The 57,246-nt window shown below is 71.0% G+C and carries 51 protein-coding genes and 2 pseudogenes (1 of these 53 only partly in view); 33 read left to right on the top strand and 20 right to left on the bottom strand.

Translation table 11 applies throughout. The features are described from left to right. The 3 genes from D474_RS0105525 to D474_RS0105515 all read left to right on the top strand — a co-directional run. Positions 1–600 carry the end of a phosphoenolpyruvate--protein phosphotransferase gene (locus D474_RS0105525; protein WP_017612600.1) on the top strand. It extends 1,074 nt beyond the left edge of the window, so 600 of the gene's 1,674 nt are visible here — the last part of the coding sequence; its start codon lies beyond the left edge, outside the window; it ends in the stop codon at positions 598–600. A 43-nt stretch (positions 601–643) separates the two neighbouring features. Next, positions 644–790, top strand: coding sequence for a hypothetical protein (locus tag D474_RS32170; protein ID WP_161628659.1), 147 nt, complete (start codon positions 644–646; stop codon positions 788–790). 81 nt (positions 791–871) lie between these two features. Then, positions 872–1,723 carry an alpha/beta fold hydrolase gene (locus tag D474_RS0105515; RefSeq protein WP_017612598.1) on the top strand — a complete coding sequence of 284 codons (852 nt, stop codon included), beginning with the start codon at positions 872–874 and terminating at the stop codon, positions 1,721–1,723. A gap of 25 nt (positions 1,724–1,748) precedes the next feature. Here D474_RS0105515 and D474_RS0105510 read toward each other — a convergent pair whose 3' ends face one another. After that, the gene (locus tag D474_RS0105510; protein ID WP_239647003.1) at positions 1,749–2,405 is read right to left on the bottom strand and encodes a TetR/AcrR family transcriptional regulator; all 657 of its coding nucleotides are present in this window, start codon (positions 2,403–2,405) and stop codon (positions 1,749–1,751) included. Positions 2,406–2,653: 248 nt separating this feature from the next. Here D474_RS0105510 and D474_RS33825 point away from each other — a divergent pair, with 248 nt between their 5' ends. The 4 genes from D474_RS33825 (at position 2,654) to D474_RS0105495 (ending at position 5,194) form a co-directional block, all read left to right on the top strand. Then, positions 2,654–3,157, top strand: coding sequence for a flavin-containing monooxygenase (locus tag D474_RS33825; protein ID WP_017612596.1), 504 nt, complete (start codon positions 2,654–2,656; stop codon positions 3,155–3,157). A gap of 12 nt (positions 3,158–3,169) precedes the next feature. Then, on the top strand, positions 3,170–4,255 hold the full coding sequence (locus tag D474_RS27760; protein ID WP_017612595.1) for a flavin-containing monooxygenase: 1,086 nt from the start codon (positions 3,170–3,172) through the stop codon (positions 4,253–4,255). Positions 4,256–4,346: 91 nt separating this feature from the next. Further along, positions 4,347–4,685, top strand: a complete 339-nt coding sequence (locus D474_RS0105500; protein ID WP_017612594.1) for a GNAT family N-acetyltransferase — start codon at positions 4,347–4,349, stop codon at positions 4,683–4,685. A gap of 167 nt (positions 4,686–4,852) precedes the next feature. Beyond that, complete coding sequence (locus tag D474_RS0105495) at positions 4,853–5,194, top strand: hypothetical protein (RefSeq protein ID WP_017612593.1); 342 nt, start codon at positions 4,853–4,855, stop codon at positions 5,192–5,194. A gap of 200 nt (positions 5,195–5,394) precedes the next feature. On the opposite strand, the gene D474_RS0105490 is transcribed toward D474_RS0105495, so the two are convergent. Then, complete coding sequence (locus tag D474_RS0105490; protein WP_017612592.1) at positions 5,395–5,643, bottom strand: GlsB/YeaQ/YmgE family stress response membrane protein; 249 nt, start codon at positions 5,641–5,643, stop codon at positions 5,395–5,397. Positions 5,644–6,030: 387 nt separating this feature from the next. Here D474_RS0105490 and D474_RS0105485 point away from each other — a divergent pair, with 387 nt between their 5' ends. The 7 genes and pseudogenes from D474_RS0105485 to D474_RS34205 all read left to right on the top strand — a co-directional run bounded on the left by D474_RS0105485 (position 6,031) and on the right by D474_RS34205 (position 10,535). Continuing rightward, positions 6,031–6,390 (top strand): UBP-type zinc finger domain-containing protein, encoded by a 360-nt coding sequence (locus D474_RS0105485; protein ID WP_017612591.1) that lies wholly within the window; start codon positions 6,031–6,033, stop codon positions 6,388–6,390. 187 nt (positions 6,391–6,577) lie between these two features. Further along, positions 6,578–7,489 carry an NAD-dependent protein deacetylase gene (locus D474_RS0105480; RefSeq protein WP_017612590.1) on the top strand — a complete coding sequence of 304 codons (912 nt, stop codon included), beginning with the start codon at positions 6,578–6,580 and terminating at the stop codon, positions 7,487–7,489. Positions 7,490–7,660: 171 nt separating this feature from the next. Next, the gene (locus D474_RS0105475; protein ID WP_017612589.1) at positions 7,661–8,314 is read left to right on the top strand and encodes a HemK2/MTQ2 family protein methyltransferase; all 654 of its coding nucleotides are present in this window, start codon (positions 7,661–7,663) and stop codon (positions 8,312–8,314) included. After that, positions 8,307–8,522, top strand: a complete 216-nt coding sequence (locus D474_RS0105470) for a CDGSH iron-sulfur domain-containing protein (RefSeq protein ID WP_017612588.1) — start codon at positions 8,307–8,309, stop codon at positions 8,520–8,522. Before D474_RS0105475 ends, D474_RS0105470 begins: the two co-directional genes overlap by 8 nt. Then, on the top strand, positions 8,519–9,517 hold the full coding sequence (locus D474_RS0105465; protein WP_017612587.1) for an iron-containing redox enzyme family protein: 999 nt from the start codon (positions 8,519–8,521) through the stop codon (positions 9,515–9,517). The genes D474_RS0105470 and D474_RS0105465 overlap by 4 nt, the downstream gene beginning before the upstream one ends. Further along, positions 9,514–9,927 (top strand): annotated as a pseudogene (locus D474_RS34210) (L-histidine N(alpha)-methyltransferase); the annotation flags it as partial. The gene D474_RS0105465 and the pseudogene D474_RS34210, both read left to right, overlap by 4 nt. 74 nt (positions 9,928–10,001) lie before the next feature. Then, positions 10,002–10,535 (top strand): L-histidine N(alpha)-methyltransferase, encoded by a 534-nt coding sequence (locus D474_RS34205; RefSeq protein WP_017612586.1) that lies wholly within the window; start codon positions 10,002–10,004, stop codon positions 10,533–10,535. A 189-nt stretch (positions 10,536–10,724) separates the two neighbouring features. On the opposite strand, the gene D474_RS0105455 is transcribed toward D474_RS34205, so the two are convergent. Beyond that, a complete protein-coding gene (locus D474_RS0105455; protein ID WP_017612585.1) occupies positions 10,725–11,198 on the bottom strand; it encodes a hypothetical protein in 474 nt (157 codons plus the stop codon). Between the two features lie 288 nt (positions 11,199–11,486). Between D474_RS0105455 and D474_RS0105450 the strand changes: the two genes are divergently transcribed. Next, positions 11,487–12,701, top strand: coding sequence for a PucR family transcriptional regulator (locus D474_RS0105450; RefSeq protein WP_017612584.1), 1,215 nt, complete (start codon positions 11,487–11,489; stop codon positions 12,699–12,701). A gap of 167 nt (positions 12,702–12,868) precedes the next feature. Here D474_RS0105450 and D474_RS0105445 read toward each other — a convergent pair whose 3' ends face one another. Continuing rightward, on the bottom strand, positions 12,869–13,834 hold the full coding sequence (locus D474_RS0105445) for an LLM class F420-dependent oxidoreductase (protein WP_017612583.1): 966 nt from the start codon (positions 13,832–13,834) through the stop codon (positions 12,869–12,871). Positions 13,835–14,085: 251 nt separating this feature from the next. Between D474_RS0105445 and D474_RS0105440 the strand changes: the two genes are divergently transcribed. The 4 genes from D474_RS0105440 to D474_RS0105425 all read left to right on the top strand — a co-directional run bounded on the left by D474_RS0105440 (position 14,086) and on the right by D474_RS0105425 (position 17,426). Then, entirely contained in the window at positions 14,086–14,613 is a 528-nt protein-coding gene (locus D474_RS0105440; protein WP_017612582.1) for a YbhB/YbcL family Raf kinase inhibitor-like protein, read from the top strand. A gap of 398 nt (positions 14,614–15,011) precedes the next feature. After that, a complete protein-coding gene (locus D474_RS0105435) occupies positions 15,012–16,052 on the top strand; it encodes an ATP-grasp domain-containing protein (RefSeq protein ID WP_017612581.1) in 1,041 nt (346 codons plus the stop codon). Continuing rightward, entirely contained in the window at positions 16,049–16,843 is a 795-nt protein-coding gene (locus D474_RS0105430) for an inositol monophosphatase family protein (RefSeq protein ID WP_017612580.1), read from the top strand. The genes D474_RS0105435 and D474_RS0105430 overlap by 4 nt, the downstream gene beginning before the upstream one ends. A gap of 127 nt (positions 16,844–16,970) precedes the next feature. Further along, positions 16,971–17,426, top strand: a complete 456-nt coding sequence (locus tag D474_RS0105425; RefSeq protein ID WP_026118195.1) for a DUF1707 SHOCT-like domain-containing protein — start codon at positions 16,971–16,973, stop codon at positions 17,424–17,426. Positions 17,427–17,487: 61 nt separating this feature from the next. Here the strand turns inward: D474_RS0105425 and D474_RS0105420 are convergent, their stop codons facing one another. Next, a complete protein-coding gene (locus tag D474_RS0105420; RefSeq protein ID WP_017612578.1) occupies positions 17,488–17,982 on the bottom strand; it encodes a DUF3145 domain-containing protein in 495 nt (164 codons plus the stop codon). A gap of 311 nt (positions 17,983–18,293) precedes the next feature. Here D474_RS0105420 and D474_RS0105415 point away from each other — a divergent pair, with 311 nt between their 5' ends. The 3 genes from D474_RS0105415 (at position 18,294) to D474_RS0105405 (ending at position 21,881) form a co-directional block, all read left to right on the top strand. Continuing rightward, positions 18,294–18,836, top strand: a complete 543-nt coding sequence (locus D474_RS0105415) for an RNA polymerase sigma factor (RefSeq protein WP_017612577.1) — start codon at positions 18,294–18,296, stop codon at positions 18,834–18,836. Next, a complete protein-coding gene (locus D474_RS0105410) occupies positions 18,833–19,258 on the top strand; it encodes a hypothetical protein (protein WP_017612576.1) in 426 nt (141 codons plus the stop codon). The genes D474_RS0105415 and D474_RS0105410 overlap by 4 nt, the downstream gene beginning before the upstream one ends. Positions 19,259–19,952: 694 nt before the next feature. Continuing rightward, positions 19,953–21,881, top strand: coding sequence for a CHAT domain-containing protein (locus tag D474_RS0105405; RefSeq protein WP_017612575.1), 1,929 nt, complete (start codon positions 19,953–19,955; stop codon positions 21,879–21,881). Between the two features lie 3 nt (positions 21,882–21,884). On the opposite strand, the gene D474_RS0105400 is transcribed toward D474_RS0105405, so the two are convergent. The 4 genes from D474_RS0105400 to D474_RS0105385 all read right to left on the bottom strand — a co-directional run bounded on the left by D474_RS0105400 (position 21,885) and on the right by D474_RS0105385 (position 27,340). Beyond that, positions 21,885–22,538 carry an MBL fold metallo-hydrolase gene (locus tag D474_RS0105400; RefSeq protein ID WP_017612574.1) on the bottom strand — a complete coding sequence of 218 codons (654 nt, stop codon included), beginning with the start codon at positions 22,536–22,538 and terminating at the stop codon, positions 21,885–21,887. Positions 22,539–22,750: 212 nt separating this feature from the next. Continuing rightward, entirely contained in the window at positions 22,751–23,566 is an 816-nt protein-coding gene (locus D474_RS0105395) for an enoyl-CoA hydratase-related protein (protein ID WP_017612573.1), read from the bottom strand. Between the two features lie 391 nt (positions 23,567–23,957). After that, entirely contained in the window at positions 23,958–24,554 is a 597-nt protein-coding gene (locus D474_RS0105390) for a DUF5998 family protein (protein ID WP_017612572.1), read from the bottom strand. A 65-nt stretch (positions 24,555–24,619) separates the two neighbouring features. After that, positions 24,620–27,340, bottom strand: coding sequence for a bifunctional acetate--CoA ligase family protein/GNAT family N-acetyltransferase (locus D474_RS0105385; protein ID WP_017612571.1), 2,721 nt, complete (start codon positions 27,338–27,340; stop codon positions 24,620–24,622). A gap of 264 nt (positions 27,341–27,604) precedes the next feature. Here D474_RS0105385 and D474_RS0105380 point away from each other — a divergent pair, with 264 nt between their 5' ends. Continuing rightward, the gene (locus D474_RS0105380) at positions 27,605–28,540 is read left to right on the top strand and encodes a carbohydrate kinase family protein (RefSeq protein ID WP_026118194.1); all 936 of its coding nucleotides are present in this window, start codon (positions 27,605–27,607) and stop codon (positions 28,538–28,540) included. A 106-nt stretch (positions 28,541–28,646) separates the two neighbouring features. Here the strand turns inward: D474_RS0105380 and D474_RS27750 are convergent. Further along, positions 28,647–30,780 (bottom strand): annotated as a pseudogene (locus tag D474_RS27750) (RecQ family ATP-dependent DNA helicase). Positions 30,781–31,208: 428 nt separating this feature from the next. On the opposite strand from D474_RS27750, the gene D474_RS0105370 reads away from it, so the two are divergent. The 4 genes from D474_RS0105370 to D474_RS0105355 all read left to right on the top strand — a co-directional run bounded on the left by D474_RS0105370 (position 31,209) and on the right by D474_RS0105355 (position 36,100). Then, positions 31,209–33,698, top strand: coding sequence for a DNA gyrase/topoisomerase IV subunit A (locus tag D474_RS0105370; RefSeq protein WP_026118193.1), 2,490 nt, complete (start codon positions 31,209–31,211; stop codon positions 33,696–33,698). 139 nt (positions 33,699–33,837) lie between these two features. After that, positions 33,838–34,359, top strand: a complete 522-nt coding sequence (locus tag D474_RS0105365; protein ID WP_017612566.1) for a beta-class carbonic anhydrase — start codon at positions 33,838–33,840, stop codon at positions 34,357–34,359. A gap of 252 nt (positions 34,360–34,611) precedes the next feature. Continuing rightward, the gene (locus D474_RS0105360; RefSeq protein ID WP_051050919.1) at positions 34,612–34,899 is read left to right on the top strand and encodes a tetratricopeptide repeat protein; all 288 of its coding nucleotides are present in this window, start codon (positions 34,612–34,614) and stop codon (positions 34,897–34,899) included. Positions 34,900–34,954: 55 nt separating this feature from the next. Further along, positions 34,955–36,100: an L-cysteine desulfhydrase Cds1 gene (locus tag D474_RS0105355; RefSeq protein ID WP_017612564.1), complete on the top strand. Its 1,146-nt coding sequence runs from the start codon at positions 34,955–34,957 to the stop codon at positions 36,098–36,100. A 47-nt stretch (positions 36,101–36,147) separates the two neighbouring features. Here the strand turns inward: D474_RS0105355 and D474_RS0105350 are convergent, their stop codons facing one another. Continuing rightward, positions 36,148–38,253 (bottom strand): DNA gyrase/topoisomerase IV subunit B, encoded by a 2,106-nt coding sequence (locus tag D474_RS0105350; protein WP_017612563.1) that lies wholly within the window; start codon positions 38,251–38,253, stop codon positions 36,148–36,150. A 475-nt stretch (positions 38,254–38,728) separates the two neighbouring features. Between D474_RS0105350 and D474_RS0105345 the strand changes: the two genes are divergently transcribed. Then, positions 38,729–38,953, top strand: coding sequence for a DUF7455 domain-containing protein (locus D474_RS0105345; RefSeq protein WP_017612562.1), 225 nt, complete (start codon positions 38,729–38,731; stop codon positions 38,951–38,953). A gap of 149 nt (positions 38,954–39,102) precedes the next feature. Here the strand turns inward: D474_RS0105345 and D474_RS0105340 are convergent, their stop codons facing one another. Continuing rightward, positions 39,103–39,783 carry a GNAT family N-acetyltransferase gene (locus tag D474_RS0105340; protein ID WP_017612561.1) on the bottom strand — a complete coding sequence of 227 codons (681 nt, stop codon included), beginning with the start codon at positions 39,781–39,783 and terminating at the stop codon, positions 39,103–39,105. Positions 39,784–39,870: 87 nt separating this feature from the next. Between D474_RS0105340 and yaaA the strand changes: the two genes are divergently transcribed. After that, positions 39,871–40,611, top strand: a complete 741-nt coding sequence (gene yaaA, locus D474_RS0105335) for a peroxide stress protein YaaA (protein ID WP_017612560.1) — start codon at positions 39,871–39,873, stop codon at positions 40,609–40,611. 34 nt (positions 40,612–40,645) lie between these two features. Here yaaA and D474_RS0105330 read toward each other — a convergent pair whose 3' ends face one another. From D474_RS0105330 to D474_RS0105320, 3 genes are all read right to left on the bottom strand, one after another. Next, a complete protein-coding gene (locus tag D474_RS0105330; protein ID WP_026118192.1) occupies positions 40,646–40,942 on the bottom strand; it encodes an MTH1187 family thiamine-binding protein in 297 nt (98 codons plus the stop codon). Positions 40,943–41,268: 326 nt separating this feature from the next. Beyond that, complete coding sequence (locus D474_RS0105325) at positions 41,269–42,921, bottom strand: RNA polymerase sigma factor (protein ID WP_083931740.1); 1,653 nt, start codon at positions 42,919–42,921, stop codon at positions 41,269–41,271. A 248-nt stretch (positions 42,922–43,169) separates the two neighbouring features. Further along, entirely contained in the window at positions 43,170–45,224 is a 2,055-nt protein-coding gene (locus D474_RS0105320) for a SpoIIE family protein phosphatase (protein WP_026118191.1), read from the bottom strand. A 572-nt stretch (positions 45,225–45,796) separates the two neighbouring features. On the opposite strand from D474_RS0105320, the gene D474_RS0105315 reads away from it, so the two are divergent. Both D474_RS0105315 and D474_RS0105310 read left to right on the top strand, forming a co-directional pair. Beyond that, positions 45,797–46,078 carry a hypothetical protein gene (locus D474_RS0105315; protein WP_017612556.1) on the top strand — a complete coding sequence of 94 codons (282 nt, stop codon included), beginning with the start codon at positions 45,797–45,799 and terminating at the stop codon, positions 46,076–46,078. A gap of 240 nt (positions 46,079–46,318) precedes the next feature. After that, a complete protein-coding gene (locus D474_RS0105310) occupies positions 46,319–47,920 on the top strand; it encodes a hypothetical protein (RefSeq protein WP_017612555.1) in 1,602 nt (533 codons plus the stop codon). Positions 47,921–47,941: 21 nt separating this feature from the next. Here D474_RS0105310 and D474_RS0105305 read toward each other — a convergent pair whose 3' ends face one another. The 4 genes from D474_RS0105305 to D474_RS0105290 all read right to left on the bottom strand — a co-directional run bounded on the left by D474_RS0105305 (position 47,942) and on the right by D474_RS0105290 (position 52,951). Beyond that, positions 47,942–48,733: a tyrosine-protein phosphatase gene (locus tag D474_RS0105305; protein ID WP_017612554.1), complete on the bottom strand. Its 792-nt coding sequence runs from the start codon at positions 48,731–48,733 to the stop codon at positions 47,942–47,944. Between the two features lie 48 nt (positions 48,734–48,781). Continuing rightward, positions 48,782–49,486: a nucleotidyltransferase family protein gene (locus D474_RS0105300; protein WP_017612553.1), complete on the bottom strand. Its 705-nt coding sequence runs from the start codon at positions 49,484–49,486 to the stop codon at positions 48,782–48,784. 73 nt (positions 49,487–49,559) lie between these two features. Beyond that, a complete protein-coding gene (locus D474_RS0105295; RefSeq protein ID WP_026118189.1) occupies positions 49,560–52,034 on the bottom strand; it encodes an AAA family ATPase in 2,475 nt (824 codons plus the stop codon). A 221-nt stretch (positions 52,035–52,255) separates the two neighbouring features. After that, the gene (locus tag D474_RS0105290; RefSeq protein ID WP_017612552.1) at positions 52,256–52,951 is read right to left on the bottom strand and encodes a ribonuclease HII; all 696 of its coding nucleotides are present in this window, start codon (positions 52,949–52,951) and stop codon (positions 52,256–52,258) included. Positions 52,952–53,113: 162 nt separating this feature from the next. On the opposite strand from D474_RS0105290, the gene D474_RS0105285 reads away from it, so the two are divergent. After that, positions 53,114–53,683, top strand: a complete 570-nt coding sequence (locus D474_RS0105285) for a DoxX family protein (RefSeq protein ID WP_017612551.1) — start codon at positions 53,114–53,116, stop codon at positions 53,681–53,683. Positions 53,684–53,769: 86 nt separating this feature from the next. Next, complete coding sequence (locus D474_RS0105280; protein WP_017612550.1) at positions 53,770–54,426, top strand: hypothetical protein; 657 nt, start codon at positions 53,770–53,772, stop codon at positions 54,424–54,426. A 71-nt stretch (positions 54,427–54,497) separates the two neighbouring features. Here the strand turns inward: D474_RS0105280 and D474_RS27745 are convergent, their stop codons facing one another. Then, entirely contained in the window at positions 54,498–57,086 is a 2,589-nt protein-coding gene (locus D474_RS27745; protein WP_017612549.1) for a PEP/pyruvate-binding domain-containing protein, read from the bottom strand. Positions 57,087–57,246: the final 160 nt, after the last annotated feature.

The following is a 57,246-nucleotide window of genomic DNA, read 5'->3' as shown; positions in this document are numbered from 1 at the left end:
GGACTGTTGGACCGCCAGCTGTCGGCGATCGCCGGTGCGGCCGCCGACACCGGGGCACGAGTGAGCGTGATGGCGCCGATGGTGGCCACGGCCGCGGAGGCACGCTGGTTCGCCGAGCGGGCACGCGCTGCCGGGCTGGAGCGGGTCGGGGTGATGGTGGAGACGCCCGCGGCGGCGCTGACCGGGCCCGCGCTGGTGCGGGCGGTGGACTTCGTGAGTGTGGGCACCAACGACCTGGCCCAGTACACGTTCGCCGCCGACCGGTTGAGCGGGGCCCTGGCCGAGTTGAACGACCCGTGGCAGCCGGCGCTGCTGCGGCTGGTGGCCGAGCTGGCGCGGGCGGGGCAGGAGCACGGTGTCCCGGTGGGGGTGTGCGGTGAGGCGGCCGCGGACCCGCGCCTGGCCGGGGTGCTGGCCGGTGCCGGGGTGAGCAGCCTGTCGATGTCGGCCGCGGCCCTGGCCCCGGTGGGGTCGGTGCTGGCCGAGCACACGCGGGAGGCGTTCGGGCGGGCCGCCCGGGCGGCGCTGGCGGCCGACTCCCCGCAGGAGGCGCGGGACGCGGCGGCCCGGGAGCTCGCCGCGGAGGAGCGGGGACTGTGAGTGAACCGGAGGAGGGGTGAGCGAGTAAGTGGAGGAGCCTTCGTTGGCGGTCTTCGTCGACGGCGGTTCCCTCACCGGGACCGCGCTCGCCCACCCCGAGCCCGACGACGCGGGGGTCACGCTCTACTCTTCTGGGGGTGCGGCTCAGCTGGAGCCGCTGACGAGCCACCCGCTGGAACCGATCCGCTGACCTTTGAAGACCCCCGGGAGCAGCCTTGGACACCAGGACCCACACGGGCCGCCCGCACCACGCGGGAAGGGAGGCCCGGCGGTGACCGGAACCCCCGAGGACTTCGCGCCCACCTCGACGACCACGGCCCCCGGCGGGTCCGTGGTCCAGCTGTGGTCACCGCAGTCGGAACCGCGGGCGCTGGTGCAGTTCCAGCACGGGTTCGGGGAGTACGGCGAACGGTACGTGCACCGGTACCACGGCCTGATCCCGCACCTGGTGGGACTGGGCTTCGAGGTATGGGCGATGGACCTGCGCGGACACGGGCGCTCCCCCGGTCGGCGGGGTGTGACGGACGTGTGCGAGGCGGTGCGCGAGCACGGGAGTGTACGCGCAAGGATGTTGGCACGCGGGCTGCCGGTGTTGCTTTTCGGGCACTCGCTGGGCGGGCTCGTGAGCGCCGGGTCGATGCTGCGTGCGCCCGAGGGCGTGCACGGGATCATGATGACCGGCCCCGCGATCGTGCCCCGCGCGCCCGGCGCGGTGCGGGTGAGCGCCGACCTGGTCTCGCGGGTGGTGCCGCACGTGCCCGTCCCGGTCCGCCGGGAGCCCGCCTCCGACCCGGCCCGTAAACGGGTGGCGCTGCGCGCGGCCGAACGCGAGCCCCTGCTGTACGTGGGCAAGGTGCCGATGCGCACGGGTGTGACGACGTTGGAGACCGCCTCGCGGCTGTGGCGCCGGGTGGACCGGTGGCACACACCGTCCCTGGTGGTGCACGGGACGCGGGACACCTCGACGGACCCGCGGATGAGCGTGCGCCTGGTGGAGCGGATCCCCGCCGAGGACAAGACGATGAACCTGGTCGAGGGCGGCCGGCACGAGCTGCTGCACGACGCGGGCGGCGACCGGATGGTGGAGCTGCTCGGCTCCTGGGCCGTCGACCACACCCCCTGACCCGGCCCGTTCCGGCCCGATCGGCTCAGGCGGGGCGGGCGACGGCCCCTTCGAAGTGTTCGGCCACCGCGGCGCTCAGCTCCTCCGGCGTGCCCTCGCACCCGCGCCGCAGCCAGTCCGTGATCACTCCCATGAGCGCGCCGGACAGCAGAGCCGCCGCAGGATCGGGCGGAGTCTCCTCCGGGTCGTCCGCGTGCGTGGTGGCGGCCGTACCGACCCGGTTGACGTGCACGGCGACGTTGATGCGCCGCAGCAGGTGATCGATGACGCGGGCGCTGCCCTCGGGGCCCAGCAGCGCGCGGTACAGCTCGGCGTGCCCGGCGATGTGCTCGAAGACCGCGGTGAGTTCCGCGTGCCCGCGTTCGGCGGCTCCCACGCCGGCCTCGTCCGCGCCGGCGCTTCCCTGACCGATCCGGAACACGGGGGTGGCGTCGACCAGCTCGTCGAACATCTGCGTGCACGCCGAGGCCGCCACGTCGTGCACGTCCGTGTAGTGCTCGTAGAACGTCGTACGGTGCACACGGGCCCGGCGGGTCACGTCGGAGACCGAGAGCCGGGACAGGTCGCGCTCGGCCACGAGTTCGAGGAGGGCGCCCTCCATGGCACGGCGGGAACGTCGTTTGCGCGGGTCGGGCTCATGGCGCCGAGAGCGCTCGGGGCGCTGAGGGCTGGGTCGTGACACGGCTCCAGGCTAAGGCAGCTCCGAAACGCCGTCCCCTTCCCCGTCCGTTGACCGCATGTGCCGGAAGCAGTGGTCGATGCGGGCCATGTCCGGGGGCCGGCACCGGACGCCCGGACCGACACCCGCCCCCGGAAACCCCCTTCCGGCGCGGATCCCCGGGGGCACCCGGGCCCAGTCCGGCACGGACCGGTACCGTGACTGCCGCCCCGCCCCCAGCACCGCCCCCAGGGTTTGGAAGGATCTCCCCCGTGCCGCACGTTCCCCGTCTCGACGCCGTCGTCGTCGGCGCCGGTTTCGCCGGACTGTACGCCCTCCACCGCCTCCGCGACCGTGTCGGACTCAGCGTCCGCGTCCTCGAGGCCGGCCACGGCGTCGGCGGCACCTGGTACTGGAACCGCTACCCGGGTGCACGCTGCGACGCGGAGTCCCTCTTCTACTCCTACTCCTTCGACGAGGACCTCCAGGCGGAGTGGACGTGGAGCGAACGCTACGCCTCCCAGCCGGAGATCCTGGCCTACGCCGAACACGTCGCCGAACGCTTCGACCTGTACCGCGACATCACCTTCGGAACCCGGGTGGAGTCCGCCCACTTCGACGACGCCGCGCAGGTGTGGAGCGTGACCACCGACGGCGGCGACCGGTACGAGGCGCGGTACCTGGTCACGGCCGTGGGTTGCCTGTCCGCGCCGCAGACCCCCGACCTCCCCGGTTCCGAGGAGTTCGAGGGAACCGTGCTGCACACCTCCCGCTAGCCCGAGGACGGCGTGGACCTGGAGGGCAAGCGCGTGGTGGTCGTGGGCACCGGTTCCACGGGCATCCAGCTCGTGCCCGAGGTGGCGCGCCGGGCCGCTCATACGACCGTGCTGCAGCGCACCGCCAACTACGCGGTGCCGTCCCGCAACCGCCGCTACGCCGAGGGCGAGTTCGACGAGCTGCGCGCCGACTACCCGCGAGTGCGCCAGGCCGCCCGAGAGAACGCAGGCGGCCTTCCCTACCCTCCCGCACCGGAGACCGCCGAGGGGCTGGACGAACAGCAGCGCCGCGCCGAACTGGACGAACGCTGGCAGATGGGCGGTCTGGCGTTCCTGGCCTCCTTCGGCGACGCGCTCGTCAACCGCACCACCAACGACGTCATGGCCGACTACGTGCGCGATCGCGTCCGGGAGACCGTCGAGGACCCGGAGACCGCCGATCTGCTCTGCCCGGACGACCATCCCCTCGGCAGCAAGCGCATCTGTGTGGAGTCCGGATACCACGCCGCCTTCAACCGCGACGACGTGAGCCTGGTGTCGGTGCGCGAGCGGCCCGTCGAGGGATTCACCCGCACGGGGATCGTGGCGGGCGGTGCCGAGCACGCGGCGGACGTGGTCGTGATGGCCACCGGGTTCGACGCGATCACCGGCCCGTACCTGTGCATGGACCTGCGGGGGCGCGACGGCGTGCGGCTGGCCGACCGCTGGGAGGAGGGTCCGCTGACCTACCTCGGGGTGGCCACGTCCGGGTTCCCCAACCTGTTCATGCTCACCGGCCCCGGGAGCCCGTCGGTCCTGGGCAACGTGCTGCTGTCGATCGAACAGCACGTGGAGTGGGTCTCGGACTACATCGCCCACCTCGAGGCGGAGAGTGTGTGCACCACCGAGCCCGCGGAGGCCGCGGAACGGGAGTGGACCGCGCACGTGGCCGAGGTCGCCTCCTACACCGTCTACCCGGAGGGCGGTTCCTGGTACATGGGCGCCAACCTCCCCGGGAAGCCCCGCGCTTTCATGCCCTACGCCGGGGGGATGCACCTGTACCGGCAGCAGTGCGACGACGTCGCCGCGAAGGGGTACCCGGGTTTCGTGCACGTGTGAGCCGACGGCCGGCGGGCGTGGCCGGGCCGCGGGCCACGCCCGGGGTCGCGCCGGGCGTGAAAAGCCGCGCCGCACCGGGCACAGTGGCCCCATGAGCGACACACATCCGACGGTCACCAGGGTCGACCGGCGCGACCGTTACGAGATCCTCGTCGACGGGGAGACGGCCGGGTTCGCACAGTACGTGGACACCGAGGACGAGCAGCGCATCTTCTTCCACACCGAGATCGACGAGCGTTTCGGCGGGCGCGGACTCGCCGGGATCCTGGTGTCCCAAGCCCTGACCGACACACGCGCGACCGGGATGCGCATCGTTCCCGTGTGCCCGTACGTGGCCAAGTTCCTGCGCACCCACCACGAGTTCGACGACGTGGCGGCCCCGGTCACCCCGGAGACCCTGACGGCGGTGCGTTCCGCGCAGACCGCCTGACCGGACCCGGGGCGCGGGAACGCACCGGACAACGGACCGGCGGGCCGGGCCCGCCGCGGTCCTCACCCGTGTCAATCCATCAAGAGGTGGAGGAACAGGACCTTCGTCGGACTGTTTCCGCCCGGGACCGCCCCCGCCCGCGAGCTGCGTCCCTTAGAACGAGGTGTATGGACATTCTCTTCTCGTTCCTGCTGTTCCTGCACTTCATAGGCCTGGCCGGGATCATCGGAGGGTTCCTGACCCAGGCCCTGGGGTCCTCCGCTCCCAAGGCCCCGAAGGTGATCCTGCACAGCTCCCTGCTGCAGCTCGTCTCCGGCCTCGGCCTGGTCGCGATCCTCGAGATGGACGGCGGCGTCGAGGTCGACCACATGAAGATCACCGCCAAGACCGTGGTGATGGTCGGGGTCCTCGTCGCCGCGATCGTGAACACCCGCAACCCCGGCCCGCGCCCGGCCGCCGTCGCCGGTGCGCTCGCGGTTCTCAACACCGGCATCGCCGTCTTCGTCTGACCGGTGGCTCCGTCCGGCCTCGGACGTTCGGCCACATGAATGAGGCGCCGCCCGTGATCGTGCCCACGGGCGGCGCCTCTCGTCTCGTCGGTACCGGGGCCTCGGGGGAACCTCGAGGGTTTGTCCAGGGGCCCTCGAGCCGTTTCCGGTCAGTACCGGGGACCGGACCAGCTCCGGATCCGCTCCGGTTCGGAACCGGGTCAGCGCCGGGAGTAGGCGCCGTCGATGACCAGCACACCGGCCGCCGCGACCAGGATCTGCACCGCGAAGACGAAGATCCACATCGAGGTGAACAGGCTCGCGATCGCGCTGCCGACGAAGGCGGCCACGATGCCGATGACGATCGTCAGCCAGATCGGCAGGTGCTGCTTGCCCGGGACCGCCAGCCGGCCCAGGGCGCCGATGATCAGACCCACGACGAGTGCACTGATGATTCCGGTGATGTCCACGTCGGACCTCCTTACGTTCGTGGCGTCCACCCCCGCCCTCCCCGCACAGCGGCCGGTCATGCGTGAGGTGTGCGAGACCACCCTCGGCAGCGCCCGTACGGCCGCCCGGGTGGCCTGGCCCCGACCACGGCCGGGGCAGTCACCGTCTTCATCCCCGGGAGGGGTGTGACCTCCGGGAACACGGGGAGACCCCTGGGGTCCGGGACCGGACACGACCGGGGGTCATGCTGATAGCCCCCGGTCCGTGGACCGCGACACGGAGCAGAGCCCCGCACGGCCGGTGTCGTATGTGCGGCGCGGGATCCCCTCGGGGCCCGCCGCGGACCCCTGGAAAGGCCGAGCGTGTTCCACCCGGAGCGCGGACCGGGACGAGGTTAGCGTGAGGCCATGAGCGACCCCGGAGACCGGACCCCGCCCATCGATCCGGCGGCACATCCCAGCGGGACCGGATGCCAGGAATGCCTCGCGCAGGACGGCTGGTGGGTCCATCTGCGCCGTTGCGCCTCCTGCGGCCACGTGGGGTGCTGCGACACCTCCCCGGGGCAGCACGGGCGCCGCCACTTCGAACAGACCTCGCACCCGCTCGTGCAGAGCTTCGAGCCGGACGAGGACTGGTTCTACGACTTCCGATCGGACGGGTTCGGGCTCGGGCCCGACCTGGCGCCTCCCGCGAACCGGCCGGAGGACCAGCCGGTTCCGGGGCCCGAGGGCAAGGTCCCGCAGAACTGGCAGGAACTGCTCAACTGACCGACCACACACGGCGCCATCGGAACCACCGGCCCTGCGCACTCCCCCGACCGGCAACGCCGGCCTCAAGGCGTACCCACCCGCACAGGCCGCGTGCGTTCCCCGCACCCCCGTACCCGGCACGTGTCACGTGCTCCTCGGGGACGGCCATCCGTGGCGGGTCGGCGCGGGCACGTACCCTCGGGGCGTGACCGAAAAGCTCGACGCCGGCGAACCGACCGCCATCGCAGAACGCGTGCGCGCGACCCTCGGCGAGGGTCCGGTGCTCGCGCTGACCGGCGCGGGGATCTCCACCGACTCCGGCATCCCGGACTACCGCGGCCCCGACTCCCCGCCGCGCAACCCGATGACCTACCAGCAGTTCGTGGGCGACCACGCCTTCCGCCGCCACTACTGGGCGCGCAACCATGTGGGCTGGCGGTACATGGAACGCACCGAGTGCAACGACGGGCACCGCGCTCTGGCCGACCTCGAGTCGGCCGGGGCCGTCTCGGCCGTCGTGACCCAGAACGTCGACACCCTGCACGAGCTCGCGGGCAGCCGCTGCGTCGTCGACCTGCACGGGCGCTACGACCGGGTCATCTGCCTCGAATGCCGCCAGGTCACCTCGCGTAGCAGTCTGGACCGACGCCTCGCGGAGCTGAACCCGCACTTCTCCGTGACGGTCGAGGACATCGAGCTCGCGCCGGACGCCGACGCTGTGCTCGCCTCCACCGAGGGTTTCCGGGTCGCCGACTGCGCCGCGTGCGGGGGCATGTTGAAGCCCGACATCGTCTACTTCGGGGAGAACGTGCCCAAACCGCGGGTCGAGGAGGTCTACGACCTGGTCGAGCAGGCGCGGGGCCTGCTGGTGGCGGGGTCGTCGTTGACGGTCTTCTCCGGTCGCCGTTTCGTCAAGCGCGCCGCCCAGCAGGGCAAGCCCGTGGTGATCCTGAACCGGGGAGAGACCAGATGCGACGAGCTGGCCGCGCTCACCGTCGACGCGGGGTGCTCGGAGGTGCTGCGTGCACTCGCGTCCTCCTACGGGCAGCCGGCCGACCCGACCCCGCTCGGAGCGACCGCCCCGCCGTCGACGAGAGTGTCCGTCCCCGAGGCGTGACCGGAGTCGCGCCCCGGCAGACAGGCCGCGATGGCGTCGACATCGCCGTGCTTGGCGCGTTCCCGTGTCTTACTGGGAGCTCACGAACACACCCCGAAGAGCATGTTCGGGGCGCATCGCAGTTCCGGATTGGTCGGTTCGGAGCTCGGGTAGGGGGTGGCCATGCTGCTAGTGAGGCCACCGGGGGTATACCGGGCTCAGGAGGACACTTCCCTGCTCCGCAGCGTCCTGCGTGAACGCGGCCAACAGGGGCGGGTCACCGGCCGTTCGGTCCTCGACGTCGGTTCAGGAACCGGGGCGCTGGGCATCGAGGCGTTCCGTGCGGGCGCTTCCAGCCTCACCGCGATCGACCTGTCGCTGCGCTCGGTCCTGGCGAGTTGGCTCAACAGCCGGTTGCACGGTGTGCCGGCGATGGTCCGGCGCGGTGATCTGTTCGCGCCCGTGAGTCGGCAACGCTTCGATCTGGTGCTCGCCAACCCGCCCTACATGCCCGCTGCCGGCCTGTTGCCGTCCCGCCACAGGATGGCGAGATGTTGGGACGCGGGACCGGACGGGAGGGTCCTGATCGACCGCATCTGCGCGGGGGCTCCGTCGGTGCTCGACGAGGACGGCACCCTCCTGCTCGTGCACTCCGGCCTCTCCGACGAGCAGATCACATTGGAGAGGTTCGAGGAGGCCGGGTTGGTCCCCGAGGTGGTCCGACGTGCGCGTGTGCCGTTCGGTCCGGTCCTGCGGGCGCGGGCCCCGGACCTGCGCGCCAGGGGGCTGCTCGGCCCCGATCAGCTGGAGGAGGACCTCGTGGTCATCGAGGCGCGTCATGGCTGAGGACCGGCGCCGGGTCGTCGTCACGGGCGAGGGACCGATCCTCGTCCACGGCCCGGTCGACGTGGAGATGCCCGACGGAACACACGTGCACAGCGACAGGGCTGTCACCGCGCTCTGCGCCTGTGGACGCAGTCGCCGCCGCCCCTTCTGCGACACCAGCCATCGCCGCCGTGTACGCGACGACGTGGGGAAGGAGAACGATCCATGACCACCACCCCGGAAGCACCGGCGCTTCCGATGCCCCGCGGCCCGGTCTCCGAGGCGGTCCTGTCCGCGCTCCGCGGGGACCGGACGGTGCCGCCGGCCGTGGAGGGGTCGACGCCCTACGGCGAGGACCTGCAACTGGCGCTCTACTGCTGCTACGAACTCCACTACCGCGGTTTCCGGGAGGTCGACCCCGACCGCGAGTGGGACCCGGCCCTGATCGCGCTCCGCGGCGACTTGGAGAGGGTCTTCGTCGACGCCCTCAGGAACGACGTACCCGCCGGCGCGGACGTCCGGGGCGAGCTCGACGCCCTCCTCGTCGAACACGTCGATGCGTACGGCGTCTCCCACCACCTGCGGCATCACGGAGAACTGTGGCAACTGCGCGAATACGTCGCTCACCGCTCGCTGTACCACCTGAAGGAGGCCGACCCGCAGTCCTTCGTCATCCCGCGGCTGGACGGGTCCGCCAAAACTGCCCTCGTGACGGTTCAGCACGACGAGTACGGTGCGGGAGATCCCGAGCGTGCGCACGCCAAGTTGTTCGCCGACATGATGCTCGAACTGGACCTGTCCCCGGCGTACGGCACCTATCTCGACTCCGCACCTGCCGAGATGCTGGCCGAGGTCAACTTCATGTCGTGGTGCGGGCTGCACCGCGCCTCGCGTGCGGCGCTGATCGGACAGTTCGCGACCATCGAGCTCACGTCGTCACCGGGGTCAGACCGATTGGTCAAGGCCATGCGGAGACTGGGCTGCGGCCCGGCAGCCATCCGGTTCTACGCCGAGCACGTCGAGGCCGACGCGGTGCACGAACAGCTCGTGCGGCGCGAGGTGATCGCACCTCTGTTGGAGGCAGAGCCCGACTCGGCCTCCGACCTCGTCTTCGGGATCCGCGGCAGTACGTTCCTCGGGGCCCGGACGGAGGAGCACATGCTGCACCATTGGGGCCGCGGCGAGTCGAGCTTCCGCGAGGTCCGGGATGTGAGGATTCCGTGAACGCACCGGACTCCGCTGCACGGGCCCGCGTCCTGCCGCTCGCCGACAGGGAGGACGCCCTGCGCGACAGCGCTGTCGTTCGCGACTGCCTGCAGCAGACCCAGCCCTGGTTGCGACCCTGGCTCGGTTACGACGAACTCGGTTCCGAACTGTTCGAACAGATCACCGAGCTGCCGACGTACTACCTGACCCGCGTGGAGCGGAGGCTGCTGGAGCGCCATTCCGAGGAGATCGCCGAACTGCTCGCCTGTGAGCAGCTCGCGGAGCTGGGCAGCGGGAGCGCCAAGAAGACGAGGCTGCTCCTCGAGAGTTGTCTGCGCCTGCGTGCGACCACGTACCTTCCGATCGACGTCGACCGGAGCATGCTGCGTTCCAGCGGCGCCGCGTTGTGCGCGGAGCTTGACGGCCTGGAGGTGGCCGGGCTGTGGGGCAGCTACGAAGCAGGGCTGGAGCGACTGCGTACACACACCGGGGGCCTCTCGCGGTGGCCTTCCTCGGAAGCAGCTTCGCGAACGCCACACGCGAGGAACGCGAGGGGCTGCTCAGCAGGATCGCGCACTGCCTGCGCCCGGGTGAAGGGTTCCTGGTCTCCGCCGACCTGGACAAGGACCGCGAGACCCTGGAGACCTGCTACAACGATCCACCGGGCCACTCGGCCTTCGCAGACTTCCGCCTCAACTACCTCACCCGGCTCAACAGCCGCTACGGCGCCGGCTTCGTGCTCGACGACTTCGTTCCGGAGGCCTTCTACAACGAGGACACGTCCACCGTGGAGGGGCATCTCCGCGCTCGGGCCGGCCGCACCGTGCCCGTGCCGGGTCTGGGCCTCACGCTGCACCTGGCGCGCGGCAGGTCCGTCAACGTCGGCTACTCCGCGAAGTTCACCGAGGAACAGCTGGCCCGCGAGGTCGGCGCACACGGTTTCGGGCTGCGGGCCCGGTGGCTGGACCCCGAGGCCCAGTACGGGCTCTTCCTGTTCCGCCGCGCACCGTCGGCGCCGGTCGTGGGGCGGGCGTGATCACCGACGGAAGCATCTCCTGAACGCACGGGCCGGTCCGTTCCCCGGCCGGATTCGCTGTGCCGACCCCGCTGCCCGTCCAGGGCGGTCGGGCCGGACCGGTTCGACGTGCCGGGTCCTGTTCCGCGGCGGTCCTCCCGGGTGCCGGCCCGCGACACGCGCGGGCCGGCCCGACACGCATGCGAACGCTCAGGCGCCGCCGAGGGTGGTGCCGGGGACGCGGGTCGCGGTCCAGGCGCCCTCGCCGTCCTCGCGCAGCTCCAGGCCGCCGGCCTCCTCGTCGCCGGGGAAGGTGATGTCGGCGGTGGCGATCTCGGTCCCGCCGTCCAGGTCGGTACCCATCTCGACCTCGCCGGCCTCGATGCCGTCGGCGTCGGGCAGGGAATCGGCGTAGTCGGCGAAGGCGGCGCCGCAGTCGTCGGCCTCCTGCGTCTGGGCGACGAGGTCCTGCGCGGGCTCGTCGAGCAGGGCGCATCCGGCCTCACCGTCGCGGTCGCGCACGGCCTGGGTGAAGTCCTCGGCGACCTGCTCGACAGCGGCTGTGCCGTCGTCCTGTTCGGGGGCGGCCTCGGCCCCGTCGTCGCCTCCGCACCCGGCCAGGATCAGAGTGAGCGCTACCGGGGCGGCCACGAATGTGCGTCGCACGGGGGTGATGCCTCGCATGGGGGTCGTGCCTTTCGTCGAGCGGGGGAAAGACGTGTGAATTGCGCATCATTGTTACAGCATTCGCCCGACTCGTGACTACTTGTGCAGACAGGAGCGTGCGCCAGCCCCTTCGGACACCGTTCCACCCGGGCCGGGGTTGTCCCCTCCGGCGACCTCTGGTGGGATGGACTGTGGCCCGCATCACCCACAGTCGTGGTCGGGCAGAACACGAGACTTTCTGGCGCGAAGGAGCACGCGCGGGCGTGCCACGGGCGGCGCTGCCGCGCGTCCGCGCCGGAGGTGAACATGACCCGTCCGCTACGGGAGAACCGGAGGTCCGACCCGTTCTCGGAGATCCCTCCCGAGGTGGGCGGCCCCCTGCGCACCCTGGTCCCCGCGATGGCCGAGGAGGCGCTCGACGGCATCCGGCACCGGGCGGAGGGACACGGCGCACCTCTGGAGCCGGAGGAGTCCGACCAGCTCCACGCGCTGCTGTCCGCGGCACTCGGGGCGTTCCTGGAACGGGTGGAGCACCCGGACGGCGCCGACGGCCGGGGCGAGAGCCTGGCGGCGCAGTTCCGGGCCTACGGCGAGCACGAGGCCCGCTTCGGCCGCACGCTGGAGTGCCTGCACACGGCGATGCGCACCACCGCCGCCGTCGCCTGGCGGCACATGGCCGCCTCCGATCCGCGCACACACCGGTACATGGGCCCCATCGGCGAAGCGATCTTCGCGTTCCAGGAGGAGATCTCGACCGCGGCCGCGCAGGGACACGCACGGGTGCGCGGGGCCGGGGTGGACGCCCTGCGCCGCCGTCGGACCCGCCTGTCCCGGGTCCTGCTGGGCGAGACCGGGAACGAGTACGACGCCCGCGCGGTCAGCGGCCTGGCCCGCGCCGCGCGGTGGCGGGTGCCCGAACGGGTGGCGGTGGCACTGCTGCACCAGGAAGGGCAGGTCGAGCCGGCGCCGTTGCTCCCCGGCGAGGTGTTGGTGGACCTGGACCGGGCCGAACCCCGCGCACTCGTACCCGATCCCGAGGGCCCGGGACGACCGCGGGCGCTGGAGCGGGTCTTCCGCGGGTTCGGGGTCGTACTGGGGCCGAGCGTTCCCCTGGGACGTGCACCGGAGTCCCTGGTCCGCGCCCGTGACCTGGCAGAACTGGTGGGGTCGGGGGTCGTGGCCTGCGGGGACGTGGTGCGCTGGGACGACCACCTCCCGGAACTGCTGCTCTCGCGCGACACGGGGCTCGTGGGGGCGATGGCACGCGCCCGCCTCGCGCCGCTCTCGGCGCTGCGCGCCCAGCAGCGCGAGCGCATGGCCGACACCCTGCTGGCGTGGTTGGAGTCCGGGCTCAACGCGAACGAGGCCGCCGAACGCCTGAGCATCCATCCGCAGACCGTGCGGTACCGGATGCGGCAGCTGGAGGGGCTGTTCGGCGAGCGCCTGCGCGATCCGGCCGAGCGGTTCGAGCTGGAGCTCGTCCTGCGGGCCCGGCGCCTGCTCGGCCCTCTGGAGGAATGACCCGTCGGCGGCGGAGCAGTCCGGCTCCGCCGCCGACCGCACGGACCTGGTGCACCCGATGGGGGACTCGTGCGTGCCCCTTCGGCGCACAGGCATCCCGAGGGGGCACACCGCGCCGGACGAGCGCTCGGGTCGCCCGAAGCGTCCCGGAACGGGGGCGGCGTGAGCTACGCGGGGGCGAGGGCGCGCACGACGGCGGCGGGGTCGGTCCCGGGCGGGGTGATCGGAGCGATCACGGGCGTGGTGACCCCGTTCTCGACGTAGGCCTGCACCCGCTCTCGGCACTGCTCCGCCGACCCGTGCACGACGAGGTCGTCGACGACGGAGTCCGGGATCGCAGCGAGCGCACCCTTGCGGTCGCCCTCCTCCCACTTCTTCCACATGGGGCCGAGCTCCTCGCGCCCCAGCCACTCGTGGAACGCCCGGTAGACCGGGACGTTGAGGTAGGCCGAGATCGCCCAGCGCCCGATGTTGCGCGCCGTCTCGGCGTCGGTGTCGGGCACGACGAAGATCCGCGCGACGATCTCCTTGTCGTCCCCGTACTGGCGCACGTGCGGAGCGACGGTACGCACGTCCTCGGCGGAGAGCCAGTTGATGATGGCGCCGTCGCCCTCACGGCCGGCCAGGCGCAGCATGCCCTGGCGCAGCGCGGCGACCAGGATCGGCGGACTCTGCTCGGGCGGTGTGGCGAGCTTGAAGCCGTTGACCGAGAACGTGTCGTAGTCCTCCTTGACCTTCTCCCCGGTCAGGGCGGTGCGAAGGAAACGCACGGTGTCGCGCATGCGTTTGAACGGTTCCTCGAAGGGGATCGAGTTCCACCGCTCCACGATGACGTTGGAGGACGTGCCGACCCCGAGAGCGAACCGCCCGGGCGCGGCTGCGGCGAGGCTTGCGGCACTCATGGCCAGGGTCGCGGGGCCGCGGGTGTACACGGGCACGATCGCGGTGCCCAGCCGCAGCTGCGGGGCCCACTGGCTCGCGAGGACGAGCGGGGTGAAGGCGTCGTTGCCGTTGGCCTCGGCCGACCAGACGTCGGTGTAGCCGAGATCGGGCATGCGCTGGAAGAGGTCCTTCTGGTCGAGGAGGGACAATCCTTCGAGCGGGACGGTGATACCCCAACGGGGGGTGGTCATGGCGTCTCCCTGTGGGTCGGGTGCTCTCGGAGAGCATACCGCCCGGTCGGTTTGTTGACACCCCTCACGGTGTTCCCGATCCTTCCCCCGAAGCGCGCACGGCCCCGCCGCGCCCAACGCGTACCCGCCCGAAATCGGGCTCCATACCGCGATGGCCCGACCCGCACCCCCGTCACGTGTGAAGAAAGGGCCGCTGGGGCGTATCTTCGTAACCGAAGGCACACCCGAAGCGAACGAAGGAGGCCCAGCCAGTGGCCACGCCACCCTCCCCCTACGACTTCCTGCCGGAGGTCCCGTCGTTCACGGTCACGAGCACCGACGTGGCCGAGGGCCAGACCCTGCCGAAGCCGCAGGTCAGCGGGATCATGGGCGCCGGCGGCGAGGACGTCTCGCCGCAGCTGTCCTGGAGCGGGTTCCCGGAGGGCACCCAGAGCTTCGCCGTCACCTGCTTCGACCCGGACGCCCCCACCGCCAGCGGTTTCTGGCACTGGGCGGTCGCCAACATCCCCGCCGGCGTCACGGAGCTCGCCTCCGGCGCGGGTGACGGCTCGGGCCTGCCCGAGGGCGCGGTGACCCTGCGCAACGACGCGGGCAGCCGCCGCTACATCGGCGCCGGCCCGCCTCCCGGGCACGGTCCGCACCGCTACATGTTCGTCGTGCACGCGGTGGACGTGCCCCGCCTCGAGGTCGACGAATCGGCCAGCCCGGCCTTCCTCGGCTTCAACCTGTTCTCGCACACCCTGGCCCGGGCGATCCTCACCCCGGTCTACGAGCAGTAGCCGCGTCCGCTCTCAGCAGCGGGCGCAGCCGTCCCCACACCGGGACGGACCGGGCCCTGTTGGTGGACGCCTTCCGTCGCTCCGGCCGGCCACTGCGCCGTCAGGCGTCGTTCGGAGGTTGGCGGCGGGCGACGGGTAGCGGTGTCCGCCGGCCCCAGAGGGCGGGCGGTGGTCTCCCCGGCCACGCCCGCCCTCAGCCTTTCCTCCCGGGGGCTCTGGGTACACGCGCGAGCCCCCCGAAAGGTTCACTTGCGACAATCACCCAACCGGAACCGGCCATTCCGCCACCCGTTCGGCTGTTCGGCGTTACTCTCTGTGGTCTGACCAGCCTCCCTGTCTCCCAGACCGCCTCGAGGGGTGCACCGGTGCCAGACCAGACAACCACGCGACCGACCGTCGTGGTGACCACCGCCGGCTCGGCGTCCACACCGGGCACCATCCTCCACCTGCGTTCCAGAGGGTTCCGCGTGGTGGCCACCGACGTCGATCCCACCGCCCCGGGCCTGTACCTGGCCGACCGCGGATGCCTGGTCCCGCCCGGCGACAGCGAGGCGTTCCTGCCCCGGATGCGGCAGTTGATCGCAGAGGAGGAGCCCGTCGCGGTGATCCCGCTCGTCGACGAGGAGCTCCTTGCGGTGGGCACGCTCGACGGCCCCGCCACGAGTGTTCTCCTGCCCCGCCCCGGGTTCGTCCGCACCTGCCTGGACAAGTACGTGCTCATGTGCGAGCTCGAGGCCGCCGGTGTCGGTGTCCCGCGCACCTGGACCGCTTCCCGGTGGCCCGCGCAGACCGCCGACAGCGCCCCCGAGGGCCTGGTCGTCAAACCACGCAGCGGACGCGGCAGTCGCGGGGTCGCCTTCGTCGATTCCGCCCGCGATCTGGCCCGCGTCGTGGCCGAGGGCGGGTACGGCTCCGACGACCTCATCGTGCAGGAGCGCATCACTGGCCCGGAGTACACCGTCTCCGTCGTCGTCTGGCGCGACGGCGAGGTGCAGGCGGTCGTGCCCAAGGAGGTCGTGCTCAAGCAGGGTGTCACCAAGTACGCCGTGACCCGCCGGAACCAGGCGGTGATCGAGACCTGCCGCGCGGTGCAGCGGGCCCTGCGCGCCGACGGGCCCTTCAACGTGCAGCTCTGCCTCGACCCGGAGGGTCGGCCGCGCGTGTTCGAGATCAACCCGCGCTTCTCCTCGACCGCGGCCCTGACCGTCGCTTCCGGGGTCGACGAGATCACCGGGCTGCTGCGCCAGGCGACGGCGGGCGGCCCCCGGATCCGCGACGACTGGCAGGAGGGCGTGGCCATGGTACGGCGCTGGACCGACGAGTTCCTGAGCGAGACCCAGTTCGCCTCGCACGGGATCTCACCGGCGTCCCCGCCCGCGGCGCCACCCGCGCGCGACGGTGTCCCGGCCGACCACCGCGCCCCGGTGCGTGCACGGTGAGCGCCCCGAGGACCCACCCGCTGTCGGACTCCCTGGCCTCCGCCGTCACCGAGGTCGGAACCCTGCTGCGTACCTGGCGCGAGGACCCGGCGAGCCTGGACGGCGTCTGGGAGGGCAGCCAGTTCAAGGCCCGTGCCGACGCCATGGCGCACCGGGCGTTGAGCGAGCGGCTCGCGGCGATCGACCCGACCATCCCGGTGTTGAGCGAGGAGGACCCGGCGGGCCTGCCCCGGTACCGGCCCTCGCGTTACTGGCTCATCGACCCCATCGACGGGACCGCCAGTTACACGCACGGGTTCACCGGTTACGTCACCCAGGCCGCGCTCGTCATCGGCGAACGCCCTGAGGTCGCTGCGGTACACGCTCCCGACAGCGACACCCTCTACACGGCGGTACGGGGTCGGGGTTCGTTCCGCGACGGGGTTCCGCTGCCGCCGCTGGGCTCCTGTCCTCCGGGTGACGGGGTGCTCACCGACAACACCCCGCAACCGCGCGGGGTGGCGCTGCAGGTGCAGGAACGGTTCGGTTACGGCCGGTACATGGAGAGCGGGAGCATCTCACTGAAGCTGTGCCGGATCGCCGAGGGCACCGCCCACCTTTTCGTCAAGGACGTCCCCGTTCGCGACTGGGACGTGGCCGCTCCGGCCCTGCTGCTGTCGGAGGTCGGCGGGCACGTGACCCGGCTGGACGGGGGTGGGTTCGGGTTCCGCGGACCGTGGGAGCACACCGGCCTCGTGGCAGCCGCCGACCCCTCCACGGGGCGGCAGGTGGCGCATTGGTTGGCGAACTGACCGGACACTGGAACACGCTTCACCGAAGCTTGGCCGGACCGCCCGGAAGCGGCGCCCACAAGGTCTTTCCGCGCCCTGGTGCGGCACGTATCGTGTGGGCACCAGCTCGCACCTGTGGGGGTGGGAAGTGCAGGACCAACGTCTGCCGCTGAAACAGATCCGAGCCTCCGACGGCGAACGTGACCTCACCGTCGAACGCCTCACACGTGCTTTCGTCGAGGGCCGTCTCGACCGCGACGAGTACGAACGCCGTGTCGGGGTGGCGTTGGGTGCGGTCCGCCTGGGCGAGCTCAACCTCCTCACCGCAGACCTCCCGCGCCCCGCCTTCTCCGGTCGGCGCCCCCGGTTCAACGAGACGCGGCGCAGCGGCGACGCCGGTTCGTGGATGATCCCGCCGCGCGAGTGGAAGGAGGAGTGGCGCTGGTGGGGCGGTGCCGCGGCGGTGCTCACGGGCCTGTGGGCAGTGACCAGCCTGGTGGGCGGGGGCCTGCTGCCCTTCTGGCCCGCGGTACCCCTCGCGATCTGGGCGACACTGCTGCTGGTGTCGGCGGTGGATCCCGGGCCGAGGGGGCAGCGCACCTGAGGGTGGGGGCCGGAGGGCGCAGTGGCGGGCCTCCGGAGCAGTGGTCCGCGGAGCCCCGGCCTCAGCCGACGGCGTGCAGCCAGCGCACGGGCGCGCCGTCACCCGCGTAACGGAACGGTTCGAGCTCCTCGTCCCAGGCCTTGCCGGTGAGCAGGTCCAGTTGGGTGGCGAGCTCGGTCCCCCCGGCGGCGGCCTGTTCGGCGGCCGCACGCAGACGCCCTTCGGGTACGAGGACCTCGCCGGCGGCGCTCATGATGGAGGTGAACATGCCCAGGGAGGGCGTGTAGCTGTAGCGGACACCGTCGCAGCCGGGCGATCCCTCCTCGGTCACCTCGAACCGCAGCCGCTGCCACGCGTTGAGGGCCGAGGCCACCACCCCGGCCGTTCCGGGCTTTCCCTGCCAGTTGAGCTCGGCCCGATGGTTTCCTGGGGCCGCCGGTTGGGCGACCCAATCGAGTTTGACGGGCACTCCGACGACACCCGCGACCGCCCACTCGACGTGTGGGCACAGCGCCGCGGGCGCGGAGTGGACGTACAAGACGCCACGTGCGGACACCGAACCTCCTGATACGAACGAGTGCGCTTCCCCGACGCCCTCGTACCACGAGAAGGTTGCATACCCGCCTTGATGCGTTTGCCCCATTGTGCCGCAAGGGCAACGGGAGAACCAGCGGTCACGCTGGTCCTTTTCCTGCGTTACCCCCGTGCCCGAGGGCCTCAGCGGTTACCGTGAGCTTCATAAGGGCAGGGAGTCCGATCATAATGGGGGCAGTTGTGCCAGACCAGCCGGGTGAGGGCACACACGGCACGGACGAGTCACGGAAAACGGTACTTTCGACCACATCCGAGGGTAAAACCCCGCCCGAATTGCCGGTTCCGGCCAGATCGGACGAGGACGACGGTGCCCTGGTCGCCCGGGCCAGGGAGGGCGACGCCGACGCCTGGGCCGCCATCGTCGACCGGCACCTGCCCATGGTCAACGCCATCGCGAGCTCCTACCGCCTGGGCTCGCCCGACCGCGAGGACGCCGTGCAGACCGTGTGGCTGACGCTCAACCAGCACCTGCCCCGCCTGCACTCGCCGCACCACCTGCGCCACTGGCTGCGCCGGGTCACCCGCTCCACCTGTGCACGCCAACGCCGCAACGGCCTCGACCTGCACCCCGTGGACCCGCACGCGTTGGCGGCACGGCACCCCGACGGCGGTTCCGAGGACCTCGACCCGGAAGCGCTGTACCTGCGCAAAGAGGTCCACGAAGCGTTGCACCGCGCCCTGGGAACCCTCACCGATCCCGCCGACCGGCGTGCGGCCCTCTACTACCTCGGCCAGGCCCAGCCCGGCGAGACCACACCCGTGGAGCGGCGGCGCCTCAAACGCCGACTCCACCGAATCCTCAGGGAGGACCGTTGAACCACCGTTCCGCGCACACGGGAGACCTGCGGGGGCGTGCCGCCGCCCTGGCGGCCTTCGACCGCTCCGACGACCTGCGGGGGCACGCACCGGTGGCCGCGGAGCACCGTCCCGCCCCCGAACCCCTGCGGTCCGGGGGTCCGGAGCTACTCACCCACCTGCGCTTCGACCACGATGCATTCACACTGGACGTGTGGGTGCGGGCCGAGGGCGGGATGCGCTCGCTGTCGGGGCTGGTCGCCGAGGAGGATCCGGACTCCCCCAGAGCCCGGGTCCACGTGCGTCGGCCGGACCGCACCCTCGGCCGACGGGTGGCGTTGGACGGCTCGTTCGGTGTCGCGGGCCTCGCCCCGGGGCCGGTGAGCCTGGTGGTGGAGCACCGTCGCGACGGCGCCGTCGCGACGGACTGGTTCACGGTCTGACCCACGCACAGCACGCACGCCCCGTGCCTCCCGCACCAGTGCGCCCGCCGCGCACTCCCCCTCGACCCCGGCACCACACCCGCTGCGCCACCGTTCGGCCCCGCCGGTTCCCACACCCCGCGCCCTCCTCGATCCCCAGGGCACACCCACCACACGCGCCACGCACGCCCCGATCGCCGCCCTGCACCCGGCCACCGGCGGCGATCGATCCGGACGCGCACCCCGCGGCTCCCCGCCCGCACACGCCCTGTCGGCCCGGCCACACCCCGCACCACGGACTGCACCCTGCGTGCGCACAGCCCGCACGAGACCACGCCACCCTTGCACCGCACCTCAGCCGGCAGGCACTCCGCATTTCCATCAGCGCCGAAGGCCCCATGAGGGGCGCTCCGTGCACAGCCCACGGCCGACAGCGAGGTAGGTGGAGCCGACGGGGCGGGTGGGCTGCTGATCCTGTGCACCACGGCGCACGAAGGCACGTCTCACACCGCAGATGCCACCGGCAACAGAAGCGGACGTTCCGATCCCTGGCCCCGGGACACGCACAAACCACGGCCGCGCGCGTCCCCTTGTCCGGGTTGGAGGCGGTTCGCCCCCCGCAGATCGGGCGAGATCCGGCCGAGCCCTCCCGACAACGCGGGTGGCCTGCCCACACTGGGAGCGCAACGGCCCCACACCGTGGAAAGAGGCCACGTTGGTTTCGCGTCCCCCTGGCCCCGCACACGCAGCCGCGCTGATCTCCGGCCACACCCTGCTGCGGCAGGTCTCCGAGGGCGTCCGACTCGCCCAGGACGGCCGGTTCGAGGACACCGTCACCCTCCTCGACGAAACCCAGTCCCGATTGCGCCGACATCCCCTGTCCCGGGTCGCGGCGGTCCTCCCCGGGACTCTCGCCAACCTCGGGCTCGCCCAGAGCCTCTGCGGCCGCTTCGACGCCGCACACGACCACTTGCAGGAGGCACGCTCCCGCGCCGAGTCACACGGCCTCGGCGTCCTGGATCTCATGATCCGCCAGAACCTGGGCTGCCTGGCCCTGCACCGGGGCGACAGCACAGCGGCGATCGGCCTCTTCCACGACCTGCTGCCGCGCATGCCCGACGACCGCAGCGAGGCCCTGCACGTGGACCTGGCCGAGGCCCTGCTGAGTGAGGGGCTCCTCCAGGAAGCCTCAGAGGCCCTGGGCGACGGGTCCCCCACAGGGCCCACGGCGCACCTTCGCGAAGCCACCCTCCGGCTCCTCGAGGGTGATCCGTGGTATGCCCGCGACGCCGGCCTGAAGGTACAGGAACAGCACGGACCCGGCTCCCTCTGGTACCGCTTCGCCGACCGCCTCGTGCGCCGGTCAGCGCGCCGCCCCGCCGTCCGCAGGCGCGGAGCCTGCCCCCTTCCCGGGTCCGCAGCACCGCCGCCGCACACCGCACGCACCGCGCTGGCCCATGCTCTGTCCACGGGTGAGGCCGAGACGGCACTGGAATGGGCCGAACTCGGGTGCAGCTGGACCTCGCCCCTGGTGCCGGGCCCGGACGCGACGGGCGGCCGCGCGCACACCGACTCCTACCGGACCGCGCACGCACGCGCGAGCCCGGCCGAAGCGCAGGCGCAGGCACACGCGTGGGAACGGTCCCGGCGGCGTTCGTTCTACGCCCGGCACGTCCATCGCGCGCTGCGTCCTCCGCGCGGTCCGCTACCGCCACGGGCCCGCCCCGGACCCTGGAACCCGGTGACCGGAACCCTGCTCTCCCGCCTCGGCGATCGCGCCTACGTCCGTTACGTGCAGGTCGACGACCGCGCCTGGGCCCTGGTCGTGGCGGACGGCGGTGTCCGTGCCCTCCCACTGGGCCCGGCTGCACGGGCAGCCACACGGGCCACGCGCTTCACCCGCTGCGTCCCCGTCGACCCGGACCTCCCGCGAGCGGCCGACGAAGCGGGCAAGGTCCTGCTCGGCCCGGTGCTGGAGGCGATCGGCGACCGGCCGCTGGTGCTGTCCTGGGAGCCCTTCCTGGGCGAACCGCCCTGGGGTGCACTCCCCGCCCTACGTGGCCGACCGCTGTCGCTGGTTCCGTCGGCACGCGCGTGGGTGGCGCGTCCGGACGGGGTCCCGGCCCTGGACCGGGTCCTGCTCGCCGCGGGTCCGGTGCTGCCCGGGGCGGCCGAGGAGGTGGCGGCGCTGGCCCGTCTCTATCCGCAGGCCCGGGTGCTGTCCGGGACGCGGGCCCGACCGCGGGCGGTACTGGAGTCGATGGGCGAAGCCGACCTGGCACATGTGGCCGGGCACGGGTACGTCCCCGACCGCGCGGCGATGCTGGCGTCGGTGGAACTGGAGGGCGCCCCGCTGCTGGCCTGCGACCTGGTCGGCCTCGACCGCGTCCCGTCGGTGGTCACGTTGGCCACGTGCTGGAACGGAGGCGCGTTCGGGCACCGTTCCGGCCCACCGCTGGGGTTCGTGGGGGCGTTGCTGTCCCGGGGAGCGCGTGCGGTGGTGGCCAGTCCCGTCCCGGTGAGCGACACCGGGACAGGCGCGGCCATGCGGAGGTTCCACCGGGCGCTGGCCGCGGGGACGCCCGTGCCCGAGGCGGTTGCGCTCCACCTCGGGCGTGCGGGGTTCTGCTGCTACGGCGGGTGAGGCCTACCAGCCGCGCTCGCGCCACTCGGCGAGGCTGGGACGCTCGGCGCCCAGGGTGGTGTCGCGGCCGTGGCCGGGGTAGACCCAGGTGTCGTCGTCCATGGTGGCGAAGACCCGCTCCTCCACGTCACCGAGGAGGCTGCGGAAATCGTCGTCGGACCACGTACGGCCCACACCGCCCGGGAAGAGGCTGTCGCCGGTGAACAGGTGGGTGTGCCCCGCGGGGTCGTCGTAACGCAGCGCGATCGACCCGGGGGTGTGCCCGCGCAGGTGGACGACGGAGACCGAGCAGTCCCCTACGGGGATGCGCGCCCCGTCCACGACCGGTTCGTCCACGGAGACCGGCAGGTCGTCGGCGTCGTCGGGGTGGGCCACCGTGCGGGCGCCGGTCTGGCCGACGACCTCGGCCAGCGCCTGCCAGTGGTCCTGGTGGCGGTGGGTGGTGACCACCCGTGCCAGCCCGTCCTCGCCGAGCATCTCGAGCAGGCGGTCCGCCTCGGCCGCCGCGTCGATGAGCACCGCCTCGCCGGTGGCACGGCAACGCAGCAGGTAGGCGTTGTTGTCCATCGGTCCGACGGCCAGTTTGGTGATCGTCAGGTGCGGTAGTTCTCGCAGGTCGGCGGGGCCGCCGACCCTCGTATCTCCGGAGTAGCTCACCCGACCATTGTGGCCCGGCCCCGGCACCGCACAAACCCCACCCCGCTCCCCTCGTGCGGGACCCGTGCCATGCATCGTTTCCGTGCAGGTCACCCGGTGTTCGGGAACGGCCCGGTGAACGCTTCCCGCGCCCGCGGCCCGTGCTGCCACCGGTGCGCCGACGGGGGCACGAACGCCCCGGACCGGGGCGCGGACCGGGGCGCGGGGAGGCGTCAACGCGACCAGGACGGCGGGCGCTTCTCGAAGAAGGCGGTCCGCCCCTCGGCCGCCTCCTCCCCGGCGAAGAACTCCGCGGAGAGCTGTCCCATGCGCTCGAACGCCTCGGACCTGCGGTCGGGTGCGGCCTCCGCGCCCCCGCCGACCTCACCGAGCAACTGCTTGGTGCGCGAGAGGGCGGCGGGTGCTGCGGCGCGAAGGCCCTCCAGCACGCTCTCCGACGCGTGGTCCATCTCCCGGTCGGGCACGGCCCGGGTGATGAGGCCGGCGTCGGCGGCGTCGGCGGCGTCGAAGAGCTCGCCGGTGATGAAGTAGCGACTGAGCTGACGTGAGTGCATCCGGGCCGACACTGGGACGGAGATGATCGCCGGAACCGCCCCGATGCGTACCTCGGTGAAGGCGAACGTGGCGCTCTTCGGGGCGAGCGCGATGTCGGCTGCGGCGACCAGGCCGATACCTCCGGCGCGTGCCGCACCGTTGAGCACCGCCACGACCGGTTTGGGCCCGCCCATGATCTGTTCGAAGATCTCCGGGAGTTCCGGGGCCGGCTCGATCTGCTCACCCGCCAGGGCGGCGCCGATCTCCTTGAGGTCGGCGCCGGCGCAGAAGACCGGCCCGGTCGCGGTGAGCACGATCCCGCGCACGTCGTCGTCGGCCATCGCGTCGGCCAGGGCCTTGGACAGCTCCGACCGCAGGCGTGCCGAGAGTGCGTTGCGGTTGCGGGGGGAGTCGAGGGTGATGGTGGCGACGGCTCGATCGACGGTGAGCTTCACCAGGGGGGTGTCGCCGGTGGGGGGCTGCTGCTGCGTCATCGCAGTTGACCTTTCCGGGTCCGTCCCCGCGGTGCGGGGCAGTCTCTACGCGCGCGGGACCGATCGTCGGGGGCGCGTGCGCTCCCGGTTCGTGACCGGTCACGCCGGACGTGGGGACCGGGCGCCCCGGCCCGGTGGGGACGGAGGGCTCGGGCCCACCGGACACACCCTAGACGGACCGGTCATCACATCACCATGTCCGATGACGTCGTGTTCGTTAAGTCCTCATCACGCGCGTGGAGCCTTCTGTCACGTGACGTTCACACGGTAGGCCACGGCGCTCACGGGCCCCGTGTGGCCCCTCCGCACGACGAGGGCACCGCGCCCCACCCGCAGGTGGAGACGGTGCCCTCGTGGTGGTCTACGCGACCGTACCTCGAACGGTTTCCGGTCAGCGCCCCCCGGTCGCGGCCGAGAGCGCGTCGGCGAATCCCATCATGGAACGCACGGCGTCGGCTCCGTCGGCGGCCTCGCTCACCCTGAGCGTGAGCGGCTCGGCGGTGATGGCGCCGGTGTACCCGTGGTCGAGCTCGCAGGTCTCGTCGGCGCACGCGGCCGGTTCGAGGTCGATGTGCGCGACGGCCCCCCAGTTCACCGACAGGTTCACGCTGAGCACGAGTTCGCTGGGCAGGCTGCCGGGCGTGTACTGGGCCGGGTTGGGCACCACGCGCGTCAGCCCCACCGACTGGATGTTGCCGAGCTGGATGCTGTCGGTCGTGGTGGAGGCGTGCGAGGTTCCCGCGGGGTCGGTGGGCGGATGCTCGTCGGTGTGGCACACCACGAGCCGGTTGGCGGTCAGCAGCATCACGGTGATGTGCCGCCGCATCTCCATCGCCGGGTCGAAGGTCGCCTCGTGGTGCACGACGAACGCCTCGGCGTCCTCCTCACCCAGGGCGTCGGCGACCGCGTCGATGACCAGCGCGGGATAGTACCCGCTCCGTTCGATCTCCGAACGCCAGTCCGCGGAGACGGCTCGTGTTTTCCTCATGCTCCTATCCTGCCCCCTACCGCCGACATTTCGCGACCGGGATCTGAAAAGCCCAGGCCACATGGTCAGAACGTCACCCCGCGGAGGCGGCGCGGCCCGACGTCGGGACGCACCTCGGGCGCCTCGCGCAACCACACCCGGGCACCCAGCACGTGGGCTCCGGTGGCGTTGACCAGGACGGGGTCGAGGTCGACGTAGCCGATCTCCGGGAAGGCCTCGACCAGGCGCGACACCCGGATCAACAGTTCCTCCAGGGCCTCGACGTTGGGCTGTTCGGCCAGGGACGTCGACCCGGCCGGCAAGCCGAACAGCAACGGCGCCGCCCGCACCGCATGGATGAGGTCGGCTGCGTCCATGTCGGTGAGCGGCGCCAGCCGGAAGGCCCGGTCATCGAGGAGTTCGGCGGTCACGTCGGCCAGCCCGAAGGAGACCACCGAGCCGAAGGACTGGTTGTCCCCGGCCCTGATCACCGTGGGCACACCGGGTGCGGCCATGCGCTGCACCACGAGCTCGGCCTCGCCGCCGAAGCGGTCGGCCAGGGAGTTGTAGGCGCTGCGCACGTCCTCCGGTGTGCGCAGGTCGGCACGCACGAACGTGCCGCCGGCGCGCACCCTCAGGTCGGGGGCGTCGGCCTTGACCACCACGGGGTAACCGAGCTGTCCGGCCGCAACAACGGCCTCGTCGGCGGAGGCGGCGGTGATGTCGGGGTAGGCGGCGATGCCGTAACTGGCGAGGAGGTCTCGTGCGTCCTGCCCGGACACCGCGGTCTCCTCGTCGTAGCGGCGCTCGCCCCCGAACCAGGCGATGTCCTCCTCGTCCGGGGTGTCCTTGTCCAGGGCACGGGTGATGACTGCGCGCGCCCGGGCCCGGTCGATGTCGGGGAGCTCGGGGTGGCGTCCGGGCTTGCGGTTGCGCCACTGGGCGTAGCGGGTGGCCAGAGCCAGCGCACGCACCGCGTCCTCGGGCGCGGGGTAGGAGGGCACGGAACCCTTGAGTGTCTCGCCGCGCTCACCCGAGTGGCGCAGTTCCTCCGGGATACCCTGCCGTGCCAGGTAGGTGGTGACGATGGGCTTGTCCGACTCCATTGCGCGCGCCCGCAGCACGCGTGCGACGTCGTCGGAGATCGGGTGCAGAGCCGGGATGAACACGACCACGACGGAGTGCACGTCGGGCGCGGCCAATGCCGTCTCCAGGGCCAGGTCGAAGTCCTCGGCGGTGGCCTGCGGCCCCAGGTTGACGGGCTCGTGCGGCTTGAGGCCCTGGCGCACGGCGGCGTCCTTGACCAGCAGTTCCAGGGAGTCGGAGTTGCCGATGATGCCCACACGCGGCCCCTCGGGCAGCGGCTGGTAGGCGAAGACCTGTGCGGCATCGAACATCTGCGTGATGTCGTCGACGCGCACCACCCCGGCCTGTTGGAACAAGGACGTGACGGCATAGTCGGGCAGGGACAGCCCGCCTGCGGCATGACCGGTGGGGGTGGTCTGGGCGGCGCCGCCGCTGCGCACGGCCACGACCGGCTTCTGCTTGGCCAGGCGCCGGGCCAGGCGGGTGAACTTGCGCGGGTTGCCCAGTGACTCCAGGTACTGGAGCACGACACCGGTGGAGGGGTCCTCCTGCCAGTACTGCATGAGGTCGTTGCCGGAGACGTCGGCGCGGTTGCCGGCGGACACGAAGGTCGACAGCCCCATGCCGCGCTCGGCCACACGCTGCAGGATGGCCCGGCCCAGCGCGCCGGACTGCGAGAAGAACCCGATGGGGCCGCTGGGCGGCAGGTCCGGCGAGAGGGTGGCGTTCAGGGACACCTTGGGGTCGCTGTTGGCGATCCCGAGGCAGTTCGGGCCGACCACGCGCATGCCGGCGGCGCGGGCGGTGCGCACCAGTTCGTCCTGGCGGGCGCGGCCCTCGGGACCCAGCTCGCCGAAGCCGGAGCTGACCACGACGAGCCCGTGCACGCCCTTCTCCGCGCACTCCTCCACGACGGCTGCGACGGCCTCGGCACGCACCGCGACCACGGCCAGGTCGACGTCGTCGGGGATGTCGCTGACCGTGGGGTAGGCGCGCACGCCGGCCACGGCCTTGGCCTCGGGGTGGACGGGATAGACGGGTCCCTGGAAGTCACCGCCCAGCAGGTTGCGCAGGGAGCCCTGGCCGATCGTGTGTGCGGTGCGGCTGGCACCGATGACCGCGACCGAGCCCGGGTAGAGCAGACGGGCGATGGAACGCGACTCGGCGCGCTGTTCGCGGGCCCGCATGACCTCCTTGGAGTCGTCGGTGGGCTGCAGGTCCAGGGTCAGCCGGATGACGCCCTCGTCGAAGGTCTGCTCGGCGGTGTATCCCGCCTCGCGGAAGACGTTGACCATCCGGCGGTTCTCGGGCAGGACATCGGCGATGAAGCGGCGCACGCCCCGCTCTCGCGCGGCCGCGCCGATGTGTTCGAGCAGGACCGATGCGAGGCCGCGGCCCTGGTGACCGTCCTCCACCACGAAGGCGACCTCGGCCTCCTCGGGGGCGATCTTGTCGTAACGCACCACAGCGACGAGAGAGTCGGAGATGGTGGCCACCAGAGCGACGCGGTCCTCGTAGTCGACGTTGGTGAACCGGTCGACGTCCCGGTCGGACAGTTTCGGGTAGGGCGCGAAGAACCTGTAGTAGATCGTCTCCGGCGAGAGCCGGGCGTGGAACTCGCGCAGCAGGTCGGCATCGTCAGGGGTGATGGGGCGCATGTGCGCGGTGCCGCCGTCGGTCAACACGACGTCGGCTTCCCAGTGGTTCGGGTAGGACTGCACGACTGCGAGACTAGACGACATTCGGTCGAATCTGGGGAAAGTCCTCGCTGCCCGCACGAAAACACCGCTCGGACCACGCGGAGCTGGGCCTTTCTCAACGATCCGCACAGAGTCCCGGTTCCCCCGCCTGTGGGCCGATCGTCCCCTGGACACAGCGTGTCCGGGGCGCTGTCACTTCGTTACACGTAGCTGACAGTTCACCTGTTAACGTCGTTCGGGCACGGATTCTCATAACCCTCGGCGGTGGCTGGCGAAATGACACGAGTGGTCGTAATCGGTGATCTCATGACCGATGCAGTCGCGCGCGCGTTCCACCCGTTGGCCCGCGGCAGCGACACCCCTGCATCGGTGGTCATGTACGGCGGGGGTTCGGGCGCCAACATCGCCTCGTGGCTCGCCGTCGAGGGAACCGACACTACCTTCGTCGGCCGGAGGGGCTCCGACATCACCGGCCGTACCCGCGAGATGGAACTCATGGGGTACGGGCTGGACTCCCGCATGGTCATGGACCCGGAGCGCCCGACCGGAACGTGCGTGGTCATGATCACGCACCGCGGCGACCGCACGATGCTCAGCGACCCCGGCGCCAACGCCCGCCTTCAGCCCGAGGACCTGCCCCGCGACGTGTTCGGCCCGGACGGGCACCTGCACGTGTCCGGGTACACACTCATCAACGAGGACTCCCGCCGTGCGGCGCGTGTGGCGCTGCGGACGGCACAGGAGACCGGAATGTCCATCTCGGTGGACGGCGGTTCGCACGCGCCGCTCAAGCGTGCCGGCGCCGAGGAGTTCCTGGAGTGGACGCAGGGTGTGCGGCTGCTCTTCGCCAACATGGATCAGGCCAAGGTGCTCACAGGCCGGGAGGAGCCCGAGGCCGCGGCCAAGGTGCTCACGGCGTGGTTCCCGAACGTGGTGCTGAAGTTGGGTGACGAGGGCGGCCTGTGGGCGTCCAAGACCCGCGAGGACTGTGTGACGGCGCCGGCCGAGCCGGTGGAGCCGTCGCCGGGCTCCGTCGGCGCGGGTGATGCATTCATGGCCGGGTTCCTGCCGGCCTGGCTGGTGGGCCGCCATCCGAAAGAGGCGCTCGGCCGGGCCCAGCGCCTGGCGGCGCGCGCCCTGCACCAGCCGGGTGCCCGCCCCGACCTGGGCGAGGGGCAGCCGGTACGGCGCGGCGCCCCGCGCGGCCAGCGCATCCGCTGACCCCCGAGCCCCGGTGACCCGAAGTTCACGCCCGGGGCCTGTCCGTCGCGAAGCCACGGCTCCGTGCGCACCGCGCCGGAGCGTTCGCGCCTTCCGAGTACGCGGTTCAGCCGGCGGCGAGGGTGAGAGGAAGGACAGCGGGGGCACCGGCTCGGCGCAGCAGCGACGCGGCCACCGCCAGGCTCCACCCGGTGTCGACGTGATCGTCCACGAGCAGCACCGGTCCGTCCATCTGCCCGGCGCGTGCTGCCAGGTCGGGGCCGATCCGCAGAACCTTGTGCACCTGGGCCAGGCGCAGAGCACTGTTGTGCCGCCGCTCCCCCGGCCCGGAGGGGTCGGCGTACTCCAGTGAGCCGAGCGGTTCGAGACGCCCCAGGCCGGCGATGCGTGCGGCCAGGTCGGTGACGAGCTCGGGACGGGTCGCCGACGGCATCGCGGCCACCGCGACGGGGCGCTGAGCCCAGTCCCAGTCGGCGAGCACCCGAACCAGGCCTTGGAGCACCCGATCGCTCACCGGCTCGTCCGGGGCGTCGGCCGCCAGGATCCGCCGGAGTTCGGTGCCCCACCCGACGTCGGTGAAACGGGCCAGAGCACGCCCCTCCTCGTGGCGTTCGCCCTCGGGAACCCGGCCGGAGAGGGGGATGTCGAGGGCCTTCATCCCGGTCGGCCACTGGCGGCGCGGGGCGATGGGCGTGCCCGGCCGGTCGAGCAGGCCCGCAGCGGCGTCGCGCCGGGCGGGATCGACCTCGGTGGGCCAGTACCGGCCGGTGCACACGTCGCAGCGGCCACAGGGTTCGGCCTCGGCGTCGTCGAGCTGGCCGCGCAGGAACTCCATGCGGCACGTGGTCGCGGCGATGTAATCGAGCATGGCCCGGCGTTCGCGATCGCGAGCGGCTGCGACGGCCGTGTAGCGCTCGGAGTCGTAGACCCACGGGTGCCCGGTGGAGATCCACCCACCGCGCACGCGCTGCACGGCCCCGTCGACGTCCAGCACCTTGAGCATCTGCTCCAGCCGGGAACGCCGCAGGTCCACGCGNCCCCCCCGCCTCCGCGAGCGTGTCCAGGGTCTGGCGCACGGTCTGCTCGGGCGGGAAGGTCAGGCTCGCGAAGTAGTCCCAGATCTGGGTGTCCTCGCGCCCGGGCAGCAGCACCGCCTCGGCACGGTCGAGGCCGCGCCCTGCACGTCCGACCTGTTGGTAGTAGGAGATCGGCGACTGGGGCGCGCCGAGGTGGACGACGAAGCCGAGGTCGGGTTTGTCGAAACCCATTCCCAGGGCGCTGGTGGCGACCAGGGCCTTGACCTCGTTGGCGAGCAGAGCGTCCTCGGCCTCACGCCGTTCCTCGGGGTCGGTCTGCCCGGTGTAGGCCCGCACGGCCATGCCCTGTTCGGACAGGAACCGGGCGGTCTCCAGAGCGGCGTTGACCGTGAGTGTGTAGATGATGCCGGAGCCCTCGATGCACGGCAGGTGCTCGGCCAGCCACCCCATGCGCGCGGTCGGATCGGGCAGCTGTGCCACCGCCAGGCGCAAGCTCTCCCGTTCCAGGGGTCCCCGCAGGACGAGGGTCTCCTGGCGTTCGTCGCCCGAGCGCAGTTGTTCGGCCACGTCGTGGGTGACACGTTCGTTGGCGGTCGCGGTGGTGGCCAGCACGGGGATGCCGTCGGGCAGGTCGTGCAGGAGCTGGCGGATGCGCCGGTAGTCGGGGCGGAAGTCGTGGCCCCAGTCGGAGACGCAGTGGGCCTCGTCGATCACGACCAGTCCGGCCCCGGCGGCCAGCTCGGGCAGCACACGGTCGCGGAACTCGGGGTTGTTGAGGCGTTCGGGGCTGATGAGCAGCACATCGACGAGCCCGGCGGCGACGTCGGCGTAGGTGGACTCCCAGTCGGTGGTGTTGGAGCTGTTGATGGTCCGGGCCCGGACACCGGCGCGTTCGGCGGCCGCGATCTGGTTGCGCATGAGCGCCAGCAGCGGGGAGACGATGACGGTGGGCCCGGCCCCCTCGCCGCGGCGCAGGGCCGTGGCGACGAAGTACACGGCGGACTTGCCCCACCCGGTGCGCTGCACGACCAGCGCCCGCCGCTGGTCGGCGACCAGGGCGTGGATGGCTCTCCACTGGTCCTCGCGCAGCCGGGCATCTTCGCCCGCCAGGGCACGCAGATGCTGTTCGGCGCGCTCGCGCAGGGCGCCGCCGGCCGGGGCCGCGGAGGTGTCGTGGATGCCGTCGTGCGTGGGGGTCCTCATGCGTTCCTTGGTACCAGAGCCGGAGGCCCCCGATCGGTTGTCCACAGGCACGATCCGAGGCCGAGAGCCCTTCGCCCGGGAAACCCCAGAATCGGAACCCAGTACCTAAAAGCACCACGAGGTGACAGGGGTAACGGAACGGCCACTCTTACCTTTCCCGGCATTGCCCTCCGGTCCCGACAGTTGAACACTTCCCGGAGAGATCTCACGTCCAGGGGTGCACGAGGCACCCGCGGGGACGGTGCCCGAGAGGCGCACCTGCCCGGTACCCATCCCCGAGGTGTGCGGAGGTGGTTCTCGCCCCGACCCGCTCGCGGGACGAGAACCACCGCCCATCCCGACAAAAACCCCGCAGTCACGCGACTCACACCCACCCGACCCGGTGCCCGCGTACGTTCCAGTCCTCGGAACAGGACAGAATGACGTTCATGGCCCGTACTACTTCCCGTCCCCCCGAGGATCTCGCCGAGAAGATCATCGACATCGACGTCTCCGAGGAGATGCGCGGCAGCTTCCTGGAGTACGCGTACTCGGTCATCTACCAACGCGCACTTCCGGACGCACGCGACGGCATGAAGCCCGTGCAGCGCCGCATCCTCTACCAGATGAACGAGATGGGGCTGCGCCCCGACCGCGGCCACGTCAAGTGCGCCCGCGTCGTCGGTGACGTGATGGGTCGCCTGCACCCCCACGGCGACTCCGCGATCTACGACGCCCTGGTCCGGCTCAGCCAGTCCTTCGCGATGCGTGTACCGCTGGTGGACGGCCACGGCAACTTCGGTTCCCTCGGCGGCGACGACGCCCCCGCCGCGATGCGTTACACCGAGTCCCGCCTGGCCCGCCCCGCCCAGCTCCTGGTCGAGGGCATCGACGAGAACGTCGTCGACTTCAAGCCCAACTACGACGGGCAGGAGCAAGAACCCGAGGTCCTCCCCGCCGCGTTCCCGAACTTGCTGGTCAACGGCTCCTCCGGGATCGCCGTCGGCATGGCGACCAACATGGTGCCCCACAACCTGGGCGAGGTCATCACGGCCGCCCGGCACTTGGTGCTGCACCCGAACGCGAGCCTGGACGACCTCATGGAGTTCGTGCCCGGGCCGGACCTGCCCACCGGCGGCACCATCGTGGGCCTGGACGGGATCCGCGACGCCTACGCCCGCGGCCGCGGCAGCTTCAAGACGCGCGCGACCGTCTCCATCGAGAAGGTCTCGGCCCGCCGCACCGGCCTGGTCGTGACCGAGCTGCCCTACAACGTGGGCCCGGAGAAGGTCGTCGGCCGCATCAAGGAGCTGGTGCAGTCCAAGAAGCTCCAGGGCATCTCCGACCTCAAGGACCTCACCGACCGCAACCAGGGCCTGCGCCTGGTCGTGGAGCTCAAGAACGGTTTCAACCCCGAGGCCGTGCTCGAGGAGCTCTACCGCCTCACCCCGATGGAGGAGTCCTTCGGGATCAACAACGTCGCGCTCGTCGACGGCCAGCCCCGCACCCTGGGCCTGCGCGACCTCCTCCAGGTCTACGTCGACCACCGCCTCGACGTGGTGCGCCGCCGCAGTGAGTACCGCCGGGAAAAGCGCCGCGAGCGCCTGCACCTGGTCGACGGACTCATGGTGGCGCTGCTCGACATCGACCGTGTGATCGCCCTGATCCGCGAGGCCGACGACACCGCCGGGGCCCGTGAGGCGCTCAAGGGTGCCTACGACCTGTCCGACGTGCAGGCCCGCTACATCCTCGACACCCCACTGCGCCGCCTGACCCGCTTCGACCGCCTGGAGCTGGAGACCGAGCGCGACAAGCTGAACAAGGAGATCGAGGAGCTCACGGCGATCCTGGAGTCGGACCAGAAGCTGCGGCGCGTGGTCGCCAAGGAGCTCAACGCCGTCACCAAGGAGTACGCCACCCCGCGCCGCACGCAGTTGCGCGAGAACGACGGCGTGGCCAAGGCCGCAGTGATCCCGTTGGAGATGGCCGACCAGCCCTGCCACGTGCTCATGGGCACCGACGGCACGATCGGGCGCAGCAAGGGCGCGACGCTGCCCGCCGCCTACGAGGGCATTCGCACCGCGCACGACTCGGTCGCCACGTCCCTGCCGACCACGTCGCGTTCGGAGGTCGGCCTCGTCACCGACCTGGGCCGGTTGATCAGGGTGCCGGTGGTGGAACTGCCCGAAGTGCCGGACTCCGCCGAGGAAGCGCCGCCGTTGGCCTCCGGGCTACCCGCCGAGGAGTTCGTCCAACTCGAGGACGGCGAACGTGTGGTGTCGGTGGTCGGCATGCACACCGACGGGCCCGGGTTCGTCCTGGGCACGCGGGGCGGCGTGGTCAAGCGTGTGGCGCCCGATCAGCCGCCGAACAAGGACGACTTCGAGGTGATCGCGCTCAAGGAGGACGACCGGGTAGTGGGCGCGACCCAGTTGTCCACCGGTGAGGAGGACCTGGCCTTCATCACCTCCGAGGCGCAGCTGTTGCGCTTCTCCGCCTCCGCCGTGCGTCCACAGGGGCGCCCCGCCGGCGGTGTGGCCGGCGTCCGCCTGACCGAGGACGCCCGCGTGCTGTGGTTCGGGGCAGTACCGAGCCCGCAGGACTCGGTCGTGGTAACGGTGTCCGGATGTTCCCAGTCCCTGGCCGGGACCGACGGGGGGTCGGCCAAGGTCACTCCCTTCGAGTCCTACCCCTCGAAGGGCCGTGCGACCGGTGGTGTGCGCTGCCACCGCTACCTCAAGGGCGAGGACACCCTGCTGTTCGGCTGGATCGGCCGCTCCCCCGCCCGTGCCGCGCGCGCGGACGGCAGGCCGGTGCGCCTGCCCGACCCCAACGAGCGCAGGGACGGGTCCGGGGAGGCCATGCCGAGCATCGTGGCGTCCGTGGGATCCGGGCAGACCGATTCCGGTATCACCCCGGTGGACGCACCGTCCTCCTGACCCTCCTGGTCCGATCACGTTCCGATACCGGGCGTGGCAAGCCGCATGCGTACCGTGCACAGGACCTGCTTGCCTGTGCACGGCCCCGGTGTGCGCGACCGTGCACACCGAAGACCACGAACGAGGAAGGGCACCGAGAGTGAGCCAGTCCGACCAGACCCCCTCCCCATTCGACGACGTCTTCTCGGCCAACGCCGAGTACGTCGCGAACTTCTCCCTGAACGGCCTGCAGCCCGTCGCCAAGCGGGGCCTGGCGCTGGTCACGTGCATGGACTCGCGCATCGAGCCGCTGGACATGCTCGGCCTCGGGCCCGGTGACGCGAAGATCCTGCGCAACGCGGGCGCGCGCGTCACCGACGACACCCTGCGCACGCTGGTCCTGGCCGTGTACCTGCTGGGTGTGGAGCGGGTGCTGATCCTGCCGCACACCCGCTGCAAGATGGCGTCGGTGGAGAGCGACGACGTGGTCCACGACGTCATCGAGGAGCAGTACGGCGTGGACACCCGGAGCCTGGAGTTCAAGACCGACAACGACCAGCTCGGCGCACTCAAGCACGACCTGGAGCGCATCCGCCACCACCCGCTGCTGCCCGCCGGCCTCCCGGTCACCGGCGCGATCTACGACGTCGACACCGGACGTGTGGACCCCACCGGCCTCTGAACCGCCGCGGCGGCCGACCTCCTGTCGGCCCGCACCGGGGAGCTCTGCTTCCTGTGCGGGCCACAGGCGTGCGCGGGGAACGAACGGGACCGGGCGGGCAGCGCCTCTCCGCGGTGGGTAGATCTCCGTACGGGCCCGGGAATGCTGACGTGTCCCCGGGCGGTTGTCACCCCCAGGCGACCCGGCGTCGTCGAGAGGAGCACCGTGGCTGACAGCACCGACGAAACCTACGAAACCTTCAACCGCGCCCGTATGTTCATGGAGCTGGGCGACCCCATCTACGCGGCCCGCATCCTCGAGACCGTGGTGAACGAGGAGACCGAGACGCGCTCGATGATCGAGCTGCTCGGCCGTGCCTACTTCGACTCGGCCCAGCTCAACAAGGCCGAACAGGCCTTCCGCCGGCTCATCGAACTCGACCCCGTCGACAACTGGGCGCACATCGCCCTGGCCCGCACCCTGGAGCGGCAGAACCGCCACGGGGAAGCGGCCACCTACCGCCGGATGTACGCGGTGATGTCCGGCGGCAGCCTGGACTGACACCGCTCGCGGCCGCGCCGAGGATCCCCCGGCGCGGCCCCGTTATGGTTGCGGCATGAGCTCTCCCGGACCGCACGTCCCCGAACCCGGCGAGGACCCCGCGTGGGTCGAACGCGACACCCACACCTCACGCCGTTGGGCGGACGAGGCCGTACGCAAGGTGATGGCCGACGCCAACCGCTCGGCCGACACCCACCTGCACGCCTTCCCCCTCCCCGAGGAGTGGGGCATCGACCTCTACCTCAAGGACGAGTCGGTCCACCCCACCGGCAGCCTCAAGCACCGCCTGGCACGGTCCCTGTTCCTGTACGGGCTGGCCAACGGGTGGATCACGGAGGGCACCACGATCGTGGAGGCCAGTTCCGGTTCGACGGCGGTCTCGGAGGCCTACTTCGCCCAGCTCATCGGGTTGGACTTCGTCACGGTCATCCCCCGCCGCACGAGCCCGGAGAAGATCGCCCTCATCGAGCGCTACGGCGGCCGCTGCCACTACGTCGACGCGCCCCCGGAGATGTACACCGAGGCCGAGCGCCTGGCGGCCGAGACCGGCGGGCACTACATGGACCAGTTCACGCACGCCGAGCGGGCCACGGACTGGCGGGGCAACAACAACATCGCCGAGTCCATCTTCGAACAGCTGGAGCTTGAGCGGTATCCGTGCCCCGAATGGATCGTCGTGGGCGCCGGCACCGGGGGCACATCGGCGACCATCGGCCGCTATCTGCGCTACCGCCGTCTACAGACCCGCCTGGCGGTGGTCGACCCGGAGCACTCCGCGTTCTTCCCCGGGTGGGTGACGGGCGCTTCCGACTACGCGACCGGGATGCCCTCCCGTATCGAGGGCATCGGCCGGCCCCGCTTGGAACCGAGCTTCGTCCCGTCGGTGATCGATCTGATGATGTCGGTCCCCGACGCCGCCAGCATTGCGGCGATGCGGGACCTGCGCGACCGCACGGGGCTGTCGGCGGGCGGATCGACCGGAACCAACCTCTGGGGTGTGTGGCACCTGATCGCCCGCATGCTGCGGGAGGAGCGCACGGGCAGCGTGGTCACGCTCATCTGCGACGGAGGCGAGCGCTACCAGCACAGTTACTACGACGACACGTGGGTGAGCGAGCGCGGCATGGACCCGGCCCCCTACCGGACGGCGATCGACCGCCTCATCACCGAGGGCATCTGGGAGCCGCCGAAGCAGCCGTGACCGGCGGATGCCCCCGCCTCCCGCGGACCGGGGGCATCCGGTGCCTTCTACGCGTCGATGCGCGCCGTGTCGAGCTCCTGCGCGCCGTCCTGGATGAAGCGGCGCCGGGGGGCCACCTCGTTACCCATGAGCAGGTTGAACACGGACGCCGCCTCCTCGGCCTGCTCCACCTGGATCCGGCGCAGAGTGCGGTGGCGCGGGTCCATGGTGGTCTCGGCGAGCTGATCGGCGTCCATCTCGCCAAGACCCTTGTACCGCTGCACGGGCTCCTTCCAGGAGATGCCGCGCTTCTCCAGGTCGAGCAGAGTGCGCTCCAGCTCCGCATCGGAGTAGGTGTAGATGTAGCGGTCTTCCTTCTTGGCGCCCCGCTTGCGCTTGGTATTGGTCAGCTCGATGCGGTGCAGCGGCGGAACCGCCGCGTACACCCGACCGGCCTCCAGCATGGGGCGCATGTAGCGGTACACGAGGGTGAGCAGCAGACACCGGATGTGAGCGCCGTCGACGTCTGCGTCGGCCATGAGGATGATACGGCCGTACCGTGCGGCGTCGATGTCGAAGGTGCGCCCGGACCCGGCCCCGACCACCTGCAGGATCGCAGCGCACTCGGCGTTCTTGAGCATGTCCGCCACGGACGACTTCTGCACGTTGAGGATCTTGCCCCGGATCGGAAGGAGCGCCTGGAACTCGGAGTCGCGCGCCAGCTTGGCGGTACCCAGCGCCGAGTCGCCCTCGACGATGAAGAGTTCGCTGCGTTCCAGGCCCTCGCTGCGGCAGTCCACCAGCTTGGCCGGCAGCGCCGAGCTCTCCAGGGCGTTCTTGCGCCGCTGTGTCTCTCGCTGCTGGCGGGCGGCCAGCCGGGCCTTGGCGGCACCGGCGACCTTCTCCAGCACCGTGCGGGCCTTGGCCTTCTCCACACGCTTGGTGGAGGTCAGCCAGTCCTTGAGGTGCTTGTCCATGATCTGGGAGACGATGCGCGCCGCAGCGGAGGTCCCCAAGATCTCCTTGGTCTGGCCCTCGAACTGCGGCTCGGGAAGGCGCACGGTCACGACCGCGGTCAGGCCCTCCTGGGTGTCGTCCTTGGTGACGGGGTCGTCGCTGTTCTTGAGGAGCTTGGTGGCTCGCAACTGGTCGTTGATCACCCGCACGAGGGCGCGTTCGAACCCGTTGAGGTGGGTGCCGCCCTTGGGGGTGGCGATCACGTTGACGAAGGAGCGAACCGTGGTGTCGTAGCCGCTGCCCCAACGCAGGGCGATGTCCACGTCCAGGCGGCGCTCGACGTCGGTGGGAACCATGTGGCCCTCGTCGTCCAGTACCGGCACGGTCTCGTTGAACTTGCCGCTGCCCTGGACGCGCAGCACGTCACTGACGGCCTCGTCGGCCGCCAGGTAGGTGCAGAACTCGCTGATGCCGCCGTCGAAGCGGAACTCCTCCTCGTAGGCGGCCTCGCCGTCGGCGCGCTCGTCGCGCACGGCGATGCTCAGGCCCGGGATGAGGAAAGCGGTCTGGCGCGCGCGGTCGAGCAGCGACTCGCGCGCGATGTCGGCTTCCTTGAGGAAGATCTGCGTGTCGGGCCAGAAACGGATGCGCGTGCCGGTGGTCTTCTTGGCGACCTTTCGCACCTGCTCCAGGCCTGAGCCCGGGGTGAACTCGGCGTCGGGCCCGTCCCCGGCGAAACGTCCGGCGATACCGCGGCGGAAGCTGAGTGCGTGGGTGTGGCCCTGGCGGTCGACCTCGACGTCGAGGCGGGCCGAGAGGGCGTTGACCACGGAGGCGCCCACACCGTGCAGACCTCCGGAGGCGTTGTAGGAGCCGGAGCCGAACTTGCCGCCCGCGTGGAGCTTGGTCATGACGAGTTCGACACCCGACAGGCCGGACTTGGGTTCGGCATCCACCGGGATCCCGCGGCCGTCGTCGGCCACGGAGACGGAACCGTCGGCGTGGAGGGTGACGTCGATGCGGGAGCAGTAGTTGCCCAGCGCTTCGTCGACGGAGTTGTCGATGATCTCCCACATGCAGTGGGTGAGGCCGCGGCTGTCGGTGGACCCGATGTACATGCCCGGCCGTTTGCGCACCGCCTCAAGACCTTCGAGGACCGACAGGTGCCGGGCGGAATAGTCCTCGGGGTCGTGGACGGCTGCGGTCAAGGCGGTCACTCGGACATCTCCTGCGTCTTGAGGGCCATCGGGCTCCAGTGGCGGTGCGTGCCCTTTGTACCGCGCCGCACTGACTGATCGAGGGGCGGGCCACGCCGAAGGCGGGTGATCCCTCACACGGTAGGGGCGGAGGGAGGGAAGCTGCCGGCGGTGTGCGTCCGCCGAGGGGTCCGCGGCGGCAACGAGTGTTCCGCGCGGTCGGTCGGCGGTCCTGCCTTGCGTGAGGCTACCACCTTCCCGCCCGAGGGCCGCTGGCCGCTGACCGGGAAGCTCCTGTTTTCCGGGGATGTGGAAGCACCACGAGGGGTACACAGATGGCAAGGGCCGACGCGCGGTGACATTGCCCCCGAAACAGGACGAAAGGGAATCTTCCTGGCGGATTCCGCTGTCGGCGTACACGGGATCAGGTTGGGAACGTCCGCGCCGGGTTAGATGTTGTCAGAGGTGACTAACGCCGAGTATTGAGGATGGCGAAGTGACTGGAACCCTTCCCCCCCCCCAGCCGCTGACGGCTGCTGACCGTTGCGACCGCTGTGGTGCACAGGCGTATGTCCGGGTCCTGCTGAACTCCGGTGGCGAGCTGCTGTTCTGCGCTCACCACATGCGCAAGCACGACGACTCGATCCGCAAGATCGCCTCGGACATCCAGGACGAGACCGACAAGCTCCACGAGAGCAACAACGCCACGGACGAGCGTTAGCCACGACGCGGTTGCGGGTAACCCCGTGGCCCGGAACGACACAACAGAACATGCTTGCGTGGGCGGCGGCCTCGTCGGGTCGCCGCCCACGACTGTTCCGGGTCCTTCCCGTCGTCCACGACCGGCCGGCAACCGACCCGGAGAACCATTCATCCCAGGACGCGGTTGTGGTACCGGCTCACCCGCGCGAACCCGAACCTCTCGTACAGCCCCAGTGCAGGGGCGTTCTCCTCGACCACACACAGGTACACACTGCGTGCGCCCTTGTCGTGGGCCCAGGCCATCAGGTCTGCGAGCACGCCCCGCCCCACACCCCGGCCTCGGGAATCGGGCGCGGTGACCATGGAACAGATCGCGGCGGATTCCCCGTCCAGGACGACACAGCCGCGCCCCTGCCCTCCGGGCGCGACCCCGTATCCCGCTTCGACCTGCCCGAGGATGCGTTCGACCCCGCGGACCTGGTGTTCGGACCCCGACGTCAGGGCCGACCACTGCGCTGTCGCCCTCGCCCCGATCTCCGTCGTGCCCGGCCCCTCGGGACGCTCGCCGAGCCCGCGGTCGAGCACGAGCGTGGGTTCCACACTCCGGTAGCCCGCCTGGGCCAGCCGCGCGTCGACCCCTTCCTCCCCCGGCCACAGCTGCACGCACGGGTCGAGTCCGTGCCCGCGGTAGAACCGTGTGACCTCGTCGACGTCGGCGCCGGGGTCCAGGACCAGCGCGCAGTTGGCGCGTTTGGTGACCCCGTCACCCCAGCCCAGGCGCCATCCGCCGCGTTCGAGGGTCTCCAGTGCCGGCCAGTCCGCGGCCACCCGGCGTGCCCACGTGTGCATGTCGGCCTCCTCACGTTCGGGGAGCCGTGATCCTAGCGGGGCCTACCATGGGTTCGATCGCCAGCCCCACCGTCACCTGGAGCCGCCATGCTCGTCCTTCTGCCACCCTCCGAGGGGAAGGCCACCGACGGCGACGGACCCCCGCTCGACCTCGATTCCCTGACCCTCCCGGACCTGCGACCCGCGCGCGAGGAGGTCATGGCGGCGCTCGCCGAAGTGTGCTCGGGGCCGGAGGAGGAGGCCCGCCGGACCCTGGGCCTGTCCCCCACTCAGGCGGACGCCCTGAAGCGGAACCTGTCACTGGCGACCGCGCCGACGCTGCGCACCGACCAGCTCTACACCGGTGTGCTCTACGACCGCCTGGGGCTGGGCGACCTCCCCCGCACCGATCGCATCCTGATCTTCTCAGGGCTGTGGGGCGCGGTGGGCCCGGCCGACCGACTGCCCCCGTACCGGCTGTCCATGGGGGTCAAGCTGCCGCCGCTGGGCGGGCTGGCAGCGTACTGGCGCCGGGAGGCGAAGAAGGAATTGGAGGCGTTCACCGAAGACCACCTGCTGGTCGACTGCCGTTCCTCGGCCTACGCCGCCGCGTACAAGAGCAGGGCTGCCCTGCCCGTGCGAGTACTGCGCGAACGTGTGGTGGACGGCCGGACCAAGAGGTCGGTGGTCAGCCACATGGCCAAGGCGACCCGGGGCGACATCGCCCGTTCACTGCTCCTGGAGAACGTGGACGCGCGTACCCCTGAGGAGCTCACCGGGGCGCTGCGCGATCTGGGATACAGGGTGGAACTCGACCAGGGACGGCTCGACGTCGTCGTACACGACTGACGCGTCGCCCCCGGCCGGGCCCACCGGCCGGTTCTCAGCCGTTGCCGAGCTCGCGCTCGACCGCGTCGACCTTGCCGTGCAGAGCGTCGCTGACGCCCTCCCGGATGTCGGCCTTGATGGTGAGCGAGACACGTGACGCGCCTTCGCCTGCGGCATCGGTGGCCCGCTTGACCACGTCCATGACCTCGTCCCACTCGCCTTCGACGGTAGTGAACATCGCCGAGGTCTCGTTTGGCAGTCCGCTCTCGCGCACCACCCGGACCGCACGGGCCACAGCCGGCGCGAGAGACTCGTCGTTACCTTCCGGTGCTACGGAGAACGCTACGATCATGCCCCCATGCTGCCTCTGCGGGCCCAAGGCATGTCAAGGCGCCACCACCGGGATCGCACACGCTTGAGCACCCAGAGTGACGATACGACCCGGTATCGCAACTTTATGTCGCACCTACAACACCTGCGGCAACATGTTGCGCGTCGGATGAAGACGCAGTTCGGTGCACGGGCTCCGTGCCCGCGGGGATCAACGTTGACTGGTCGCCACACCCGCGCGCGGACGTCGACCCCTCGACGCGACGATGCGCCGCCCCGAGGGGTCGGGGCGGCGCATCGGTCCAGGCCTTCTTCGGTCTGACTTCCTACCTGCGGACCGGCCGGGTCCTAGTCCAGGTAGTCCCGGAGCACCTGCGAACGCGACGGGTGACGGAGCTTCGACATCGTCTTGCTCTCGATCTGCCGGATGCGCTCGCGGGTGACCCCGTAGACCTTGCCGATCTCGTCTAAAGTCTTGGGCTGGCCGTCGGTGAGACCGAAGCGCATCGACACGACGCCGGCCTCGCGCTCGGACAGCGTGTCCAGCACCGAGTGCAGCTGCTCCTGCAGGAGCGTGAAGCTGACCGCCTCACCGGGCTGGATCGCCTCGGAGTCCTCGATGAGGTCACCGAACTCGCTGTCACCGTCCTCGCCCAGCGGGGTGTGCAGGGAGATCGGCTCACGGCCGTACTTCTGCACCTCGACGACCTTCTCAGGGGTCATGTCGAGTTCCTTCGCCAGCTCCTCCGGGGTGGGCTCGCGGCCCAGGTCCTGGAGCATCTGGCGCTGGACGCGGGCCAGCTTGTTGATGACCTCGACCATGTGCACCGGGATACGGATGGTGCGGGCCTGGTCGGCCATGGCGCGGGTGATGGCCTGGCGGATCCACCACGTCGCGTAGGTCGAGAACTTGAAGCCCTTGGTGTAGTCGAACTTCTCGACCGCACGGATCAGACCGAGATTGCCCTCCTGGATGAGGTCCAGGAACAGCATTCCGCGGCCCGTGTAACGCTTGGCCAGCGAGACGACCAGGCGCAGGTTGGCCTCGAGCAGGTGCTTCTTGGCGCGGCCGCCGTCCTCGGCGATCCAATCCAGCTCGTCGCGCAGTTCGAAGGTGAGGCCGTCGCTCTCCTCGGCGAGCTTCTCCTCGGCGAACAGGCCTGCCTCGATGCGCTTGGCGAGCTCGACCTCCTGCTCGGCGTTGAGGAGGGGCACCTTGCCGATCTGCTTCAGGTAGTCCTTGACCGGGTCGGCGGTCGCGCCGGCCGCGACCACCTGGGCGGCGGGGGCGTCGTCGTCATCGTCGTAGAGGACGAAGGACTCGTCCTCGTTGGCAGGCTTGGTCGGGGCGCCCACGGCCTCCGGCTTGACCGGCTGCTTCTCGGTCTCGGCCGGGTCCTCGACCAGCTCCAGCTCGGCGCCGGTGTGCTCGAGGTCGTCCATGTCCTCGTCGGCGAACTCGCCGGCCGGGGCCAGCTCGAGGTCCTTCTTGGCCGACTTCTTGGTGGACGCGGTCTTCTTGGACGCCGTCGCCGTCTTCTTGGCTCCGGTGGCGGCCTTGTTGGTGTCGGTGGTCTTGGCAGCGTCCGTCTTCTTCGCAGCCGGCTTCTTGGCCTCCGCCTTCTTGTCGGACGCCTTCTCCTCGGGCTGCTCCTCGTCGGAGGAGTCCACGACGGCGGTGACCGTCTCGGGCTGCTCCTGCGCAGCGGCAGCACGCGCGGGCTTGGCGGGCTTGGCGGCGGGCTTGGCCGCGGCCGGCTGTGCGGCCGGGCGCTCAGCAGCGGGAGCCGAACGAGTGGTGGAGGCCGACTTGCGCCGCGAGGAAGCCTTGCGACGGGAGGAGGCCGACTCGGGGACGAGGACCGTCACGCCCTCCTTGGCAAGGCTCCGGAGCACGGACTGCGCCTGGGACATGGGGATTTCGGCCTCTTCGAAGGCACGGCGCACGTCCTCGGGCTCAAGGAAGCCCTGGGACCGCCCACGCTCGATCAGCTGCTGAATGACGGGCTCTTGCAGTGACTCCGACTGCTTCGAGCGAGTCGAACTGGCAGATGACACAAACACCTCTCGAACGGACGTGTGGCGAGACTTCGGACCCGGTGGCCCGCCTGGCCGGAACCGGGCGCGTCACCCTCTCCCACCTGCGGCCTGGGATCCCCCACTGGGCGGGGAAGCCGGGATTCATCCCCGCGTGGCGGGGTGGAACGGCTTCTTCACTGTAGGCAAGACATTGGACTTGTTCGTACGGTCTACCGCTCCGGCGCCGAATCGATCACCGGAAGTTGAACAGCGAGCAGCGTGACGTCATCGTCCTGCTCATACCCTTCGAGCATCCTCTCCACAAGGTACTCCAGCATCTGCTGTGGATCGCCCACGACCTCCGGCGGAGCCTCCGACGCCACGTGGACGAGTTCGCCCAACCCGGCGTCGACGGACCTTTTGCGGTTCTCGACCAGTCCATCGGAGTACAGGGCCACGGTGTTACCGGGTTGCACGAAGAATTTGTGGTGACCCCGCTCCGAGCTGATCCCCAGTGGTGTGTCGGGGTCGGTCTCCAGCAAGGAGGGACCCGCGTTGCCGACCAGCAGCGGCGGAAGGTGTCCGGCGTTGCTGAGTTCGAGCTGTCCCGTCACCGGGTCGAGAACGAAGTAGACCAGTGTTGTCACTTGGTCCATTCCCTCTGTGCCCGCGAACATGCGGTCCAATCCGGTGAGCACGTCCGCGGGTTCGGGCATGGAGAAGGCCAGCGCCCGCAGCGCGTTGCGGATCCGGCTCATACCGGCGGCGGCCGGGATGCCCTTGCCCATGACGTCGCCCAGGACCCCGGCCACACGCCCGTCGGGCAGCGGGAAGGCGTCGTACCAGTCGCCGCCCACTTGCACGTGCTGCGACCCGGAACGGTAGAAGGCGGTCAGGTGCACGCCTTCCACTTCGGGGAGCTCCTCGGGCAACAGGCTGCGCTGGAGCTCCTCGGCAGTTCCGTGTTCGCGTTCGTAGAGCATGGCCCGTCCGATGGCCAGCGCGCACTGCCCGGCCAGGGCCTCGAGGAAGACACGCTCCTCCTCGCCGACCTCGCGCTGCGCGGAGAAGGCGAAGCGCAGGGCACCGATCGGGCGGCCGCCGACCATCATCGGAAGGGCCGCCCAGGCGCGTTCGGGCGTGGACTCGACGAGCTCGTCGACCTCCGGGGCCTCCTCCAGGAGCTCGCGCAGGCAGCCCGGACCGTCGGCGAGCACGGTGCGGCCGTCGGCCACCGCCAGCGCGGCCACGTCGGGATGGTTGAGGGAGAAGGCCCGGCGCGGCAGGTCGTGCCCCTGCCCGGCAGCCATGACGCGCAGGCGGGAACGGTCGCGGTCCAGCAGGACCACGGAGGTGTGGTGGGCCCCCACACCCGAACGCCCGATGTCGGCCATGGCGTGCACGACCTCGTCGGCGGTGAGCGCCTCGGCCAGGTCGGAAGTGGCCTTCTGCAGCCGGGCCGTGCGCATCGCTGCCTCGCTCAGCTGTTGATTGAGCCGCTGGCGCAGTTCGAGGGCCTCGCGTTCGGTGGTGATGTCGACGAGGGTCCCGACCCACTCGGCGGTCTCTGCGCCCTCCATGATCGGGTGAGCCCGAGCGCGGAAGTGGTCGTATCCGCCCGAGCGCGTGCGCAGGCGGAACATGGCGTCGAAGGGGGTCACGTCCAGGACCGCGTCGCCCCACGCGCGTTCGACGCGGCAGCGGTCGTCGGGGTGGAGTGCGTCGAGCCAGCCGTGACCGAGGAAGGCGTCGACCTCCTGTCCGGTGATGGCGCGCCAACGGGGGCAGTCCTCGCGGAACTCCCCTCCCGGACCCGCGGTCCACACGATCTGGTTACCTGCCTCCAGCAGAGCGCGCAGGCGCTGCTCTTCGCGCTCGGCGACGGCACCGTCGTGGTCGCGGGCCGCGATGAGGGCGACGTGACGGTCCCCGGAGCGGGGTTCGGTGACGGGGAACCAGGTCAGGTCCCACACCTGATCGTCCCGGGTGTGGTGGCGGTCGCGCACGGCTCGGCCGTTCTCGCGCGCTGATGTGAGGGAGTCGCGGTAAGCAGCGGCGTGGCCGGGTTCCTCGGCCTCCTCGAGCAGGGCGGTCGGGGCGCGCCCGAGACACTGGGCAGGGGTGCGGCCCAGGAGGTCGGCCATGCGCTTGTTTATGGTGCCGAACGTGTCGTCCGGGCCGAGGAGCGCGAAACCGACCGGCGAATCCGTCAACAGTGACGTCACAGCGTCGGGAAGTTCCGCCTGGTCGATTCGCGGTGGCGGAATCGATGTCTCGGCGCTCACGTGCTGGACACCTCCGGAACCCTTCGATTCCCCATCGGTGTTTCGTGGGGGTTTCTGTCTGGACCGCGTGACCCCTGTCGGCCCGTGGGCGCCCACCGGCCGGTGCCGTGGAAGGCGCGGAACCGGATGCGGTCGGGGGCTCCGCGACCTTCGGGAGTCACTCTCCACGACTCCTCTCGGCCGCTGTCACCGCCCAAGCATAAGACACACGGATGCTCACGCAACGCCCGTCGCGGGCGGGGCAGGGCCACGGACGCGGAACGTAAATGGTAAGCCACCGAACGGTCCGACGGTGGTGGCCGGACCGTTCCTCCAGCGGCGTGCTTTCCTGTGCTTTCCGGTTCGCCGGGTTCTCAGGTGGTTTGCAGAGTACACGCCGAAACAGTTCCGTTATATGCCCGGATTGTCCATTTTTCGGCTTTGACCTGCGGAGACGGAGATGTTCGGGTAAACGGGCGGTACCCGAGGTTTTATCAGGCACGGGCGGCAGCGGGGGTTGACAGTCGTTCGAGAACAAGTGGAATGGGTGGAGGTCACCGTCCAGACCATCTTCAGCTAGGGGTTGAGCGAGAATGCTCCAGACCTTCCCGGTCCAGGATCTGAGCCGGATCTCGGCGCGGCTCCACGACGAGTTCAGCGCGCTGTCCCACCGACGGGTGGAGCGCTGCGTCAGCGACACGTGGAAATGCGCCGAACACCTCGGGGTCCCGGTCACGCCGGACCTCGTGGAGCGGGTCGCGCGCGAGCACCTGGAAGCGATGGTCAACTCCGTCCCCCCGTCACGGCCGGAGCACAGGACCCCGCACGCGGGAGACCTGTTCACCGGCCGGCACACGATCCCGGGGCCGCGCTGAGACGACACCGAGCACGAAGGGCACGCTGTTCCGACGCGGACCGCGTGCCCTCGACGTGTGTCCGAAGACGGCTCCCCATCAGGCGGGTGACGCGCCCGGAGCTCTCCCCCTGCGATTGTCCACAGGCTCTGCGACTGCGACGCCCCATCGTAATCTCTGGCATACCCTCGGGTGGTGCCCTCCGCAACGCCTCCCTCACCCCCAGGACCCGAACCCGTCCCCACCGCAGTCTTCGAGCAGATGCTCCGCGCAGCCAGGGCACTCCTGGCCATGCGGCACCCCCTCGACGCCGAGATCTCCTTCAGCAAGCTGCTCGGCAGCTGGTGGGGTGAGCGCCTGCCCGGCGTCGACGTCGACCGCCTGATCGGCGAAGGCCTCATCGCCCACGCCACCGCCTCCGACCGCCCCGAGGGCCTGGGCGTGCTCGCCGCGGTGACGGCGCTGGGCACCAACGACACCCAGCGCGCTCTGGCCGAACAGGGCGTCATCGTCCTGCGCGAGCGGGGCCTCACCGGCCCGGGATGGGCCACCCAACTGGGGTGGGTCACTCCCCTGTCCGCCTACGTCAACGGCGACCGGTTCGGCGACATCGACGAGGTCGTGCTGGTCTTCGGACGCGAGAGCGAACGCGGGTCGGGCCAGGCCGAGCCCGAGCACGCACTGATCCTGGTACAGGACCACAACGGTGGTGGCGTGCTGCGCGACGCCTGGATCACGACGCAGGTCGAGACCCTGCTGAAGCAGTGCCGGGAGCGCGCCCGGACCGACGACTTCGCACGATTCGAGGGGATCGAGCCGACCGAGGCACGCGGCGTGCTCGAACGGGCCCTGCACCGCACCGAACAGGTGGTCTCGGGTGCCGACCGTTCGGAGGCCCCGGTCCCCCAGGCCGTGGGGTTGACCGCCTCGGACCTCACCGGGGGGTCGCTGGCGGCGCACTTCGCACTCGCCAACGCCCGCATCCGGCGCCTGCCCGAGCCGGCCTGCGGCGCACCTCCGCCCGTACCGGTGTGGCGGCGCGACAGGCGTGCGGTGCTGGCCGCCCGATTCCTGGCCTCCGACGAGGCCGCCGAGCTCTCGGACTCCTACGCCGCGAGCCGCTGCACGGACCACATCATCACCCACGGGTGCGACATCGACAGCGGCCGCCCCCTCCGGGTGAGCCCGCGCAAGGTGGAGTCGTTCCTGCTGCACTGGCTGCCCGGTCGTGTGGTGCTGCTGCCCGAGGAGCAGGAGGCCATGCCCCACGTGCTGGCCGCCTGGGTGCGCTGGGCGGGTACCCGCAACGGGCTGCCGCAGGTGGCGGTCGGCGCGACCCTGGATGCGGTATGGGAGTCCACCGCCGCCTTCGCCCGTACCTACCGCGACCCGGCCCGGCCGCTGGGGCTGCGCCAGGAGGCGGTGCGCCGACTGCTGCCCGACGGGGACTTCGCGGCGCTCGCCCGGCGTATGTTCGCGTTCCCGCTCATGGCCAGCGAGCTCGTGGCCTGGGCGCCGGAGGAGTTCGACCCCGACACCTCTGCCGGCCGCAGGGCGCTGCTCCGGCTCGACCACTTCGGCGAGTACGACGCCACGACCCCGCACAGCGGACGGCACTCCAGCGGCCGCGACCACTGGTACCGGCCGGTGACCGGGCACGACCCCGAGCGCGAGCGCCTGCTCGACCGGCACGAACGGCTGGCGGTGCGGCTCTGGCACGGGCGACCACCCAACCTGTGGGCGGCCGCGCGCCGCATGCTCGACCGGGGCGTGGACCGCACCACGGTGCTCAAGGCGCTCGACGAGGTGCTGGGGTCGGCCACGAGCGAGAGCGAGCTGCGGCGCAGGCTCGATTTCCTCTGACTCCGCCCCCGGTGTCCGGCATCAGGCCAGCATGCGTTCGCGCAGGGCCTCCAGGGTCGCCCCGCTCACGCCCAGCCCGTCGGAGACGTAGGTGTCGAAGGACCCGTAGACGGCATCGATCTCGTCGAATGTGGTGTGCAGGTACTCGGCACGCACCCGGGCCATGGGGACGACCTCATCCCAGTCCAGGCCACTGTGCTCGGACAGCAGGCGCAACCACTTGTCTGTGTTCGCCTGGCGGGCATTGCTCTCCAGGTAGTCCCCGACGACCACGGAGCGTTCCACACCCAGCAGGCCCAGGATCAGGGCCGCACCCCATCCTGTGCGGTCCTTGCCCGCGCTGCAGTGGAAGACCAGCGCGGTCGGCCCCTTGGCGGAGCGTTCGACCAGGTCTCGGTAGCCGGCCAACGCCTCGGTGTCGTGCACGAGGTCGCGGTAGACACCGTCCATGAACCGGGATGCGCCCCCGTTGCCGAACATCGCCCGTGCGGCTTCAGGGTCGGTGAGCATGCGGGAGAAGTTGGCGCCGGCCTTCTCCGGATCCTGTACACCGACGACGGCGTACTCGGCGCCCTCGGGCACGATGTCGGGCAGGTTCTCGCGCTCGTGGCCGGTGCGCAGGTCGATCAGCTGGCGGATGCCCAAGCCGTTGAAGGTGGGCAGATCCTCCTCGGAGATCGAGTGCAGCGCATCGGAACGGAACAGCAGGCCCGGGCGGACGGTGCGCCCGCTCTCGGTCCGGTGGCCACCGAGGTCGCGGAAATTGGGGGCACTGGGGAGGATGAAACCGTCTTTCGTCACGAAGCAGACCATATCCACCGCCCCGCCGGCCGTCACGGGGCGGCGGGACGGCGGAGGCGATCAGACGGTGGAGCGCAGAGCGGCGATCTCCTCGCCCGCCTCCTTGACGTCCTTGGCCGTGTCGACGCCGCGCCAGAACCCGTCGATGCGGTAGGCGGTCAGCTTCCCTTCACCGGCCAGTTCGGGGAAGGTCGAGGACTCGTGGTCGCCCTTGGCCGGCAGCAGCGGGGTGATACCGGGTTCGAACAGGTACACGCCGGCGTTGATCCACACGGGCAGCAGAGGGCTCTGGGTGAAGCCTTCGACGCGGTCCTCGTCATCGATGTCGACCACGCCCCAGGTGGTACGGAACCGGGCGAGCGCGAGGGTGGCCAGGCCACCCTTCGCGCGGTGGTGCGCGGTCAGCTCCGTGAGGTCGAACCAGGTGAGCACGTCGCCGTTGAGCGCGAAGTAGGGGGACTCGGCGTCGCGCAGCCCGGTGGCCGCGTAGCGCAGGGCGCCACCTCGGCCCAGCGGTTCGTCCTCGACCAGCAGAGTGATCTCGGGACCCTCGCTGCGGGCCTCGAGATGGTCGCGCAGTACCTCCGCCTTNCGGGGGGGGGGGAGCCATTCCAGCTGATGATCGATGATCGGGCGTCCGGCCACCTCGACCATGGCCTTGGGCCGGGTGTCGGTGTAGGGCCGCAGGCGGGTCGCCTGACCCCCGGCGAGAATCAGCGCCTGGGCGATCGGGGGCTCGGGGTTCGGGGATGTCGCGCTCGTCATGGGGGGACCATAGCAGCACGTCAACAGGCGCTCCCGCGGACATTACCGCCGGTAGCACCTGCCTCGCCACCGATCAGCCGGTCTGGGTGACCTCGCCGTACGCCAGACGCACGTCTGCGCTGGTCAGGCGGGTGAGGTCGGCCGCGGTCGCCGACTCCCCGATCTCCTGCGAGACCCGCAGGTCCCGGCTGGAGCACGCCTTCTCGAACAGGGAACGGGCGAACCGGCCGTTGCCGAGCTGGTCGATGAGCCCGGCCTCGCACACGTGCCCGAAGATGCTGTGCAGATCGACCAGGGCGTCCTCGTCGAAGGTGTCCCCGGTCCTGGCCGCCACCGTTTCGGCGATCTCGGTGAGCTCGTCCGGGCTGTACGACGGAAAGCCCACCCGCACGTCGAAACGGGAGGCCAGACCGGAATTGGAGCCCAAGAAGCGTTCCATCTCCGCCGGGTAGCCCGCCAGCACCACCACCAGTCGGGACCGGTCGTCCTCGGCCCGCTTGAGCAGGGTCTGGATCGCCTCCTGGCCGAACGCGTCCCCACCGCTGTATCCCGGATTGACCAGGGAGTAGGCCTCGTCGATGAAGAGCACCCCACCCAGCGCCCGGTCGACGAGCTTGTTGGTCTTGAGCGCTGTGGCACCCAGGTGCTCGCCCACCAGGTCGGCGCGCTGGGCCTCGACCACGTCGGACTTGCCGAGCAGCCCGAGCGCGGAGAAGACCCGGCCCAGCACCCGGGCCACGGTGGTCTTGCCGGTGCCGGGGGGACCTGTGAAGACGAAGTGGCGCATCGGCGGCTGGTTGGCCAGGCCCTGTTCTTCGCGCAGAGTAGCCACCCGCAGCTGCGCCACGATCGAACGGACCTGGCGCTTGACCGGTTCCAGGCCGATCATGCCGTCCAACTCGGCCAACGCCTCCTCGACGTCGGGCGACTCCCCGAACCCGGCCAGGTGCGCGGTGAGCTCTGTGTAGGCAGTGCGCACGTCGGCCGCACGCACGGTGATGAGCTCCTCGGCCTCGGGTCGAGGGGCCGGGGAGCCGTCCTCCACACCCGAAGTGACCACACGGACGTCGCGGGCCTGGGCGGCCTTCTCGACGACCGAGCGAGCGAAGCGGCCGTTGCCGAGCTCGTCGACGACCTCGCGCCTGACCGCCTGGTCGAACCCGCGGCGAAGCGCCCTGGCCGCCCCGCTCTCCAAGGTGTCCCCGCGGCGGCGCACCAGAGCTTGCGAGATGCGGAAGAGCTCGTCCGCCGAGTAGCTCGGGAACGTGATACGGGTCGAGAAGCGCGAGGCCAGGCCGGGGTTGGTCGACAGGAATGCGTCCATCTCGTCCGCGTACCCGGCCAGGATCACCACGAGCTGGTCGCGGTCGTCCTCGGCCCGCTTGAGCAGGGTCTGGACGGCCTCGTTGCCGAACCGGTCGCTCTGGCCGTCGCCCTCGTTGACCAGGGAGTAGGCCTCGTCGATGAAGAGCACCCCACCCAATGCGCTGTCGACCAGTTCGTTGGTCTTGATGGCGGTCGCGCCCAGGTACTCCCCCACCAGGTCGGCACGCTGGGCCTCCACCACCCGGGCCGAGGGCAGCAGACCGAAGGAATGGAAGACCGTGGCGAGGGTGCGGGCCACGCTGGTCTTGCCGGTACCGGGCGGGCCGGAGAAGACCAGGTGGCGCAGCGGCCGCTCGACGGGGAAACCGGCGTCGGCGCGCAGCCGGGCCGCCTCGATGGAGGCCGCCAGTCCGCGGACCTGCTGTTTGACCGGGTCCAGGCCGATCATGTCCTCGAGTTCGGCCAGGGCCTGGTCCACGGGGACCGGCTCGTCGTCGGAGGCGGGTGCTGCGGGGCCCTCGCCCTGGTTCACGGGCGGTGCGTCGGCCCGTTCCCGTGTCCTACGGCGTTCCCCGCCCTCGGTCCCGGACACGGGGGCCGGGCGTTCGGCCTCGCGCTTGTCCCGGGCCTCGGCGGCCTCGCGCTCGACCTGCCGTGCAGAGGTCAGACGCCACAACAGGCACGCACCCGCTGCGAGGTGGACCAGCGCGATGGGCCACCAGGCCGGGAAGGGGCCGTCGGCGCTGCCGCTGAGCCCGCGCACGATCATCCACAGCAGTGCGAGGGAGAACCCGGCGATCAGACCCGCGGTCAGGGACAGGGTCGTGGTGTGCCAGACGGGGTACTCGCGCACGCGCCCGGCCACGAGCACGACCAGGACAGGCACGGGCAGTAGCAGCAGTGTCAGGGGGCTGCCGCCGAGGGGGATCTGGAAGAGCAGCGAGGCGAGGACCAGCCACAACACCGACACCAGGACGGTGATGAAGGCATCCGTCGACCGCATGAGGGCGTGGAAGGCCACGAGCACGACGACCACGGCCATGAGCGAGTTCAGCACGGGGAGGCCGGCCACGAGCGCGAGCAGGGAGGCGCAGAAGCAGAGTACGAGCGCGGCGACCAGGCGTCTGCTCAGCGGAAGGGCGTGGTAGCGCTGACGCAGGCGGTCCAACCGCGAGGTCGGTACGGGCTGCGCCGCGGTGGCCGGGCGCGGCTCTCGCGTCATCCGTGCCCCTTCCTGCTGGGGGTCAGTGGGCGGTCGGCCGGACCGGGGGCGGGCGGACCGGCTGCGTCGGAGGGGAATCCTACGCCGTTGGCCCCGTTCGGGGCGGTGGAGGGCGGGGGGCGGGGCCGCGCCCGGGGCTTCTCCAGGCCAGCCTTGCCCCAACCGGGGTCGTATGTCCAGCGCGGGACGGCGTGTCGCGTCCGCTCCCGACGTGTCGCAGGTCAGAGCAGGGGGATCTGGCCGTCCACTTCGGCCCGCACCCGGCGCAGATGCCGCCACTCGGGCAGGGCGTCCAGGTAGGACCAGCTCATACGGTGGTGCGGGGTCGGGCCTTCCTCGGCCAGCGTCGCGCGGTGGGTCGGCGAGGGGTACCCGGCGGCCCGTTCGAAGCCGAAGCCCGGGTGGTCCTCGGCGAGCTCGGCCATGTGGGTGTCGCGGGCGACCTTGGCCAGGACCGCGGCAGCGGCCACGTTCACACAGGTCAGGTCGCCCTTGACCTGGGTGCGCACGGTCCAGGGGCTGCCGATGTAGTCGTGGTGGCCGTCCAGAACGACCGCGTCGGGACGTTCGGTGAGCCCTTCGAGGGCGCGGTGGGCGGCCCGGCGCAGCGCCTCGGTCATCCCGACCTCGTCGATCTCGGACGGCGCTGACCAACCGAAGGCGTGGTCGGCGACCCAGGGGCCGGTGAGGCCTGCGATCTCGGCACGCCGTGCGGGGGTGAGTTTCTTGGAGTCGGTGAGACCCTCGGGGACCCGGCCGGAGTGCCCGGAGACCGCGGCGCAGACGAGGACGGGGCCGGCCCAGGCCCCGCGTCCGACCTCGTCGACCCCGGCGATCACGCGCGCGCCGCCGCTGCGCAGCTCGTCCTCCAGGTCGAAGGTGGGCGCGGGTGTTGGTTCTCGAGGTGTCGTCGGCACGTGGTCCAGCCTAAGCGCCGGAGCGCCCGTGGCCGAACCGGCCGGGAACGGAGCCCGGGACGGCGACGGGATCACGACTCGCCGTTGAACACTCTGAGTCATGCTCTTTACTTTCGGTAGTTTCCGCTTGTCAGGACCGACCGATGTTCCAGGAGTGGCGACATGCCAGCCGCACACGCCCGGAGGCGACCCCCTTTCCTACGCGGCCAGGGCCGCCTGTACGACGCCGTCGCCCTCCTGACCCGGATCGGCGTCGGCTGGGCCTTCACCACCCATGCGTTGGGGCTGCGCGGACGCGAGAGCGAACTCTCGGAGCTCGCATCGGGCACTGCGCTCGCCCCGCTCGGCTCGACCGCCCCCGTCCTTCCGGCACTGCTCGTGGCCACTTCCATAGCCTTCGCCGTGGGCCTGCTCACATGGGTGTCCGGGCCACTGCTCGCAGTGGCCGTACTGCTCGGACACCTGGCTCCGGACGGCACCGGGTTCGCTCCGTTCGCCGCTTGGAGCACGAGTGCGCTGGTCGTGGCGGTGTGCCTGCTCATGGCGGCCGGGCCGGGACGGTGGTCGTGGGACCACCTCGTACTAGGTCCTCCCCCTCGCGAGCCGGAACGGACCGGACAACACGACCGGACCGCCCCGCGCCCCGATACATCCCCTGTTTCCCGCCGTCGCCCCGAACACGCACCGCCACTGCTCTATCCTGTGGGGCAGGCCGAGTTCCGTCGGCCCTGACGAACTCCGACGCACCTCCCACGAGCCCAGGCCCGGGCCCCTGTACGGGTGCGTCCCGACGACACGGATCCGCCTGGGGGTGTGCCATGTCCGCCGAAGAGTCCGGCCCGACCCCTGAAGGGTCCGTGGCCAAACTGATGGAGCTCTCCGACAAGCCCACGTTCGGGGAGCGGCTCATCAGCTGGGCCTCGCGCCCGCCCGGACGGCTCTACATCCCGGCGTGCGCCGTGGTCGGCGTCGTTCTGCTCTTCGAGGACAGCGTGCCCGGCGGCCACCTGCCCACCTTCCTGTTCGGACTCATCGTCGGCCTCCTGCTGGCTGGCATGGGTGCGCTGCGCCTGGGCATCGCCCTCGCGGTCGCCCGACCGATGATCCGCTTCTACTGGCTGCGCTGGATCTCCGCCCCGCTGATCGCCGCTGTCGCCATCGGTGTGGCCGTGGCCGACATCCCCCTGCAGATGCGGGTGCAGGCCTCGGCCGAGGCTCTCACCGAACTGCGCGAAGAGCTCGACGACTCCACGACCATCCCTCGCAACGGCGAGACCACCGGCATGTACCGGCTGCACAGCGTCTCGGTGAAGGACGACATCACCCACTACGAGGTCGAGGGCGCCGGGCTCTTCTCTCCGGCCGGGCTCGCCCGCAGCAACGAGGAGATCCCGACCGGGGTGTTCGTGCCCGGCCAGGACTCCAAGATCTACGAGCACGTCACCGACGACTGGTACGTCTGGGTCGCCCACTAGGCACGAGGTCCGGCCCGGGGTGTGAGCCGCCCCGGGCGGACACGGCGGTGGCGGAGCGGTGGCCGCCGTCCCTACCCGCTTTCTGCCGCCATCGCATCGGCGGAGGAGACGACCTCCACGGTGCCCTGGGCACCGTCCACCCGGACCCGGTCACCGGTGGCCAGGCGGGTGGTCGCGTCACCACAGCCCACCACGGCCGGGATACCGAGCTCACGGGCGACGATCGCGGCGTGCGACAGCGGGGCTCCCACGTCGGTGACCACGGCCGCCGCCCTGGGGAACAGCGGCGTCCAGCCGACATTCGTCACGCTGGTCACCAGGATCTCCCCGGGCTTCAGGGCTTCGCCCTCCTCGGGCGAGCCGACGACCCGCGCCGTGGCATCCACCACGCCCGCCGCGCCGGGTGCGCCGCGAATCTCCTCTCCGGCGGGGGCGAGGTCGCGGAACTCGTCGTAGACGTCGACCCGGCGGTTCGGGTCGGCGGCCCAGCGTTCCGGGTCGAATCGGCCGCGGATGAAGGCCGGGTAGGCCGGCAGCGCACGGTAGCGCTCGTAGGCCGCGCGGCGGGCGGGAACGCGCGCCAGCGGGGTTCCATCACCGCGGAGCACGGCGAGGATCTCCTCGATGTTCAGGAAGAACAGGTCCTCACCATGGCCGGTGAGCTCGCCCGCCCGCAACACGAATCCGCGTTGGACCCGCACCGAGCGGACCCACTCCGAACGCCCGGCTTCGCAGTACCAGAACGACTGCGCAGCGGCGGCCATCCGGCGGCGCAGCTTCCTCAGTTTGTCCGGGTGGCGCTCGGCGAAGCGGGCCAGGGCCTCGTCACGGGCGTAGCGCTGGCGTTCCAACAGGTCGTCGACCTGAGTCACGGCCTCGCCCATCNGGTCCAGCCACTCCGGGTCCTCGGCAGGTCGGGGCACCGACAGTTCGAACTCGTCCGGGCACCGGTGCCCCCACCGCTCGCCGAAGGTCTCCCGGTCGATCTCTCCACGGGCGAGTTGGGCCAGCCCCACCATCGGTCCGAGGCTCGCCATCGGACCGCCGAAGTCCTCGTCCTCGCCGGCCCCGCTGCTCAGCGCGTTGACGTCGGCCTCGCTGACCCCCTGTTTGCGCAGCCATGGGCGGAACGTGGCCAAGGCCAGACCGCCCTTCAGGGCCCCTACGGCGCAGGACCGTGCGGCGTGAACCAGCGTCGGGTCGATCTCGCGAGCCCAGATCGCGGCCAGCTCGGCGGGGCTCCGGGCGGCTCGGATGCTCCGCCGTGCCGCGGCGAGGCGCGCCGGCATCCGTCTCATGAGTTCCTGCGATCGGCGGGCTTGCCACAAGAAGCCGAACGTGGTGGAAAGCACTACCGGCAGCGCACGGAGCAGGAGTCGGCGCCGATCGGGCATGGGCGGGATCTCCACGTCCTCGGGCAACTTCCCGGTGATCTGCTCGCTGAACTGCTCCACCTTCTGCCCGTACAGCGTGAATACGGAGAGGTTCATGTACAACCTCCCACCGATGTTGCCGAACTGCGTGATCCCGCGCACGCGGTCCAGCGGCTTGATCACCTGCACGTAGCGCTTGAACATCGCCCAGGAGATGGGCGTCATCACGCTGGGCACCGCCTCGCCGACGTTGGCGCTGGTCCACAGGAAGTCGCCCTCCAGTGAGTCGTTCCGGTCCTCGGGTTCCAGGCTGTCGGCCGGGGCCGCTGCCGTGGTGATCGGCCTGGCCTGCAGGATGGCCAGCCGCCCCTCGTGCCGGGCCCACTCGATGTCCACCGGCGCGCCGTACAGTTTCTCCACGCGCAGGCACTGGCGCACCAACTCCCCGGATTCGCCCTCGTCGAGCACCTCGCGGCGACGCAGACGATCGGGCACCGGCTCCTCCTGCGTGCCGCCGGGTCGGCGCACCGTCATCACCGTCTTGTCCCCTGTGCGCCGCTCGACGGTGCGTCCGGTGCCCCGGTCCACGACCAGTGTGTCGGAGGTGACCGCACCGCTGACGACGGCCTCGCCCAGACCCCAGGCGGCATTGACCGTGATGCGTTCCCGCGCCCCTGTGACCGGGTCGGCGGTGAACACCACCCCGGCCGCGTCCGCGTCCACCAGCTCCTGCACCACAACGGCCAGGCGGACCTGCCGGTGCGCGATGCCGGCCCGGGCACGGTAGGCGATGGCACGGGCCGTCCACAGCGACGCCCAACAGTCGCGCACCGCCTCCAGCAGCGCTTCCTCACCGCGGATGTTGAGGAAGGTCTCCTGCTGGCCGGCGAAGGAGTGCTCCGGCAGGTCCTCGGCCGTGGCCGAGGAGCGTACCGCCACGGCTGTATCCCCGGTACCGAGGTCGCGGTAGGCGCGGCGGATCTCCAGGGCAAGGTCGTCGGGCATCCCAACGCCGCGGAACAGCCCGGCGACATACTCGGCGGTGCGCCGCAGAGCCTCCGGCTGCCCCGGATCGGCTTCGGCCACGGCGTCCAGGATCGACGCGCTCAGCCCCGCGCCTTCGACGAAGCGCGTGTAGGCGTCGGTGGTCACACAGAATCCGGGCGGGACGGCGACACCGGCCCGCATCAGCCTGGCCAGGGAGGCGCCCTTGCCGCCCACACGGTCGAGGTCGGCGATGGAGTCTCCCAGCGGTAGCACGGCCGGGATCCGGCCCTGGTGGTTCATCACGGCGCCTCCTCGTTCTACGGCCGTCCCGGACGCCGGCTCACCGTCACCCGGCACCCGTTCGCCCTTCACATGGAAGAATGACCAACTTAGTATATTTGGTCAAGAGTCAAATTCGGGCGAGGATCTTTCCGTGTACCGCGCGGTGCTCTCGGTCGGC

It is taken from the genome of Nocardiopsis salina YIM 90010 (assembly GCF_000341025.1).
Lineage (GTDB): Bacteria > Actinomycetota > Actinomycetes > Streptosporangiales > Streptosporangiaceae > Nocardiopsis > Nocardiopsis salina.
Note: the sequence above shows the minus strand (reverse complement) of the source record. Positions and strands in the feature narration are given on the sequence as shown.

What these genes read in the sequence shown, in the direction of transcription:
- D474_RS0105485 (WP_017612591.1), top strand. Translation starts at nt 6,031, where the DNA reads ATGAGCGACCCCGGAGACCGGACCCCGCCCATCGATCCGGCGGCACAT.
- D474_RS0105330 (WP_026118192.1), bottom strand. Translation starts at nt 40,942, where the DNA reads ATGATCGTAGCGTTCTCCGTAGCACCGGAAGGTAACGACGAGTCTCTC.
- D474_RS0105305 (WP_017612554.1), bottom strand. Translation starts at nt 48,733, where the DNA reads ATGGTCTGCTTCGTGACGAAAGACGGTTTCATCCTCCCCAGTGCCCCC.
- D474_RS0105395 (WP_017612573.1), bottom strand. Translation starts at nt 23,566, where the DNA reads ATGACGCAGCAGCAGCCCCCCACCGGCGACACCCCCCTGGTGAAGCTC.
- D474_RS0105495 (WP_017612593.1), top strand. Translation starts at nt 4,853, where the DNA reads ATGGACATTCTCTTCTCGTTCCTGCTGTTCCTGCACTTCATAGGCCTG.
- D474_RS0105500 (WP_017612594.1), top strand. Translation starts at nt 4,347, where the DNA reads ATGAGCGACACACATCCGACGGTCACCAGGGTCGACCGGCGCGACCGT.
- D474_RS0105390 (WP_017612572.1), bottom strand. Translation starts at nt 24,554, where the DNA reads ATGAGGAAAACACGAGCCGTCTCCGCGGACTGGCGTTCGGAGATCGAA.
- D474_RS0105465 (WP_017612587.1), top strand. Translation starts at nt 8,519, where the DNA reads ATGACCACCACCCCGGAAGCACCGGCGCTTCCGATGCCCCGCGGCCCG.
- D474_RS0105285 (WP_017612551.1), top strand. Translation starts at nt 53,114, where the DNA reads ATGCCAGCCGCACACGCCCGGAGGCGACCCCCTTTCCTACGCGGCCAG.
- D474_RS0105455 (WP_017612585.1), bottom strand. Translation starts at nt 11,198, where the DNA reads ATGCGAGGCATCACCCCCGTGCGACGCACATTCGTGGCCGCCCCGGTA.
- D474_RS0105315 (WP_017612556.1), top strand. Translation starts at nt 45,797, where the DNA reads ATGCTCCAGACCTTCCCGGTCCAGGATCTGAGCCGGATCTCGGCGCGG.
- D474_RS0105280 (WP_017612550.1), top strand. Translation starts at nt 53,770, where the DNA reads ATGTCCGCCGAAGAGTCCGGCCCGACCCCTGAAGGGTCCGTGGCCAAA.
- D474_RS0105450 (WP_017612584.1), top strand. Translation starts at nt 11,487, where the DNA reads ATGACCCGTCCGCTACGGGAGAACCGGAGGTCCGACCCGTTCTCGGAG.
- D474_RS0105360 (WP_051050919.1), top strand. Translation starts at nt 34,612, where the DNA reads ATGTTCATGGAGCTGGGCGACCCCATCTACGCGGCCCGCATCCTCGAG.
- D474_RS0105310 (WP_017612555.1), top strand. Translation starts at nt 46,319, where the DNA reads ATGCTCCGCGCAGCCAGGGCACTCCTGGCCATGCGGCACCCCCTCGAC.
- yaaA (WP_017612560.1), top strand. Translation starts at nt 39,871, where the DNA reads ATGCTCGTCCTTCTGCCACCCTCCGAGGGGAAGGCCACCGACGGCGAC.
- D474_RS0105445 (WP_017612583.1), bottom strand. Translation starts at nt 13,834, where the DNA reads ATGACCACCCCCCGTTGGGGTATCACCGTCCCGCTCGAAGGATTGTCC.
- D474_RS0105355 (WP_017612564.1), top strand. Translation starts at nt 34,955, where the DNA reads ATGAGCTCTCCCGGACCGCACGTCCCCGAACCCGGCGAGGACCCCGCG.
- D474_RS0105295 (WP_026118189.1), bottom strand. Translation starts at nt 52,034, where the DNA reads ATGACGCGAGAGCCGCGCCCGGCCACCGCGGCGCAGCCCGTACCGACC.
- D474_RS0105340 (WP_017612561.1), bottom strand. Translation starts at nt 39,783, where the DNA reads ATGCACACGTGGGCACGCCGGGTGGCCGCGGACTGGCCGGCACTGGAG.
- D474_RS0105370 (WP_026118193.1), top strand. Translation starts at nt 31,209, where the DNA reads ATGGCCCGTACTACTTCCCGTCCCCCCGAGGATCTCGCCGAGAAGATC.
- D474_RS0105470 (WP_017612588.1), top strand. Translation starts at nt 8,307, where the DNA reads ATGGCTGAGGACCGGCGCCGGGTCGTCGTCACGGGCGAGGGACCGATC.